Origin of the sequence: Streptomyces sp. SID486 (assembly GCF_009865385.1) — a bacterium.
Taxonomy (GTDB): Bacteria; Actinomycetota; Actinomycetes; order Streptomycetales; family Streptomycetaceae; genus Streptomyces.
This window is the reverse complement of record NZ_WWJT01000764.1, coordinates 1-46,924: the sequence shown is the minus strand read 5'-3', so window position 1 is coordinate 46,924 and position 46,924 is coordinate 1. Positions and strand designations below refer to the sequence as shown.

The window sequence follows — 46,924 nt, the reverse complement described above, 5'->3', positions numbered from 1 at the left end:
CGGCGGGTGGGGCGGGACGGGGGCGTGTCGCGCTTCCGTGCCCATGCACCCCCCGTTTCCTCGTACCCGGGCCGTTCCCCGCACGCGGGGCGTCCTGCTGCTCGACCGTGCCCGGCCGCTGAAGCGTCCCCGGGCACGCATACCCGTACGGCTGGACGGGCATCCCGGTTCACCAGAGGCGCCGGGCGCGTTCCGCCGTGCGTGCGCGTCACTCTACGGCTTCTGGGGGGCCGGAACGGAACCGGTCCGTGCGCCCGGGGCATCTGCCCGGAACATCCCCCTACCCTGCGGTAATCCTGTCTGGCAGGCTTCCGCCATGACTGCGCCTGCCGCCGACCGGGCCCGTTACGACCGGGCCACCGCCCATCTCGACGCCCCTCTGGCGATCGTGGATCTCGACGCGTTCGACGCCAACGCGGCCGACCTGGTGCGCCGCTCCGCCGGCAAACCGGTCCGCGTGGCCAGCAAGTCGGTGCGCTGCCGGGCCCTGCTGGAACGGGTCCTGGCCCGTGACGGCTTCCAGGGCGTCATGTCCTTCACCCTGGCCGAGTCGCTGTGGCTCGCGCGGTCCGGGTTCGACGACGTCCTGCTGGCCTATCCGTCGGCCGACCGTTCCGGGTTCGCGGAGCTGGCCGCCGATCCCAAGCTCGCCGGGGCCGTCACCGTGATGGTGGACGACCCGGCGCAGCTCGACCTCGTCGACGCCGCCCGCGACGGCGGGCGGGAAGTGGTGCGCGTCTGCCTGGAGCTGGACACCTCGTTGCAGTTGCTGGGGGGCCGGGTCCGGGTGGGCGCGCGGCGCTCGCCGCTGCGCTCGCCTGCCCAACTGGCCGACCTCGCGCGGTCGGTGGCGCGCCGGCCGGGGTTCCGGCTGGTCGGCGTCATGGCGTACGAGGGGCATGTGGCCGGGGTCGGCGACGCGGTCTCCGGACGGCCCCTGCGCTCCCGGGCGATCCGGCTGATGCAGACCGCCGCCCGCCGGGAGCTGGCGGAGCGGCGGGCCGCCGCCGTCCGGGCGGTGCGGGCCGTCGTCCCGGACCTGGAGTTCGTGAACGGCGGCGGCACCGGCAGCGTCCAGCACACCGCCGCCGAGGACGCGGTCACCGAGGTCGCGGCCGGTTCGGGGCTGTACGTGCCGCGTCTGTTCGACAACTACACCTCCTTCACCGGCCGCCCGGCCGCCCTCTTCGCCCAGCCGGTGGTCCGCCGGCCGGGGGTGGGTGTCGTCACCGTGCTCGGCGGCGGTTACCCGGCCTCCGGGGCAGCCGGACCCGACCGGCTGCCGGTGCCCTGGCTGCCCGAGGGCCTGCGGTACGACCCGCAGGAGGGCCCCGGGGAGGTGCAGACCCCGCTGCTCGGCTCGCCCGCCGACGACCTGCTCATCGGCGACAGGGTGTGGTTCCGGCACGCCAAGGCGGGCGAGCTGTGCGAGCGGTTCGACGTGCTGCACCTGGTCGAGGGCGACACGGTGACGGCCACCGTGCCGACCTACCGGGGCGAGGGGCGGACGTACCTGTGAAGCGCCCTACTGGGGAGTGACGTAGGCGCCGGCGATCCCGCCGTCCACCAGGAAGTCGGTGGCGTTGACGAAGGAGGAGTCGTCGCTGGCCAGGAAGGCGACGGCGGCGGCGATCTCCTCGGCCTCGGCGAACCGGCCGACCGGGATGTGCACCAGGCGGCGCGCGGCCCGCTCGGGGTCCTTCGCGAACAGCTCCTGCAGCAGGGGGGTGTTCACCGGGCCGGGGCACAGCGCGTTGACCCGGATGCCCTCGCGGGCGAACTGCACGCCCAGTTCACGGGACATGGCGAGGACGCCGCCCTTGGAGGCCGTGTAGGAGATCTGCGAGGTGGCCGCGCCCATCCGTGCCACGAAGGAAGCGGTGTTGATGATGGAACCCTTGCCCTGGCGGCGCATGTAGGGGATGGCGGCCTTGCAGCACAGGTACACGGAGGTGAGGTTGACCTCCTGGACGCGCTTCCACGCCTCCAGGCCGGTCTCCAGGATGGAGTCGTCGTCGGGCGGGGAGATGCCGGCGTTGTTGAAGGCGATGTCGACGCTGCCGTAGGTGTCGTACGCCGTCTCGAACAGCGCCTCGACCTGCTCGGGGTCGGTGACGTCGGCCTTGACGAACAGCCCGCCCACCTCGTCGGCGGCGGCCTTGCCGCGGGCTTCGTCGACGTCGGCGCAGACGACGTGGGCGCCCTCGGAGGCGAGCCGGCGGACGGTGGCGAGTCCGATGCCGCTGCCGGCTCCGGTGACGACGGCGGTGCGGCCGGCCAGGCGGCGGCAGACGGTTTCTTCGGTCACTGTACGGAGCCCTCCGTGCTGATGAAGACGTTCTTGGTTTCGGTGAAGGCGGTCAGGGCGTCGGGGCCGAGTTCGCGGCCGAGGCCGGACTGCTTGAAGCCGCCGAACGGGGTCCAGTAGCGCACGCTGGAGTGGGAGTTGACGGACAGGTTGCCCGCCCGGACGGCCTGCGAGACGCGCAGGGCGCGGCCCACGTCCCGGGTCCAGACGGAGCCGGAGAGGCCGTAGGGGGTGGCGTTGGCGAGGCGGACGGCGTCCCGCTCGTCGGTGAAGGGCAGGAGGACGGCGACCGGGCCGAAGATCTCCTCGGTGGCGGCCGGGCTGTCCGCCCGTTCCCCGGTGAGGACGGTCGGCGGGAACCAGAAGCCGGGCCCGTCGGGGGCGCTGCCGCGCAGGGCGGGGGCGTCCGCGGGCACGAAGGACCGTACGCGCTCCAGCTGCTGCCGGGAGATCAGCGGGCCCATCCCGGTCTTCTCGTCGGCGGGGTCGCCCACGACGACGGCGGCCAGCGCGTCCGCCAGGAGGTCCCGGGCCTCGTCGAACACCGTCTCCTGGACCAGGACGCGGGTACGGGCGCAGCAGTCCTGGCCGGCGTTGTCCAGGAAGGAGGAGGGGTCGAGGGCGGCGGTGAGGTCGGCGTCGGCGAAGACGATGTTGGGGCTCTTGCCGCCGAGTTCGAGGGTGACCGGTTTGACCAGGCGGGCACAGCGCTCCATCACCTCGCGGCCGGTGCGCGTGGAGCCGGTGAAGACGATCTTGGCCACGTCGGGGTGGTCCACCAGGGCGCGTCCCGCGGTGGCGCCGTAGCCGGGCAGCACCTGGAAGAGGTGCTCGGGCAGGCCCGCCTCCAGGGCGAGTTCGGCGAGGCGGAGCGCGGTGAGCGGGGTGGTCTCGGCGGGCTTGAGGACGACCGCGTTGCCCGCGGCGAGCGCGGGGAATGAGCCCCAGGCGGCGATGGGCATCGGGAAGTTCCAGGGGGCGATCACGCCGATCACGCCGAGGGGTTCCTGGAAGGTGACGTTCCAGCCGCCGGGTGCCGGGATCTGCCGGCCGAGCACGCGTTCGGCGCCACCGGCGGCGTAGAGAAGCAGGTCGCGGGCGTTGGACGCCTCCCAGCGGGCGTTGCCGACGGTGTGGCCGGCCTCGCGGACCTCCAGCTGGGCGAGTTCCTCGGTGTGGCCGTCGACCACGTCCGCGTAACGGCGGAGCAGCCGGGCCCGGTCGGCGGGGGCGAGGGCGGCCCAGCCGGTCTGGGCGCGCGCGGCGCGGGCGACGGCCGCGTCCACGTCCTCGGCGCCGGCGGCGGGGACGGTGGCGACGACCTCTTCCGTGGCCGGGTTGAGTACGCGCAGTTCGTGCGGGTCAGTCAAGGGGTGACCTTTCACGGGACGTCTTCGCGGACGTGGGCGGGGGCGTCTGCACGGGTGTTCACAGGCTGCGCGGACGCCCCGGGCTTCCAGGGGCGTCGTGCACAGGCTGCGCGGGCATCCCCGGCTTCCAGGGGCGTCGTGCACAGGCTGCGCGGACATCCCCGGCTTTCAGGGGCGTCGTGCAGGCTGCGTGTCCGCCCCGGGCTTTCAGGGCGTCGTTCACAGGCGTTCGAAGGAGCGGCGCAGCTCCCAGTCGGTGACCGCGGCGTCGAATGCCTCCAGTTCGACGCGCGCCATGTTGCGGTAGTGCGCGACGACCTCGTCACCGAAGGCGGCCTTGGCGATCGGGCTGTGCTCCCAGAGTTCGGCGGCTTCGCGCAGGGTGGTCGGGACGTGCGCGAAGCCGGCGGTGTAGGCGTTGCCGGCGCAGGGGTCGGGCAGTTCGAGTTTGTGCTCGACGCCGTGGAGACCGGCCGCGACCAGGCCGGCTACGGCGAGGTAGGGGTTGACGTCGCCGCCGGGGAGGCGGTTCTCGAAGCGCAGGGAGCGGCCGTGTCCGACCACGCGGAGGGCGCAGGTGCGGTTGTCGTGGCCCCAGGCGACGGCGGTGGGGGCGAAGGAGCCGGGCTGGAACCGCTTGTAGGAGTTGATGTTGGGGGCGTAGAGGAGGGAGAAGTCGCGCAGGGCGGCGAGCTGACCGGCGAGGAAGTGCCGCATCACCTCGGACATCCCGTCGCCGTCGGCCATGGCGTTGCCGCCGTCGGCGTCGGCGAGCGAGAGGTGGATGTGGCAGGAGTTGCCCTCGCGCTCGTTGTACTTGGCCATGAAGGTGATCGAGACGCCCTCCTGTGCGGCGATCTCCTTGGCGCCGGTCTTGTAGAGGGCGTGCTGGTCGCAGGTGACGAGGGCCTCGTCGTAGCGGAAGGCGATCTCGTGCTGGCCGGGGTTGCACTCGCCCTTGGCGGACTCGACGGTGAGGCCGGCGCCCGCCATGTCGTTGCGCAGCCGGCGCAGCAGGGGCTCGATGCGGCCGGTGCCGAGGATGGAGTAGTCGATGTTGTACTGGTTGGCGGGTGTCAGGCCCCGGTAGTTCGCGTCCCAGGCCCGCTCGTAGCTGTCCTTGAAGACGATGAACTCCAGCTCGGTGCCCACCTGGGCGGTGTAGCCGAGTGCGGCGAGCCGCTCCAGCTGGCGGCGCAGGATCTGGCGGGGCGCGGCGGTCACCGGGGAGTCGTCGTTCCAGGCGAGGTCGGCGACGAGCAGCGCGGTGCCGGGGTGCCAGGGCACGCGGCGCAGGGTGGCGAGGTCGGGGCGCATGGCGAAGTCGCCGTAGCCGCGCTCCCAGGACGACATCGCGTAGCCGTCCACGGTGTTCATCTCGGTGTCCACGGCGAGGAGGTAGTTGCAGCCCTCGGTGCCGTGGTGCAGGACCTCGTCGAGGAAGAACCGGGCGGCGAACCGCTTGCCCTGCAGCCGCCCTTGCATGTCGGGGAAGGCCAATACGACAGTGTCGATCTCACCGCTCGCGACGAGGGCATGCAGTTCCTCGACGCTGAGCGGGGGTGTGCGGTCTGCCACGGGGGGAGCCTCCTTCGGCGCCTTCACGCTTTTTCGGCCGGGCCGGGAGCCATAAGGTATTGCGGAGAACCATTGCTTGGGAAGGGGGTACGGCGCATGTCGCAGGACGCGGGTCCGGAAGGGCTGCACGAGCAGACGGGGGCAGACCGGCTCACTCCGGTGCTGCGGCCGGTGCGGGCGGGCAACGGCTTCGAGGAGGCGCTGGAGCAGATCCTGCAGGTCGTCCGGCTGGGACTGGTGCCGGGCGGTGGGCGGCTGCCGGCCGAGCGGGAGCTGGCGGAGCGGCTCGGGATCAGCCGGGTGACGCTGCGCGAGGTGCTGAAGGTGCTCCAGGACCAGGGGCTCGTGGAGGCGCGGCGCGGGCGGTACGGCGGAACGTTCGTGCTGCCGCGCCCGGACGCGGGCGGCGAGGACGAACTGCGGCGCCGGATCACCGCGGTCGACATCGAGGACGTCCTGCGCTTCCGCGAGGTGCTGGAGGTGGGCGCGGCCGGCCTGTGCGCGGCGCACGGGCTCACCGGGGAGCAGGCGGGGCGGCTGCGGGAGGCACTGGACCGCACCCACGAGGCGCCGCTGGCGGACTACCGGCGGGCCGACACGCTGCTGCACCTGACCCTGGCCGAGCTGTGCGGCTCCCCCTCGCTGACCGCGCAGTACGCGGCGGTCCGGGCGACGGTCAACGACCTGCTGGACTGCATCCCGCTGCTGGTGCGCAACCTGGAGCACTCCCAGCGCCAGCATGCCGCACTGGTGGAGGCCGTGCTGGACGGGGACGCGGACGGGGCCCGCGAGATGATGCGCGAGCACTGCGCGGGCACGGCGGCCCTGCTGCGGGGCTTCCTGGCCTGAGCCGGATCTGCAAAGGTTTGACGGCGGACCTTTGCCGGGGCCGTCTTGAAGCGGCCCCGGAAGGAGAGCACCGTGAAGCGAGCACCTGTGGAGCCAGGGAGGGCAGCATGACCGTACGGCCGCTGATCGGCGTGAGCACGTATCTGGAGACCGGCGCGCGCTGGGGCGTGTGGGAGCTGCCGGCGGTGCTGCTGCCGGCCGGCTATCCGCGGCTGGTGCAGCGGGCCGGCGGACTGGCGTTCCTGCTGCCGCCGGACGCCCCGGAGCGCGCCGCCGAGGCGGTGGCCCGGCTCGACGGGCTGGTCATCGCCGGGGGCCCGGACGTCGACCCGGCCCGGTACGGCGCCGAGCGCTCCCCGCGCACCGGGCCGCCGGCACCGGAACGGGACGCCTGGGAGCTGGCGCTGATCGAGGCGGCACTGACGGCGGGCGTGCCCCTGCTCGGCGTCTGCCGGGGCATGCAGCTGCTGAACGTCGCCCTCGGCGGCACCCTCGTCCAGCACCTGGACGGGCACGCGGAGACGGTCGGCGTGTTCGGCGGGCACCCGGTGAAGCCGGTGCCGGGCACCCTGTACGGCGAGATCGTCCCGGAGGAGCTGTCGGTGCCCACGTACCACCACCAGGCGGTGGAGCGGCTCGGCACGGGACTGGTCCCCTCGGCCTACGCGGCGGACGGCACGGTGGAGGCGCTCGAACTGGCGCCGGAGCGGGGCTGGGTGCTGGGGGTGCAGTGGCACCCGGAGATGGGCGAGGACCTGCGGGTGATGCGGGCGCTGGTCACAGCCGCCTCCTGAGCCAGGTGAGGGCCACGTCGGCCTGGGCGCGCTGGAAGGGGCGCAGGGTGGGCAGGCCCGGTGGCGCGGGCTCCAGTGAGCCGCGCAGGAAGTAGCCGGCGAGGGCGGCGAGCGCCGCGGTGACGGCGTCCGGGTCCGCGGCCCGGCCCAGGGGGTGCGCGGCGAACACCTCCTGCGGGTCCGGTCCGCCCTGGGCCCGGACGCACGGCAGCAGTACCAGCAGGTCGAACCAGGGCGCGGCACGCAGGGCGTGCGGCCAGTCCACGAAGCCGACGCCTCCGTCGGCGGTGAGCAGCACGTTGTCCGCGCGCAGGTCGGCGTGGGCCAGGGTGTCCCCGGAGGCGCCCTCGGCCCAGCGGGCCTCCAGCGCGGCGAGTCCGGGCAGGTGGGCGACGGCCCACCGGTCGACCCGGCCCCGCACGTCCGCGACCTCGCCGTCGCGCAGGCGCCGCCATCCGCGGAAGGCGTCGGCCAGCTCCTCGGCGACGGGCGGGACGTCGAGCGGGCACGGGGTGCCGGTGCGGGCGAGGGCGGTGACGGCGTCGAGCACCCGGCGCAGTTCCGCGGGCCGCCAGGGCACGTGCGGCTGGCGTCCCGCGACCTCCTCGAAGACCAGGGCCACCCAGGTGCCGTCGTCGTACGACCCGAGGAGCCGGGGCGCGGGCAGGGTGTCCGGCAGGGCGGCGGCGATCCGCGCCTCCGCGCGGTGCAGGCCGGGGCTGCGCGGGTTGGCCTCGGCACTCACCGCCTTGACGAAGCCGGTGCGGCCGCCGGCGGTGCGTACGCGGGCGGCCACGCCGGGAGAGAACCCGCCGTGCTGGGTGACCGCCCGCACGACCGGCGCCCCGAGCACCTCACCGACGGCGTCACGGACGCGGACCGGCAGGTCTTCCCAGGGTGCACGGACGCCCGTGGCGGGCGGTGCGGTGACGGTGGTCATGACCAGCATGGTGCCGGGCGGGGGCGCAGACGAGCCACGGATTTTCACCCCGGCGGTGGGGGCGTCAGCCGCGGGTCGGGCGGGGACAGCAGGTCTCTCGCGGGGGGCGACAACCGCGGGCCAGGAACAGCACGCCTCTCGCAGGGGGCGACAACCTCGGGCCAGGAACAGCACGCCTCTCGCAGGGGGCGACAACCGCGGGCCAGGGACAGCAAGCCTCTCGCGGGAGGCGCCAACCGCGGGCCAGGGACAGCACGCCTCTCGCAGGGGCGTCAGCCGCGGGTCAGGGACAGCAGGTCTCTCGCGGGGCCCGTCGGGCGGTGGCCCGTGGGCCAGACCGCTCGCAGGTCGCGGCGCAGCGACACGCCGTCCACCGGGATGCCGACCAGGCGCCGCATCGCCAGCTCCTCCCCCACCGCCAGTTCGCTGAGGACCGAGGGGCCCGCGCCGCTCACCGCGGACGCCTTCACCGCCGTCGTCGAGGACAGCTCCATCAGCGGCCGGGCCAGGCCGCCGAGCGCGGCGTCCAGGACCTGCCGCGTGCCGGAGCCGCGCTCGCGCAGGATGAGCGGGGTCGCCGCGAGCTCCGCCGCCGTCAGGGGGCGCCGGCGACGGGCCCACGGGTGGCCCGGCGCGGTGACGACGATCAGCCGGTCGCGGGCGATGACAGCGGAGTCCAGCCCCGTGGGCACGGTCAGGCCCTCCACGAAGCCGAGGTCCGCCTCCCCGGCCAGCAGCAGCTCCGCGACCTTCGCCGAGTTGCCCGCGAGCAGCGAGACGGCCGTGTCCGGGCGCTCGGCGTGCAGGGCGAGCAGCCAGCCGGGCAGCAGGTACTCGGCGATCGTCATGCTCGCCGCGACCCGGAGCCGCGAGTCCCGCCGGTCGCGCAGTGCCCGCGCCCCCGCGTCGAAGGCCGCCGCCGCCTCCACCACCCGCCGGGCCCAGTCCGTGACCAGGGCACCGGCGTCGGTGAGCCGGGAGCCGCGCGGCGAGCGGTCGACGAGCGCCACGCCCAGCTGCCGTTCCATGGAGCGCAGCCGGCTGCTGGCGGCCGGCTGGGTGATGCCGACCTCGCGTGCCGCCGCGCCGAGACTGCCCAGCCGCGCGACCGCGAGCAGCAGCTCCAGCCCGGCGAGATCCGGCACCCGGTGCGCCAGCGACCGACTGCTCTCCCGCCGCCCTTCCACCTCGCTCATAAGACCAGCTTATGCCCTCATAGGAAGGAACCTCCTGGTCGGGGACGACCGGTACCGCGACCGTGGAGACATGGTCACCGCAGCCCAGCCCGTACCCCTGCTCCCCGCCGCCCGGCTCCGCCACCTCGGACCGAACTGGTACGCCTCCGTCATGGGTACGGCCGTCGTCGCCTCGGCCGGTGTCGCGCTGCCGGCGGCGCACGGGCTGCGCGGCCTCCTCTCGGCCGTCTGGGCGCTGTCCCTGCTCATGCTGCTGGTCCTGCTGACCGCCCGGGCCGTGCACTGGGCCCGCCACCGCGACCAGGTCCGCGCCCACCTGGCGGATCCGGCCGTGGCCCCCTTCTACGGCTGCCTCGCGATGGCCCTGCTGGCGGTGGGCGGCGGCGCCCTGACCGCCGGCCGGGACCTGCTCGGCACGCGCACGGCGGTGGCCCTGGACGCCGTGCTGTTCGGCGCCGGCACGGCGGTCGGACTCGGTGCCGCCGTCGCCGTGCCGTACCTGATGGCCGTACGGCACCGCGTCGAACCCGGTCAGGCCACCCCGGTGTGGCTGCTGCCCGTGGTCGCGCCGATGGTGTCGGCCGCGCTCGGCCCGCTGCTGGTGCCGCACCTGCCACCGGGCCAGCCCCGGGAGACCCTGCTGCTGGCCTGCTTCGCGATGTTCGGGCTGAGCCTGCTGGCCACGCTGCTGATGCTGCCGCTGGTCTTCGCCCGGCTGATCACCTCCGGGCCGCTGCCGCTCGCGCTCACCCCGACCCTTTTCCTGGTCCTCGGCCCGCTCGGGCAGTCCGTCACCGCCGTCGGCAAGATCGCGGACGTCGCCCCCGGCGTCGTACCGGCGCCCTACGACGGCGGCCTCCGGGTCCTCGCGGTCCTGTACGGCGTGCCCGTCATGGGTTTCGCACTGCTCTGGCTGGCGCTGGCCACCGCGCACGTCGTGCGGGCCCGGCGGCAGGGCATGGGGTTCTCGCTGACCTGGTGGGCGTTCACCTTCCCGGTGGGCACCTGTGTCACCGGCGCGGCCTCCCTCGCCCGGCACACCGGCCTCGCCGTGTACGACGCGCTGGCGCTCGGCCTGTACGGCGTCCTGGTGGCGGCCTGGGTCGCGGCGGCCCGCGGCACCGTGCGCGCTCTGCTCAGCGGTGAGCTGCCCGCAGGGCCTCGGCCAGCACCTTCGGCGCCTCGGCCAGGGACGGGCCGTACCAGGTCAGGTGCCGTCCGCTGACCAGGGCGCAGGGCAGGCCGGGAAAGGCTTCCGGTCCGTCGTCCGCGGTGAAGCGGTAGGGCTCGTCGGGCAGGACCACCAGGTCGGGGGCCGCCGCGCGCAGTTCCGCCAGGGGGACCCGGGGGTAGCGCTCGGGGTGGCGGGCGTAGAGGTGGTCCACACCGAGGCGGGCCAGTACGTCGCCCGCGAAGGTGTCCCGGCCCAGGACCATCCAGGGGCGGCGCCAGACGGGCACGACCGCCGTCGTTCGGCCCCCCGCCGTCACACGGCCCCCCGCCGCCGAACCGGCCCCCACCGCTGTACCGGCCCCCGCCGTCACACAGGCCCCCGCCGCCGTACCGGTCCCGGCCGCCGTACCGGTCCCCGGCGAGGGCGAGGGCAGGGCCGTCCATGCCGCCTCGGCCTCCTCCAGCCAGCGCGGGCGGCCCGGCGCGCCGCAGGCGACGAGCACCCGTTCTAGTTCGGCGACGGCCTGCGGGACGGTCCGCACCTCGGTGACCAGCACATCGAGGCCGGCCGCGCGCAGCGCGTCGAGATCGGCGGGGCGGTTCTCCTCCTCGTTGGCGATCACCAGGTCGGGGGCCAGGGAGAGGATCCGGTCCACCGCCGGGTTCTTCGTACCGCCGATCCGGACGGCGTCCAGCCCTTCCGGCCGGGTGCACCAGTCGGTGACACCGACGAGCACCCCGGGCAGCGACACCGCGACGGCCTCGGTCAGCGAGGGCACCAGGGAGACCACCCGCACTACGCCACCCCGGGAGCCGGAGTGTGCCGCACGGGCTCGGGAAGCCGCGCGGCCGGCCCCGCCGCACCCCCGGCCGGCCGGTGGCCAGAACCGTCGCGCATCTAGCGGGACCTGTCCTGGACGGCCTCGATGTGCTCGGCGACCGCCACCACGATGACCCGGGTGTCGGGCACCGTGGCCCGCCAGCGGTGCCGGACCCCGCCCGTCAGGTACAGGGTGTCGCCGCGGCCGAGGCGGTAGGCACGCCCCTCGGCCTCTATCTCCACCGCGCCGTCGGCGACGTACATCAGCTCGTCGTTGCGGTGCTGGAACTCGCGTCCGGCGTCGTGGTCGCCGGTGAACTCCGAGGCGTGCAACTGGTGGTGGCCGCGGACCAGGGAGCGGGTGCGTGGTGCGAAGTCGCCCTCGGCGACGGGTTCGGCGCGGACGACGTCCACGCTGGCGGCCGGGTCGGCGGCGGCGAGCAGCTCGACGGCCGTGGTGCGCAGGGCGTCGGCCAGCTTCTCCAGGGAGGTACGGCTCGGGCGGGCCCGGTCGTTCTCGACCTGGCTGAGGAAGGGCACGGAGAGGCCGCTGCGCTCGGCCACGACGGCGAGGGTCAGTTCCAGCGCACGGCGGCGCCGCCGGACGGCCGCGCCCACCCGCACGGGCTGCTGGTCTTTGTGGTCGCCCATCGCTCCGGCTCCCTCCTTCGCTCGTCGTGCCGCTGTCCGGGTGCCCCTCTCGGGGCATCCCTCTTCCGATGACTTCTCTGCACCCTACGCATGTTCGGCAAACCGTTTCACGTGCCTGTCACATCCCCGGCATCTCCTTGATCCCCCACCCTCACTGTTCTCGCCAGTGTCCCGGGGCGGGGACAGGTCCCTGCCCGGGTCCCCCGGCAGGATGAACCTGCCGACCAGCCGGGCCCGGGGACCCTGCGCGCGCCCTCACCGCTCACCCAGGGTGATTGGCCTGATCTGTTCCGTAGGCGCGGACACCCCGAGGGGCGGGCGGCGCCGGACGCGTGGGGCGTCCGGCGGCGCCCGCCCCTCGGGAGGCGGTCCGGGCCGGTCAGGTCACCCGGCCGCCTGGCTCCGGGCGGCGTCCTCGGCGACGGGCGCCCACTTGTCGGCCAGACCCGGGTGCTGTCGCAGCCAGGTGCGGACGGCGCCCTGCTCGTCCCCCTTGCCGGACTTCTGGATCTGCGCCTCCAGGCTCGTCAGCTGCTCCTCGGTCATGGAGAAGTCCTTCAGCCACTGCCCGACCTGCGGGTTGTCGGCGGCGAAACCCTTGCGGGCGAGGGTGTGCACACCGTCGCCCTCGCCCCAGGCACCCTCGGGGTCCTTGAGCTTCTTCAGGCCGTAGTCGCTGTACGCCCAGTGCGGCGACCACAGGGTCACGACGACGGGCTGCTTGCGGCCGTAGGCGCGCTTCAGCTCGGCGAGCATGGCCGGCGTGGAGCCGTCGACCACGTCGTACGCGCCCTCCAGGCCGTACTCCTTGAGCACCTTGTCCTTCAGCAGGCCCATCATGCCGGCGCTGGGCTCGATGCCGATGATCTTCCCGCCGAACTCCGAGGCGTGGTCCCTGAGGTCGGCCAGGGAGTTCACGTCCTTGACATACGACGGCACGGTCAGCTCCAGCGAGGTGGGGCCGTACCACTTGCCGAGGTCCTCCAGCTGCTTGCCGTACTTCGCCCAGTACTCCGCATGGGTGGTGGGCAGCCAGGAGTCGGTCTCGAAGTCGAGCTGGCCGGTGGCCAGGCCGGTGTAGAGGGGGCCGGCCGCGTACTGGGTCGTGGTCACCTTGAAGCCGCGCTGCTCCAGCAGTTCCTTCCACAGGAACGTGGAGGCGACGCCCTCGTCCCAGGGGATGTAGCCGAGCTTGATCTCCTTGCCCTTGCCGACGTTCGCGCCGGACGCCTCGGAGGGGCCGGCGGAGGGGCCGAAGATCCCGATCCCGCCCGCGACGAGGGCGAGGACGACGACCCCGGCCAGGGCGACGACCGGGCGCGGGCGGTACGACCACGCGCGCGTGCGCTCCTTCGCCGCGGCCCTGCGCCCCTGCGGGGAGAGGTGGGTGCCGAGGGCGCCGGTGACGCGGTCCAGGTAGATGGCGAGGACGACGATGCCGACGCCCGCCTCGAAGCCGAAGCCGATGTCGACCTGGCCGATGGCCTGGTTCACCGCGCCGCCGAGGCCACCGGTGCCGACCATGCCGGCGATGACGACCATGGACAGGCCCAGCATGATCACCTGGTTGACGCCGGCCATGATGGTGGGCAGGGCGAGCGGCAGCTGGACGCGCCAGAGGATGTCGCGGGGGGTCGTGCCGAACGCCTCGGCGGCCTCGACCAGTTCCGCGTCGACCTGGCGGATGCCCAGTTCGGTCATGCGGACGCCCGGGGCCAGCGCGAAGATCAGGGTGGCGACGACACCGGGGGCGGTGCCGAGGCCGAAGAAGAGCATGGCGGGGATCAGCAGGACCATCGACGGCATGGTCTGGAGCAGGTCCAGCACCGGCCGTACGGCCGCGCTGACCGCCTGGGAGCGGGCCGCCCAGATGCCCAGCGGGATCCCGATCACCAGGGCGATCACGGTCGCCACCAGGACCAGGGCGAGCGTGGACATCGCCTGGTCCCACAGGTCGAGCGAGTCCACGAGGGCGAAGCCGGCGAAGGCGAGGACACCGGCGAGCAGGCCGCGCAGCCACCAGGCGACGACGGCGAGAATGCCCGCCATCAGGAGCGGCTGGGGGGCGGCCAGCACGGAGTCGATGCCGTCGTACATGCCCTCCATGACCGCCTTGACGGCGTCGAAGAGCCAGGACAGGTGGTTGACGAGCCAGTCGACACCGGAGTCGACCCAGTCGCCGAGATGGATCCTAGGCACGGCCGATCACCTTCTTGTCCCCGCTGCCGTCGCACGCCGCCGGTCCGCCCGGCTCGTCGCCGAGGAAGCCGACCAGGCGCTGCCGGGGCACCACACCGACGAGGGTCCGGCCCTCGTCGAGGACGGCCACCGGATGGGACAGCCGGGCGCTGATGGCGCACAGCTCGGTGAACGGCGTACCGGGCGCCGCGGTCTCGCAACCGCAGTCGGCCTCGTCGCCGCGCAGGTCGGTGTCCATCACGGCGGCGGCGGTCAGCACGCGGGAGCGGTCGACGTCCTGGACGAAGGAGGCGACGTAGTCGCCCTCCGGACGCAGCAGGATGTCCTGCGCCGTGCCGGTCTGGACGATGCGCCCGTCGCGCATGACGGCGATGCGGTCACCGAGCCGCATGGCCTCGTTCAGGTCGTGGGTGATGAAGACGATGGTCTTCTTCAGGGTCTTCTGGAGTTCCAGCAGCTGGTCCTGCATGTCGCGGCGGATCAGCGGGTCCAGGGCGCTGAAGGACTCGTCCATCAGCAGCAGGTCCGCGTCGGTGGCGAGCGCGCGGGCGAGGCCGACGCGCTGCTGCATGCCGCCGGACAGCTCGTCGGGCCAGGACTTCTCCCAGCCGGCCAGGCCGCACAGGGCGAGCGCCTCGTCGGCGCGGCGTTCGCGCTCGGCGCGGGGCACGCCCTGCACTTCCAGGCCGTAGGCGGCGTTGTCGCGGACACTGCGGTGCGGGAACAGCGCGAAGTGCTGGAAGACCATGCTGATCTTCTTCGAGCGCAGCTCGCGCAGCGCCTTGCCGGAGAGGGAGGTCAGGTCCTGGCCGTCGAAGCGCACGCGCCCCGCGGTCGGCTCCAGCAGCCCGTTGAGCATGCGCAGCAGGGTGGACTTGCCGGAGCCCGACAGCCCCATCACGACGAAGATCTCGCCCGCCTCGACGCGGAACGAGGCGTCGATCACGGCCGCGGTCGTGCCGTCGGCGCGCAGTTCGGCCCGGTCGGTGCCTTCGCGCAGCCGGGCCACTGCGTCGTCCGGTCTTCTTCCGAACACCTTGAACAGGTGCTCTGCCTCAAGCCTGGGTGACACGCGTACCTCTCCTCCGGTGACAGGACAGAGGCCGCGCCTCCCCAGGTCAAGCGGAGGCAAACCCGTAAGTGGCCGGGCTCACGGCAGTGCGCAGCACGCAACGCGTTCCGGGGCGGAGGGCCGCTGTCGGTGCCGTGCGGCATGATGCGTGCGTGACCGGACGACTGATGCTCCTCGACACCGCCTCGCTGTACTTCCGCGCCTACTTCGGCGTCCCGGACTCCGTGAAGGCGCCGGACGGCACGCCCGTCAACGCGGTCCGCGGCCTGCTGGACTTCATCGACCGGCTGGTCACGGACCACCGGCCGGACCGGCTGGTGGCCTGCATGGACGCCGACTGGCGCCCGCAGTGGCGGGTGGATCTCATCCCCACCTACAAGGCCCACCGGGTCGCCGAGGAGCGCCAGGGCGGTCCGGACGAGGAGGAGGTGCCGGACACCCTCGCCCCGCAGGTGCCGGTCATCGAGGAGGTGCTGGACGCGATCGGGATCGCCCGCGTCGGCGTCGCGGGGTACGAGGCGGACGACGTGATCGGCACGTTCACCGGGCGGGCGGCGGGGCCGGTCGACATCGTCACCGGCGACCGCGACCTGTACCAGCTGGTGGACGACGAGCGGGGGATCCGGGTGCTCTACCCGCTCAAGGGCGTGGGCACGCTGCAGCTGACCGACGAGGCGGTGCTGCGCGAGAAGTATGGCGTCGACGGGCGGGGGTACGCGGATCTGGCGCTGCTGCGCGGCGACCCGAGCGACGGCCTGCCGGGCGTGGCCGGCATCGGCGAGAAGACGGCCGCGAAGCTGCTCGCCGAGTTCGGTGACCTGGCCGGGATCATGGCGGCGGTCGACGATCCGCGGGCCCGGCTCACGCCGTCGCAGCGCAAGCGGCTCACCGAGGCCCGGCCGTACGTCGCGGTCGCGCCGAAGGTGGTGCGGGTGGCCGGAGACGTGCCCCTGCCGGACGTCGACACCACCCTGCCGCACGCCCCGCGCGACCCGGCGGCCCTGCGGGAGCTGGCGCGCCGCTGGGGGCTCGGCGGCTCCCTGGAGCGGCTGCTGACCACGCTGACGGGCTGACCCGGGCGGCGACCGGTACGGAATGTTCCGGCAAAACGCTCCCGGGAAGACTCCTGGGAGGAGGTCTCACATCGGATCGGGGTGCTAACTTAGGTAAACCTAACCAACTCCGCAGGAGGCCGTGATGGCAGAGCGTCCGGGACGAAAGCCGCGCAAGCCCCATACCGCCCAGGTGGTGCGCACCGAACGGCTGACCCCGCACATGCAGCGCGTGGTGCTCGGTGGTGAGGGTCTCGCCGGATTCGCCGCGGACACCTGTACCGACCACTATGTGAAGCTGCTGTTCGGCGCCGCCGGTGTCACCTACCCGGAGCCCTTCGACCTGGAGCGGATCCGCGCCGAGTTCCCGCGCGAGCAGTGGCCGGTGACCCGCACGTACACCGTGCGCGACTGGGATCCCGAACTGCGCGAACTGACCCTCGACTTCGTGGTCCACGGCGACGAGGGCCTGGCCGGCCCCTGGGCCCTGCGGGCGCAGCCCGGCGATACCGTCCGCTTCATGGGCCCCGGCGGTGCGTACGCGCCCGACGCGGCGGCCGACTGGCACCTGCTCGCCGGTGACGAGAGCGCGCTGCCCGCCATCGCCCGCGCCCTGGAGACGCTGCCCGCCGGAGCGCGCGCCCACGCCTTCGTCGAGGTGTCCGGCCCCGAGGAGGAGCAGAAGATCGACACCGAGGTACGGGTCGTCTGGCTGCACCGCGGGGACCGTCCGGTCGGCGAGGCGCTGGTGGAGGCGGTGCGCGAGCTGGAGTTCCCCAAGGGCCGGATGCACGCCTTCGTGCACGGCGAGGCGGGCTTCGTGAAGGAGCTGCGCAGGCTGCTGCGGGTGGAGCTGCAGGTCCCGCGCGAGGACCTGTCGATCTCCGGCTACTGGCGCCTCGGCCACAACGAGGACGGATGGCAGGCGTCCAAGCGGGAGTGGAACGCCCGGATCGAGGCCGAGCAGGAGAACGACCCGGCGGCAGCCGCCGCCTGAGCCGGCCCGCCCCCTCCTCGCCTGCGCCTCGGTCGAGGGCGTGGGCTCCCCCACGACCGCCCGGCCGGGATGCGGCGTGACCCGCCTCCCACCGGGGCTGGCCGGGCCGCCCGCCCCTTCCCGGCACGCCAGACCGGGCCGCCCGCCCCTTCCCGGCACGGCACCGCCGGCACCGTGCCGCCGTACCCTTGACCCCGATGAGACGCCGTACGCCGCCCCCGCCCGCCCCGCTCCCGCAACGCCACGGGGTGGACCCCGTACGGGTGAGGCTGCCCGCGGACGGGGCGTGGGCCACCGTGCGCGAGCACCTGGTGGCACGGCTCACCGGGGCCGGTCCCGGCATGGTCGAGTCGATGTTCGCCGACGGACTGGTGGTCGGGGCCGACGGGCGGCCCGTGGCGCCGGACGCCCCCTACCGGGCGGGCATGTCCGTCTGGTTCCACCGCGACCTGCCCGCCGAGGTGCCCGTGCCGTACCCGGTGGAGGTCGTGTACCGGGACGAGCACATCGTGGTGGCCGACAAGCCGCACTTCCTGGCCACGACGCCGCGGGGCTCGCACATCGCCGAGACCGCGCTGGCCCGGCTACGGCGCGAGCTGGGCGTGCCCACGCTGACGGCGGCCCACCGTCTGGACCGGCTCACCGCCGGGCTGGTGCTGTTCACGGTCCGGCCCGAGGAGCGCGGCGCCTACCAGACGCTGTTCCGTGACCGGCAGGTGCGCAAGGAGTACGAGGCGGTCGCGCCCTACGACCCCGCGCTCGTCCTGCCGCGGACCGTGCGCAGCAGGATCGTGAAGGAGCGCGGGGTGCAGGCCGCACGCGAGGTCGCGGGCGAGCCGAACGCCGAGACCCGTGTCGAACTGGCCGAGCACCGGGCCGGGCTGGGCCGGTACCGGCTCCTGCCGGTGACCGGCCAGACCCACCAGCTCCGGGTGCACCTGGCCTCGCTGGGGGTGCCGATCCTCGGCGATCCCCTGTACCCCGAGGTGACCGCCCCGGTGCCGGCCGGCGACTTCCGGCGCCCGCTGCAACTGCTCGCCCGGCGGCTGGGGTTCACCGACCCGGTCACCGGCACGGATCACACGTTCACCAGCGGGCGCCGGCTCACCGCCTGGCCGTCCTGAGCCGCCTGGCCGTCCTGACCTTCCCGGCCCTGACCTTCCCGGCCCTGACCTCCCCGGCCCTGACCTCCCCGGCCCTGACCTTCCTGGCCGTCCTGACCTTCCCGGCCGTCCTGAGCCGCCGGACCAGCCCCGGCCGGCTCTACCGGGCCCGGCCGGTCACCGGGCCCGGCCGGTCACCGGGCTCGGCCGGCTCTACCGGGCCCGGCGCCGGCGCCCCGGTGACGGGCCCCGCGTCACTCGCCGCGCCACCAGCGCAGCAGCTGTCGCCACAGGCCGCGGGGCCGGGCCGGGGACGCGGGCGGCGGGGCGGTGTCCGGGGCGAAGGCCGGCGGCACGGCCGACGGCCGGGGCTCCTCGGCCGGGGCCGGGTCGCTGCTCAGCGTGCCGACCTGCCAGGTGGAGCGCTGCGGCGGGACGGGCATGGCGCGCGGCGGCAGTTCGACGTCCTGCTGCGGCTTGGGTTCGAAGCGCACCGGCAGGGCCACCAGGTGCCGGGAGGCGATGGAGGACCGCCAGCGCAGGTCCTCCTCGGCGCAGTCCAGCTGGATGTCGGACAGCCGGGTCAGCAGCGCGTCGACGCCGACGTCGGCGATGGCGCGCCCGATGTCCTGGCCGGGGCACTCGTGCGGCCCGCCGCCGAAGGCGAGGTGGGAGCGGTTGCCCTGCATGCTCGCGGCCAGGTCGGGCCGCACCCGCGGGTCCAGGTTGCCCGGGGCGGGCGCGAAGAGCAGTCCGTCGCCCTTGCGGATGCGGCGGCCGCCCAGCTCCGTGTCCTGCTTGGCGAAGTACCCGAAGACTGTGCTGAACGGCGGCTCGTCCCACAGGGACTGCTCGATCGCCTCCGGCACGGTCATCTGGCCGCCGTTGAGCTGGGCCCGGAAGCCCGGCTCGGTGAGGACCATGCGCAGCGCGTTGGCCAGGAGGTTCGCGGTGGCCTCGTAGGCCGCGAAGAGGACGAGCCGCAGGTGTTCGCGGACCTCGTCGTCGCTCAGGCCCGCCGGGTGGCTGACGAGGTGACTGGTGAAGTCGTCCTCGGGCCGGGCGCGGCGGCGGGTGGTGAGCCGGCTCAGCGCGTCCATGACGTAGGTGTGGCTCTGGATGGCCGTCTCGGTGCCCTTCAGGGCGTCCCGCGCGGCCTGCACCATCCGGTCGTTGTACTCCTCGGGCATGCCGAGGATCTCGCACATCACGGCCATCGGCAGGTGCTCGGCGAACTGGGAGACCAGCTCGGCCCGGCCCCGCTCGCAGAAGCTGTTCACCAGCCCCTGGGTGTAGCGGCCGATGTGGCGGCGGACACTGCGGTGGTCGATGGTGGCCATGGCCGCGGTGACCGCCGCGCGCAGCCGCTGGTGTTCGTCGCCCTCGGCGTGGGAGCAGATGGGCTGCCAGGCGATGTGCGGCATGAGGGGGTGGTCGGGCTTGACCATGCCCTCCCTCAGCGGGGTCCAGATCCGGCTGTCCCGGGTGTACTGCGAGGGGCTGCGCACCAGCTGGAGGTTCTCGGCGTGCCCGAGCACCACCCACATCGGTACGTCGTCGTGCAGCAGGACGGGGGCCACGGTGCCGTGCTGCTCGCGCAGCCGGTCGTAGAGGCCGCCGAGGTCCTCGGCCTCGGGGCCGTAGAGCCGGTGCACCGCCCCGGGGCCGAGGCCGTGCGCGGGGCAGCCCGGCGGCGGGCCGGACGTGGGGGCTGTGCCGGTCGGTGAGGGGGATTCAGACGTCACGGTGTCGCTCCGGAACGGATGGGGTGGGGGTCGGTCGACGGCAGGTCGCAGGTCAGGTGAGAGCACCGGACATGGCGAGCGAGTGCAGGAAGCGCATGAGGGTCATCAGCACGTCCTTGCTGGAGGCCCGGCGGCGCACGTCGCAGTCGATGATCGGGATCTCCGGGGCCAGGTCGAGCGCGGTGCGCAGTTCCTCGGTCGGGTAACGGGGCGCGTCCGGAAAGGTGTTGACGGCCACGACGAAGGGCACGCCGCGCTCCTCCAGCCGGCCCATGACGTCGAAGCTGACTTCGAGGCGCCGGGTGTCGACCAGGACGACCGCGCCGAGCGCGCCTTCGAACAGGCCGTTCCACAGGAACCAGAAGCGCTCCTGGCCGGGGGTGCCGAAGAGGTAGAGCACCAGTTTGTCGGTGATGCTGATGCGGCCGAAGTCCATGGCCACGGTGGTGGCGGTCTTGGAGTCGGAGCCGTAGTTGTCGTCCACGCCGATGCCGGCCTGGGTCATGGTCTCCTCGGTGGTCAGCGGCCTGATCTCGCTGACGGAGCCGACCATGGTGGTCTTGCCGACACCGAAGCCGCCCACGATCACGATCTTCACCGCCGCCTGGGCCGTGTGCGGCAGATGGTCCTCGGTGCGCGGGCCGGGGATCGTGTCAGAGCCGTTGAAGTCCATGCATCACCGCTTCGAGGAGTGATCGGTCGGGAACCGCCTGGCGGACGATCGGGGCGCGTGCCTGCACCAGATGAGCCGTGATCAGCTTGGTGATCACCACGGTCATCGCGCTGAACGGCAGCTGCAGATACGCGGACAGCTCGGCCAGGGACAGCGGGGCGTCGCAGAGCCGGAGCACGGCCCCTTCCTCCGGCGAGGCCGACGGCGGCGGCGCGGAGCGCGCCACGATCAACGTCACCAGGTCGAGTTCCGCGCGGGCGCCGTCGGCGGATCCCGCGATCGTGTAGAGCCGTTCGGGGTTCCCGGGTTTCTCCGGGCCCCGTGCCGGTTCCGGGGGCAGCGGGGGCGCGGGTGCCACCGGCTGCGGCCGGCGCCGTTTGCGTCGTGGAGGTGTCATACGGTCTGCCCGTCCCGCCGCGGCGGACTGGTGAGGTGGGCGCCGATCCGGACGACGAGGTCCCGCATCATGCCGCTCATCCGGCCCGGCTCGCAGGTCACGTCGGCGAGTACGGCGAGGTAGGCGTTGGCGCCTGCGTTCATCAGGTAGAAGTAACCGCCCTCGATCTCGATGACGACGACCTTCATCTCACCGGCGCCGGGGATCTCCTGGATGATGGCGCCGGCCAGGCTCTGCACGCCCGCGCAGGCGGCGGCCACCCGGTCGGCGGCGTCGGGGTCGCCGCCGTAGCGGGCGATGCGCAGTCCGTCGGAGGAGAGGACCACGATCATCTCGATGCCGGGTACACCGTCGTTCAGCTGCTTGAGCATCCAGTCCAGGTTCGCTCGCTGCTGGATCACTTGAGGTCCCTCTCGTCGTCGGCCTCGGTGACGCCGTCGGCGTGGTCGGCCGAATCGTCGATCAGATGCAGGTACTTGGTGGGGTGGAGCGTGAAGTCGGTCAGCTCGGAGGAGGTGGCGTCCTCGGGCATGCCCTTGCGCAGGCCGTCCCAGAACGCCTCCATCCACATCCCCGGGGGCCGGTCCAGGAGCTTCTTGCGCTCGGGGTCGATCTCGGGCTCGGGTTCCGGTTCGGCCCTGGACTGGGACCAGATGGTGGGCCTGCCCTCGCGCTCCGCGCGCTCGATGGCGGCCTGTTCCGCGATCCGCTGGCTGAGCGGGGTCTTCACCCGGCTGCGGCGCTGCGGCAGCCCGCCCGCGGTCCACTCGGTGACTTCCGGGACGTCGTCCTCCAGGGAGATCCCGGCGGGGATCTTGGGGCTGGTGGGGCGCCGCTTCTTCGGGGGGCGCTTGGGGCCTTCGACGGCGCCGAGTTCGGGCTTCGGGATGCCGGTGGCGCCGATGCCGTGCGCGGCGCCGACGCCGGGCTCGGTGGTCGTCATGACGCGCGGCACGATGAGGATCGCGCGGACGCCGCCGTAGGCGGAGGCGCGCAGCGAGACCTCCATGTCGAACTGCTTGCAGAGCCGGCCGACGACGGCGAGGCCGAGACGCGGGTTCTCACCGAGGTTCTGCGCGTCGTCCCCGTTCTTGGCGTCCTCGATCATCTGCTCGATGCGGGCGCGGGACTCCTCGCTGAGGCTGACCCCGGCGTCCTCGATCTCGATGGCGATGCCGGCCTGCACCTCCGCCGCGGTGACGTGCACCTGGGTCGAGGGCGGCGAGTAGCGGGTGGCGTTGTCGAGGAGCTCGGCGGCGGCGTGGATGACCGGCTCGACCGCGGTGCCCTTGATGTTGATGTTGACGATGGAGCTGAGGTCGATGCGGCGGTACTCCAGGATGCGGGACATCGCGCCGCGCAGCACGCTGTAGAGGGAGACGGGCAGGGGCCACTGACGGCCGGGACGGCCGCCGCCGAGGACGGAGATGGTGTCGGCGAGCCGGCCGATCAGCGAGGTGCCGTGGTCGATGCGCAGCAGGTCGTCGAAGACCTCCGGGTTGCGCCCGTGGTCCTCCTCCATCTCGCGCAGTTCCTTGGCCTGTTGGTGGACGATGGCCTGGACGCGGCGGGCGATGCTCACGAAGGAGCGCTCGGAGGCGTCGCGCATGGAGATCTCGTGGTCGGCGCCGCGCAGGGCGATGCGCACCAGTTCGCGGTACCCCTCGGGCAGGCCGCGCAGTTCGGGATCCTCGTCGAAGATGTAGCGCACGGTGTCCCGGAGCGGCTCGCCGCGGCGCAGCCGGAGGAAGCCCAGGGGCAGGACGTCGGCGGCGAAGCGCTCCATCAGCTCGTTGTGCGCGGCGATCCGCTGTTCCAGATGCGCGGCGTGACGGGCGTGGTCGGCCTGCGCCTCGCGGAGCCGACGGCCGCGGCGTGCGGCCTCCCCGGCCGTGCCGAGGACCAGCAGCACGGCCAGCGCTCCGCACACGCCGACGGCGAGCCGGGCCGAGGTCGGTACGAGGACGACGGCGGCCCCGGCCGCGCCGGCCATCACTATGGCCGGCGGCAACAGCACGCGCGCATAGGGACGTTCACGGCCGCCGGGAGGCTTCTGAACACTCACCATGGATGCCTTCTGGGATGGATCGGCTGGGTGTCGGGAGAGCTTGCGGGGGGAAGGTTCATGAACTGTCGGGATCTACTTCACGTTTGGGAACAGGCGCACGAATTACCTCAACCCGGTGCGCCGCGGGCGAGCTTAGTCCGACCGGATCATCGCCGTGACATATTCGGCAAGCACCTGAAATCGCCCTCGCGACAGGAGTACGCTCAACTCCTTTTGCACGCAGCGCTCTTGTTCGCACACGTTCGGTAGCGGCACACGGGCGTGCGAGAGTCACTCACCGTGCAGGGTGAAAAGGAACCGGCGGCCGCACCTCGGTGGCCGCGACAGCCGTTCCCCGGGCGGCAGTTCGCCCCGGACCGTCTGCCGAAGACGGTCCGGGGTGGTGCGACACGGCCGACGAGGCCCGCCCGTCCGGCGCCGGGCACGACGCAAGGGGCCGGCGGCTCGGTCCGCGTCCGCGAACCCGAGCCGCCGGCCCTCTTCGGCGTCTGCCCCGCCTCAGCCCACCGACGAGTAGGCGACCACGCCCCGCAGCAACTGGTCGACCGCCTTGCGCGCGGCCCTGGCGACCGTCGAACCCTCCGTGGGGGCGGCCGCGGAGATCTGTCCGAGCACGTCGATGACCTGCTTGCACCAGCGCACGAAGTCACCGGCCGGCATCTCCGCCTCGCGCAGCACCTCGTCCAGCCCCTTGCCGGTGGCCCACATGTAGGCGGCCCAGGCGAAGCCGAGGTCGGGCTCGCGCTGACCGACACCCTCGGTCTGGTTGATCCGGAAGTCCTCCTCCAGCCCGTCCAGCCGGCCCCAGATCCGGACCATCTCGCCGAGCGCGGCCTTGGCCTTGCCCGACGGCAGCTTCGGCGCCATCGCGTCGTCGCCGACGCGTGCCTCGTACACCAGCGCCGAGACGCAGGCGGCGAGTTCGGCGGGGTCGAGGCCCTCCCACACCCGCTCGCGCAGGCACTCGCTGGCCAGCAGGTCCAGTTCGCCGTACAGCCGCGCGAGCCGCTTGCCGTGCTCGGTGACCTCGTCACCGCGCAGGTAGTCCAGCTCGGTCAGCAGGGCCACGATCCGGTCGAAGGTCCGCGCGATGGTGTTCGTGCGGCCTTCGATGCGCCGCTCCAGCTGCGAGGTGTCGCGCAGCAGCCGGTGGTAGCGCTCGGCCCACCGGGCGTGGTCCTCGCGGTCGGTGCAGCCGTGACAGGGGTGGGCCCGGATGGCGGTCCGCAGCCGGGCGATCTCCCGGTCGTCGGCGGCCTGCGAGCGCTTCTTGCGGGCCCGCTCCGGCGGGATGTGCCCGGCCTTGCTGCGCAGCGCCGAGGCGAGGTCCCGGCGGGACTGCGGCGAACGCGGGTTGAAGGACTTCGGGATCCGCATCCGGTCCAGCGCCTCCACCGGCACCGGGAAGTCGATGGACGCCAGCCGCTTGACCTGCCGTTCGGCGGTCAGCACCAGCGGGCGCGGCCCGTCGTGGTGGTCGAAGCCGCGGTGTCCGTTGGAGCGGCCGGCGGGCAGGCCCGGGTCCAGCACCAGGGCCAGTCCGGCGTACTTGCCCGTCGGCACGTGGATGACGTCACCCGGCTTGAGCTTCTCCAGGGCCACGGCCGCCTCGGCCCGCCGCTCACCGGCGCCCCGCCGGGCCAGCTCGGTCTCCCGGTCCTTCAGTTCGCGGCGCAGCCGCGCGTAGTCCTCGAAGTCACCGAGATGGCAGGTCATGGAGGCCCGGTAACCCTCCAGGCCCTCTTCGTTGCGCTGCACCTGGCGGGAGATCCCGACCACCGACTTGTCCGCCTGGAACTGGGCGAAGGACGTCTCCAGCAGCTCACGCGAACGGTGCCGCCCGAACTGCTCGACCAGGTTGACCGCCATGTTGTACGACGGCTTGAAGCTGGAGCGCAGCGGATAGGTGCGCGTGCCCGCGAGGCCGGCGAGGTGCTCGGGGCTCATGCCGCGCTGCCACAGCACCACGGCATGGCCCTCGACGTCGATGCCCCGGCGGCCCGCACGACCGGTCAGCTGGGTGTACTCGCCTGGCGTGATGTCGGCGTGCTGCTCCCCGTTCCACTTGACGAGCTTCTCCAGCACCACCGAGCGGGCGGGCATGTTGATGCCGAGCGCGAGGGTCTCGGTGGCGAACACCGCCTTCACCAGGCCGCGTACGAACAGCTCCTCGACGACCTCCTTGAAGGTCGGCAGCATGCCCGCGTGGTGGGCGGCGATGCCGCGCTCCAGACCCTCCAGCCACTCGTAGTAGCCGAGGACGTGCAGGTCCTCGTGCGGGATGGAGGCGGTGCGCTCCTCGACCAGGGCACGGACCTGCTCGCGCGCCTCCTCGTCGTTGAGCCTGAGGCCCGCGTACAGGCACTGCTGGACGGCGGCCTCGCAGGCGGCGCGGCTGAAGATGAAGGTGATCGCGGGCAGCAGCCCCTCGGAGTCCAGGCGCTCGATGACCTCGGGGCGGCCCGGCGTCCACACCCGGGAGCGCTGCCTGCGCTCGCGTTCCCGGTCGGCTTCGCGCATCGACCGGCCGCGCCTGCGGTCCTGGTACGACGGCCGGGTGGCCTCCATGCGGGCGAGGCGTGCCAGGTCGGGGTTGACGGCCTTCTTGTGGCCCTCGCCCTCCTCGAACAGGTCGTACATCCGGCGCCCGGCGAGCACGTGCTGGAACAGCGGCACGGGCCGGTGCTCGGAGACGATCACCTCGGTGTCGCCCCGGACAGTGTCCAGCCAGTCGCCGAACTCCTCCGCGTTGGACACGGTGGCGGAGAGCGACACCAGGGTCACCGACTCGGGCAGGTGGATGATCACCTCTTCCCACACGGCGCCGCGGAAGCGGTCGGAGAGGTAGTGCACCTCGTCCATCACCACGTAGCCGAGGCCCAGGAGGGTCTGCGAGCCCGCGTACAGCATGTTCCGCAGGACCTCGGTGGTCATCACGACCACCGGGGCGTCGGAGTTCACGCTGTTGTCGCCGGTCAGCAGGCCGACCTTGGCACTGCCGTAGCGACGGCACAGGTCGGAGTACTTCTGGTTCGACAGCGCCTTGATGGGGGTCGTGTAGAAGCACTTCTTGCCCTGCTTGAGGGCGAGGTGGACGGCGAACTCGCCCACGATCGTCTTGCCCGAGCCGGTGGGGGCGGCCACCAGCACGCCCTTTCCCTCTTCGAGCGCCTGGCAGGCCTCGATCTGGAAGGGGTCGAGGCCGAAGTCGTACATCTCGCGGAAGGAGGCGAGCGCGGTGGCCTGCTCGGCTGCCCGCCTGCGGGCTGCCGCGTACCGCTCGGCCGGTGAGAGATCCTCTGTCATCGTACTTTCGAGCGTACCGGGCCCCGCTGACAACAGGACGATCATTATCGGGATCCCCGGCCGGCCGGCCCGGTCAGGCCCGTACGGCGGATGCCCCCGTCCTCGGGAGGGCGGGGGCATCGCACGGCGGCTCGGTGAGGGCTCAGGTGACGTCGTCGTAGCCGTTGACCCGGTCGGTGCTCGCCTGCTCGGGCAGCGCGCGGCTGGCCGAGACGGGCTCGATCTCGCCGATGTCCTCGGGGGTGAGATCCAGCTCGGACGCCTCGTCGTCGCCGGGACCCTCGGTCTCGCGGCGGGCCCGGCGCCGGTCGTTCAGCATCGAGATGCCCACGGCCAGGAAGTACAGCGCCCAGATCGGCGCCGCCAGCGCCAGCATCGTCATCGGGTCGGGGCTGGGCGTGGCCACGGCCGCGAACACGGTGATGCCGACCACCATGGCGCGCCACCAGCCCAGCATGCGCCGACCGGACAGCACCCCGGTGAGGTTCAGCATGACCAGCAGCAGCGGCATCTCGAAGGCGAGGCCGAAGACGACGATCATGCGGGTGATGAGGTCCAGCAGGTCGTCCAGCGGCAACAGGTTCTCGGCGCCCTCGGGCGTGAGGTCGATCATGAACTTGGCCGTGGTGGGCAGCACGTGGAACGCGAGGTAGCCGCCGACGAGGAACAGCGGGAAGCCGAAGCCGACGAACGCGTAGGCGTACTTCTTCTCGTTGCGGTGCAGGCCCGGCGCGACGAACGCCCACAGCTGGTAGAGCCAGACCGGCGACGCGAGCACGACACCGGCCATCAGGGCGACCTTCAGGGCCAGGGTGAAGGGCGCGAGCAGACCACTGACGGTGATGTGCGCGCAGCGGACGTTCTTGACGTCTGCCAGCTCACCGAAGGACTGGTGGCAGCCGATCTCGTCCAGCATCGGCCGGGTGATGACGTCGATGATGTCCCGGTAGAAGAAGGCCGCGACGATCGTGACGACAAGGATCGCGAGGACACCCTTCGCGAGCCGGTTACGCAACTCACGCAGGTGATCCGCGAGCGGCATCCGCCCCTCGGGATCCCTCTCCTTTTTGCGGGCAGACTTGAGCAACCCACATCCTCATCTCGTACAGAGGACCGGATGCCCCCGGTCCTCGCGTCAGCGCTGGGTCGTGTCCGTCGGCTCGTTGACCGGCCGGGAGCTGGTCACGTCGCCGGGCGCGGCCTGGATCGTACGCTGAGCGGGAGCGGGCTCCTCGGCGGACGGGGCGGTGTCGGCGGGCTGCTTGCCGTCGTCCTTCATCGCCTTCGCCTCGCTCTTCAGGATGCGGGCGGACTTGCCGAGCGAGCGCGCCATGTCCGGCAGCTTCTTGGAGCCGAACACGAGGAGGATCACCACAACGAGGATCAGCAGGTGCCACGGCTCAAGTCCGTTGCGGAACATAAATCTTCACCTTCTCATCGAGGCGGGCATGTCCGACAGGTCGGACACTCGTCCGAACGTCATGCTGGCTGCGATCGTAACGCCTGGGGGTGAACGCGGAACAATCCCCGGGCCTACTCCTGCTCCGCGGACCGCGCCTCGTTCCCGGGCCGCGACCAGCAGCGTACCTGGCCGGGTGGGCAAGGTGACAGGGCGAAGTGACCGACGGCGCACGGAGACCCGGCCCGCGCGGGCCCCGCCGGGCCCCGTTCACAGCGTGTCCGCGGCCCGGGCCGCGCTCACCGACGCCCGCTCCAGATCCTCGGCGGCCCGGCTGATACGACGCGTGGAGTCGGCGACCTGCTCCCCCAGACCGCGCGCCGCCAGGAAGACCCGGACGGCGAGCACCCCCAGGACGGCGAGACCCAGGAAACCCACGGCTACCGCGAACATCGGCCAGAACATGACGCCGAGACTAGCCCCTCCCCCGCCCCGCGGCCGCAGCCGGCCGCGCCCCCGTCCGTCACCGGGGCGGGCGGCACGCGCCGGCGGCGGACCGGCTACACCGTGGAGTGCAGGCGCAGGGTCCTGACCCCGCCGCCGGTGAGCAGCTCCACGATCCGCTCCCCGGCCGGCTTGCGGACCGCGGCGCCGCAGTCGGGGCAGTCGAAGGAGTAGAACGTCGTCCGGCTGCTCGCGCCGATGGCGAGGCGCAAGGCGCTCGCGGCGAGCTCGAAGCGGCCCCGGCAGTCCGGGCAGCCGGCCCGGAACATCACCGGGACCACTCTGCGCATCCCGGCGAAGGCCGCCGCCACCGTCATCTCACCCGCGCCGGACTCCGCAGACTCGTACACAGCCCTCGCCCCTCTTCCTCTGATCGCTTCGGTCGTCCGCCGCCGGGGCGCCACGGCCTCGGCTCACACGGCCCTCCCGGCCGGGCCGCCGTCCGCACCCGGGACCGCGCCGCCCGCGCCGTCATAGGCCGCCAGCGCCTCACGGGCCGCCTGCCGGGCACACTCGGCCAGCTCCGGCGGCGAGACGATCCGGCCGTCGCGGCCGAGCCGCAGCGCCAGCCGGCGCAGGGAGGCCGGGTCAGGGGTGCGCAACGTGATACGCAGCCCGCCGTCGGACAGCTCATCGGCACTGTCGTGCGGGTAGTACTCGGCGACCCAGCGACCTCCCGGACCGACCTCGATCACCACCTCGGGGTCCTCGGCGGCCGGCTGCACCAGGGCCTCGGAGAGGTCGCGCAGCTCTATCTCGGGCGGGGCCGAGGGCTCGTCGAGGATCCTGATCTCGGCCACCCGGTCCAGGCGGAAGGTGCGCCGCGCCTCGGAGCGCCGGCACCATGCCTCCACATAGGTGTGACCGACACTGACCAGCCGGATCGGGTCGATCTCACGCTCGGTGATCTCGTCACGGGCCGGGGAGTAGTAGCGGATCCAGAGCCGGCGGCGCTCGGAGATCGCCCGGTCGACGTCGGCGAAGACGCCGCCCTCGGACTCGAAGGTCACCGACAGGCGGGAACTGGCACCGGCCGCCTCGCCGGCCGCGGTCTCCACCTTGGCCGTGGCCCGCAGCAGCGCCTGCCGGTCCCCCTCCCGCAGACCGGGCAGCGTCGCCACCGCCCGGGCCGCGACCAGCAGGGCGGTCGCCTCGTCGGCGGCGAGCCGGAGCGGTTCGGCCGCCTCCTCACCCAGCGCGGCCGGGTTGTGCCACCAGATGCGCTCACCGTCGGTGTCGATGTCCAGCAGATCCCCGCCACGGAAGCTGGTGCCGCACATGGGCAGCAGATCCAGGTCGGCGACCAGCTCGTCCTCGCTGATACCGAAAGCGCGCGCCACGTCGGCGATCCGGGCGCCGGGGCGTTCCCGCAGATACGTCACCAGGGAGAGCATCCGCCGGGTCTGGTCGATGGCGTTGACCGTCCTGGCCGGTTTTCCTGCCACAGTCCTGCTCCCCCTCAGCCCTTGGCCACGGCACGCAGCCGGTCCACCACGTCGGCCCGCAGCTCCGCCGGCTCGACGACCACGACGACCGGCCCGAACTCCGCCAGCCAGGCATCCAGGCCGTGCCCGTACGGGATCTCCAACTCGTCCCAGCCGTCGCCGAGTTCCCGGACCTCGGTGGCCTTCGCCCGAAGGGGGTAACCGGCGCCGGACCGCAGCCTGATCACCGCCGAGCGGTCGGCGGTCTCACCGGCCCAGCTCGCCACGGTCTCCCGCACGGTGACCACGTCCGGCACGGGAGCGGTGAAGCCCGTGCCGCGGGACCTGACCCTGCCGGTGATCCGGGAGAGCCGGAAGACGCGCTCGGCGCCCCGGTCGCGGTCGAAGCCGGCCAGGTACCAGTGGCCACGCCAGCACTCCAGCGCCCACGGCTCGACGTTGCGCGGCTCGGGACGGGCGGCGGACGCCTTGCGGTACTCGAAGAGCACCGGGCGGCGGTCCCGGCAGGCCAGCATCAGCGGCTCGAAGGCGGCCTCGTGCACCGGGATGCGCGGCTCCAGCGCGCCGTGCGCCTCGTACGGGTCGACGTCCTCGGGCAGCCCGGCGGCGCGCAGCTTCTGCAGGGCGCCGCTGGCGGCCCCGGCCAGGCGGGCCTGCTGCCAGATCTTGGCGGCGAGACCGAGGGCGGCGGCCTCCTCGGCGTCCAGGGTGATCGGGGGCAGGCGGTTGCTGTCCCGCCGGGCGAGGTAGCCGACCTCGCCGTCGAGGTTCTCGACCGTCTCGATGACCAGGCCCAGCTCGCGCAGGTCGTCCTTGTCCCGCTCGAACATCCGGTTGAAGGAGTCGTCGGAGCCCGCTTCCAGGTAGGCCTCGATGCTCTCGCGCAGCTCGCGCTTGCTGAGCGGCCGGCGGGTGCCGAGCAGACACAGCGCGAGGTTCATCAGCCGCTCGGCCTTGGCAATGGCCATCGACGCCCTTCGTCTTCACTATGGTGCTTACGACCGATGACCGTACCGCTCCGACGTGCGGTGACAAAAGCCGAGGGCCCATGCCCGAGCAGGCATGGGCCCAAGGTGATCAGATCCGGTCGGACCTGGGCCGTGGATCAGACGGCGATGAGGTCCACCACGAAGATCAGGGTCTCGCCGGCCTTGATCGCCGGGGTCGGGCTCTGGTTGCCGTAGGCGAGGTGGGAGGGGATGGTCAGCTGGCGCCGGCCACCGACCTTCATACCCTGCACACCCTTGTCCCAGCCCGCGATGACCCGGCCGGCGCCGAGCGGGAAGCGGAACGGGGTACCGCGGTTCCAGCTGGCGTCGAACTCCTCACCGGTGCTGAAAGCGACGCCCACGTAGTGCACGGTGACGGTCTGGCCCGCCTCCGCGACCGGCCCGTCGCCCTCCCAGATGTCCTTGATCTCAAGGTCCGCCGGGGGGTTGCCCTCGGGGAAGTCGATCTCGGGCTTCTCGTTGCTCACGTCAAAAGCTCCTGCTTGTGTACGACACGAAACGGGGACAGTCTTTCATCTCCGCGGCCCGCACGCCCGCCGCGGGCGCGCCCGGCTACATCGCCGCCAGGACGTCCACCGTGAACACCAGGGTCGAGCCCTTCTTGACGACCCCGCCGCTCGGCGGGTTGTCCCCGTACCCCAGCTCCGGCGGGATCACGATCAGCAGCCTGCTGCCCACCTTCTTGCCGGTCAGCCCCTGGGCGAGGCCCTTGACCGCCTGCTCCATCTGCTCCAGCGAGAACTGGCTGAGCCGGCCCGAGCCGTACGTCCGCTCGAACGTCTTGCCACCGTCCCAGACCAGGCCCTGGAACTGGCACAGCACCGTCTGGTCGGACTTCAGCTCGGGACCGTCGCCCTCCAGGACGTACTGCGACACGAGCTTCTTCGGCGGGTCCGTCTTCGGGATCGTGACCTTCGGCACCTGGCCGTCGGTGTCGGTGCCCACCTTCGGCAGGGCGGCGTCCGACTGCGGCACCGGCGTGCCCTTGGCCGAACTCCTGGAGTTGAACGACTCCAGCAGGTCGATGACGAACACCAGGGTGTCGGTGCCCTTGATGCCGGCCTGCGAGTTGCCCCCCGGGCCGTACCCCAGGGCGGGCGGCACGGCGATCTCGATCCGGCTGCCCGTCTTCTTGCCCTGCAGGGCGTACCGCCAGCCGTCGATGATGCTGCCCTGGGCGAGCTGCATGACCAGGGGACGCTTGCGGTCGTAGGAGTTGTCGAAGACCTTCCCCGAGCTCCAGATCTGGCCGAGGTAGTCGGCCCGGATGAAGTCGTTCTCCGCGACCGGCCGGCCACTGCCCGCGATCACGGTCCTGACCGCGAGATCCTTCGACGGCTGACCCGACCCCTTGGCGATGGTCGGCTTCTCCCCGAACTTCCTGCCCGCCGTGATCGCCGGCAGCGGCCCGTCCACGACCTTCGGCGGCGGCGAGGACGACACCGAGGGCGACGGCGAGGCGCTCGTCCTGCTGGATTCGGACGTGCCGTCACCGCATCCGGCGAGCGTGACCAGTCCTGCGGGAACGGCGGCGAGGAGAAGTGAGCGTCGGCGCACGGAAGAGCCTCGTAATCGGTCGATCTTGCGGATGGCGTGCGCGCAACTCTACGACCTGACGCGGGCGCCGTACGGGAAACGTACGGCGCCCGTGTGGCGTTCGGGCCCACCACCCGGACGCCCGGCTCACTCGCCGGCCCCTACATTCCGGCGATCAGCTTCTCCACCCGGTCGTCCACGGAACGGAACGGGTCCTTGCACAGTACGGTGCGCTGTGCCTGGTCGTTGAGCTTCAGGTGCACCCAGTCGACCGTGAAGTCCCGGCGCTGTTCCTGCGCCCGCCGGATGAAGTCGCCGCGCAGCCTCGCCCGAGTGGTCTGCGGCGGCACCGACTTGCCCTCGAAGATCTTCAAGTCGTTGCAGACGCGGGCGGCTTGACCCTTCTTCTCCAGCAGGTAGTACAGGCCACGACGGCGGTGGATGTCGTGGTAGGCGAGGTCTATCTGGGCGACCCGCGGATGCGACATCGTCATGTTGTGCTTGGCGCGGTACCGCTCGATGAGCTTGTACTTCATGACCCAGTCGATCTCGGTGCCGATGCGGTCCAGCTCCTCGTTCTCGATCGCCTCGAGCGTACGGCCCCACAGCTCCAGGACCTGCGCGACCGTACCGGTGCGGATGCCCCGGCGGTCGCAGAAGTCCAGCGCCTTGTCGAAGTACTCGCGCTGGACCTCCAGCGCGGAGGCCTCCCGGCCGCTGGCCAGCCGCACCTTGCGCCGGCCGGTGATGTCGTGGCTGACCTCCCGGATCGCCCGGATCGGGTTCTCCAGGGTGAGGTCCCGCATCACGGTGCCGGCCTCGATCATGCGCAGCACCAGATCGGTGGCGCCGACCTTCAGCAGCATCGTCGTCTCGGACATGTTCGAGTCACCGACGATGACGTGCAGCCGGCGGTACCGCTCGGCGTCCGCGTGCGGCTCGTCGCGGGTGTTGATGATGGGCCGGGAGCGGGTCGTCGCCGAGGAGACGCCCTCCCAGATGTGCTCCGCCCGCTGGCTGACGCAGTAGACGGCGCCCCGCGGCGTCTGCAGCACCTTGCCCGCGCCGCACAGCAGCTGCCGGGTGACCAGGAACGGGATGAGGATGTCCGCGAGCCGGGAGAACTCCCCGTGCCGCGCCACCAGGTAGTTCTCGTGGCAACCGTAGGAGTTGCCCGCCGAGTCGGTGTTGTTCTTGAAGAGGTAGACGTCGCCTGCGATTCCCTCCTCGTGCAGGCGTCGTTCCGCGTCCACCAGGAGTCCTTCGAGAATGCGCTCGCCGGCCTTGTCGTGGGTGACCAGTTCGGTCACGTTGTCACATTCGGGTGTCGCGTATTCCGGATGTGAGCCCACGTCGAGATAGAGCCGGGCGCCGTTTCGCAGAAAGACATTGCTGCTGCGGCCCCATGACACGACACGGCGGAAGAGGTATCGCGCCACCTCGTCAGGAGACAGGCGGCGCTGTCCCCTGAACGTGCACGTGACGCCGTACTCGTTCTCCAGCCCGAAAATGCGGCGGTCCATGAGGGAACATTACGCCCGATCCCCCGAGCTGAAACGGGGTTCGACAGCACGATTTGGATCATTTTCCGATGAAGCCGCAACGACCCCGCCCGGCGCGGGAGCTGCGAGGACCCGTCCGGTGCCCAGCAGGACCAGCAACGACACCGCGCCCGCCGCACCCGGCAGGGCGAAGCCCCACACCGTGCCACCGGCCTGGACCACCGGCCCCGCCAGGCCCGTTCCCACCGAGGCGCCCACGGTGAACGTCGTCACGAGCCAGGAGAACGCCTCGGTGACCGTGCCCCTCGGCGCATGCCGGTCCACGATGATGAACGCGCAGGCGATGCACGGCGCGAGGAACACCCCGGAGACCACACTGAGCAGCACCATCGCCACCGGCCCGGGCACCAGCGTCAGCGGCAGGTAACACACCGCCAGAAGCGCCACCAGCACGCGCAGTCGCCGCTCGGGCGCACCCGCCCACCGGCGGGCCCCGTAGACGGCGCCGCCAGCCAGGGCCCCGAGCCCCAGCCCGGCCATCAGCCAGCCGTACACCGCGTCACCGCCGTGACCGTCGGCGTACGACACCGCCGCGACCGTGATGGAACCCAGCGCCATGCCGATGAACAGGAACGCGGCGAGCAGCGCGAGCAGCCCGGACGACCGCAGGGCGCCCAGCCAGTGCGCCTCGCGCGGGGCCGAGCGCCACGCCCGCGACGGCGGCGAGACGACCACCGAGAGCGCCCCGAGCACCCCCAGGACGTTCAGCACCAGCAGGGCGGCGCGCTCGTCCCACAGCGACACGCACAGCGTCACCAGCAGCGGCCCCGCGGTGAACATGATCTCCTGCGCGATCGCGTCCATGGCGTACGCCGTGTGCACCTGCTCCTCCCGGCGCAGCACCGACGGCCACAGGGCCCGCAGACCGCCCTCCAGCGGCGGGGTGAACAGGCCCGACGCCGCCACGGCCGCGTAGGCGAGCGGCAGCGGATCGGTGCCGCTCAGCGCGAACACCGTCATGGCGAGGGCCGCCAGGACGGCCGCGGGCAGCTGCACACGCGGCTGCCCGTACAGATCCACCAGGCGGCCCAGCACCGGCTGGCCGACCGCGTTGGCGACGCCGTACACGGCCGCGAGGGCCCCGGCGAGGCTGTACGTGCCGCCCTCGGCCCGCACGAACAGCACCAGCGCGATGGCGGCGGTGGCGTTGGGCAGGCGGCCCACCAGGGTGCCGGTGAGCAGCCGGAGCGCGTGCCTCGCCTTCAGGATCTCCAGGTATCCCGTGGCCATGCCCGCCTCCAAGTGTTACGTATAACGTCGTCTTCCATACGTACCATGTGCGCAGTTCGCACGTCCAGACGACCTCGGCGAGCCGCAGGGCCCCCGCCCCCGGCGGCCCGCGGCCCGACGCCCCGACGACAAGGAGCAGGCCCACCGTGGCACGCAGCAGCACGCGCCCCACCAGCCGGGACGTCGCACAGGCCGCCGGAGTCTCGCAGGCCGCCGTCTCCCTCGTCCTGGGTGACAAGTGGCGCGGACGCGTGTCGCAGACCACCGCCGAACGCGTCCGGGAAGCGGCCCGCGACCTCGGCTACCGCCCCAACCTCGCCGCCCGCAACCTCCGCCTCGGCCACACACGCACGGTCCTGCTCGTCGTGCCCGCCCTGACCACGGAGTTCTTCGCCGGCGTCTACACCGGCGCCGCCCGCGTCGCCGCCGCACACGGCTTCGGCGTCGTCCTCTACCCCTCGCCGGAAGGCATCGGCCCCGCCCGCGACCCCTTCGCGTCCGCCCAGGCCGCCCTGGACGGCGTCATCGCCTCGTCCATGGCCGCCGACGCCCTCACCGCCATCCGCGGCGACCAGCTGCCCCTCGTCATGCTCGACAGCGACCCCGCCGGCAGCCTCGGCGCCGCCACCGTGAACCTCGACATCGCCGACGGCGTCCGCCAGGTCGCCACCCACCTGCTCGGCCTCGGCCACCGGCGCATCCTGCACCTCGCCGCCGACGTGCCCTCCTGGACCTTCGAGGTCCGCGCCGCGGAGCTCGCGGCACACACCGCCGCCGTCCCCGGCACCGACCTGCGCACCGCTCGCGCCCCGATCTCCATCGACGGCGCCCGGGCCGCCACCGAGGCCGCCCTCACCGCCGCCGGCCCCAGGCCCACGGCCATCGTGTGCGACGACGACAAACTCGCCGCCGGCGCCTACAAGGCCCTGCGCCGCCTCGGCCTGCGCATCCCCGACGACATCTCCGTCACCGGGCTGGACGACCTCGCCCTGGCGACCGCGATCGACCCCGAACTCACCACCGTCCGGCTCGACGCCGAACTCTTCGGCGAACGCGGCATGCGGGCCCTCCTCGCCGTCCTCGAAGGCCGCGAACCGCAGAGCGGGGACATCCCCGTCGAACTCGTCGTGCGCGGCTCCACGGCACCGCCGCCCGCCCCCCGCTGAGCCCGGTGCCCCGGCCGAAGACCCGGCCGGGGCACCACAGAACGGCGGACGGCGACGGCTCACTCCTCCTCGGAGGTCTCCGCTTCCGTGCCCGCACCCTCCGCCGCCAGCAGCCGGGAGAGCTGACGGCCGACGATGCGCTTGAACTTGCGCTTCTGCGGACGCGTGCGGTCCAGCACGGCCACCTCCAGGCGCTCGGCGGGAATCTCCCGCTCGCTGCCGTTGGTGTCCCGCGACAGAGCCTGCACAGCCAGCCTCAGCGCCTCCGCCAGCGACATCCCGTCGCGGTGCCGCTGGTCCAGGAAGCTGCCGATCTGCTCCGCATTACCGCCGACCGCGACCGATCCGTGCTCGTCCACGATCGAGCCGTCGTGCGGCAGCCGGTAGATCTGGTCGCCCTCGGGGGTCTCCCCCACCTCGGCCACCACCAGCTCCACCTCGTACGGCTTCTCCGCCGCGGAGGAGAAGATCGTGCCCAGCGTCTGCGCGTACACGTTCGCCAGACCACGGGCCGTCACGTCGTCACGGTCGTAGGTGTAGCCGCGCAGATCGGCGTAGCGCACACCGCCGATCCGCAGGTTCTCGTACTCGTTGTACTTGCCGGCCGCCGCGAAACCGATCCGGTCATAGATCTCGCTGAACTTGTGCAGCGCGCGGGACGGGTTCTCACCGACGAACACGATGCCGTCGGCGTACTGCAGCACGACCAGGCTGCGACCGCGGGCGATGCCCTTGCGGGCGTACTCCGCCCGGTCGGCCATGGCCTGCTGGGGTGAGACATAGAACGGCGTCGACACCGGTTATCCGTCCCTTTCTGTCATGGTCACTGGATCACCTAACAAGAAACCGGGCCCGCCCTAGAGCAGAGCGGCCTTCGGACCGTCCGGCTCCTCCAGACGCTTCTGGAGCACCGCCCGGGACAGCTCCGACGCCTCCTCCTCGGTGAGCCGGCGGAAACCGTCCTCGGTGATCACAGTGATGATCGGGTAGATCCGGCGGGCGACGTCGGGACCACCGGTCGCCGAGTCGTCGTCGGCCGCGTCGTAGAGGGCCTGCACCACCAGCGTGGTCGCCTGCTCCTCGGTCAGGTCGCCCCGGAACAGCTTCTTCATCGCACCGCGCGCGAAGACCGAGCCGGAACCCGTCGCCGCGAAGTTGTGCTCCTCGGAACGGCCGCCCGTCACGTCGTACGAGAAGATGCGGCCCTTCTCCCGGTCCACGTCGTACCCCGCGAACAGGGGCACCACGGCCAGACCCTGCATGGCCATGCCGAGGTTGGACCGGATCATGGTCGACAGCCGGTTCGCCTTGCCCTCCAGGGACAGCTGCGCGCCCTCGACCTTCTCGAAGTGCTCCAGCTCCAGCTGGAAGAGCTTCACCATCTCCACGGCCAGACCGGCGGTGCCGGCGATACCGACCGCCGAGTACTCGTCCGCCGGGAAGACCTTCTCGATGTCCCGCTGGGCGATGACGTTGCCCATCGTGGCCCGGCGGTCACCGGCGAGCACCACGCCACCGGGGAACGTCACGGCCACGATGGTCGTCCCGTGCGGCGCCTCGATCACACCCTGTGTGGGCGGCAGCTGCCGGTTGCCGGGCAGCATCTCCGGCTGGTGGCCGGAGAGGAAGTCCATGAAGGAGGAGGACCCTGGCGTCAGGAAGGCAGCTGGTAGACGCCCGGTGCCACGAGTATTGGCTTCCACGAGTTTCCTTCCAGGTAAGAGGCGGCCCGGCGAACGGCGTCGGGATCGTCTCCCAACTTGCCGATGACCGAATTGCAGTTGAAGCACAGTACGCCACGGACCCTACCCGTCTTGTGGCAGTGATCCACATGTACGGCCGGAGCGTTCAGGCAGATCACACAGAGTCCGCGCTGGGCGGCGACCATGGCGTCACGCTCGGCTTCGGTGAGGCCGTAGTTCCGCTTCAGGTGATCGGCTCGCCCCTTCGCTGCGCGGCACGCCTTGCAGCTCGTCGAGAGGCCATCGGAAGCCGTTGCGTTGCGGTGCCACTCACCGTGCGGCTTCACTTCCCCGCAACTCCGACAGAATTTATGGCCTGCAGGGGTCTGCACTCGCGGCCGGACGTTCTTGCCCTTCGCCAGTTTCCGGGACTGGTGGTAAGCCGCCCAGCATTCGCGACAGTAGGCCTGTAACCCGTCCCGCATCGCCTTGTCTCGCGCGAAGGCCGCCCACGGCTTTTGCCGCTTGCACCGTGAGCAGCGCTTCACGCCCTCTTCGCTTTCCAACCTCACCCCCGGACTGGCCTTCAATTCGAAGGGAAAAGCTACTCTCCGCCCTTCTGAACGAAGGAGCGCACGAAGTCCTCTGCATTCTCCTCGAGGACATCGTCGATCTCGTCCAGGACCGAGTCCACGTCGTCGCTCAGCTTCTCGTGCCGTTCCTTGAGATCCTCGGAGGCCTGTGCGTCCTGCGTCTGCTCCTCGGCCTGTTCGGTCGAGTGCGTCGCCTTCTGCTGGCCGCCGCCGGTGTCCTTGGTTGCCATAACCCTCACCCCGCTCAGTTCGCCTGCCGATCGGTGATGATCAGACCCTATAGGCCGGGTCCGACATCGGCCCCGCAGTTTCCACAACGTGCGGGGGCCACCTCGATGATTCCCGGGCGGTGGGCTTTCCACCCCGTCCGCCCGGGGCGGTTCGAGTACCCGCTGCTCCGGCCGTTGATCGCGCTCAGCCGCCTGACAGGACCCTGACCAGGTCGTCCGCCGTGCGGCAGCGGTCCAGCAGCTCCTTGACGTGATTTCGCGTTCCGCGTAGTGGTTCCAGGGTTGGGACGCGCTGCAGGGAGTCCCGGCCGGGCAGGTCGAAGATGACCGAGTCCCAGCTGGCCGCGGCGACGTCGTCGGCGTACTGCTCCAGGCACCGGCCGCGGAAATAGGCGCGTGTGTCCTCCGGCGGCTTCGTGCGGGCCCTGTCGACCTCGGACTCGTCCAGGAGCCGCTTGATGCGTCCGCGGGCCGCCAGGCGGTTGTAGAGGCCCTTCTCGGCGCGTACGTCGGCGTACTGGAGATCGACGAGGTGGAGCCGGGCGGCGTCCCAGTCGAGGTCGTCGCGGCGGCGGTAGCCCTCCATCAGCTCCCGCTTGGCCACCCAGTCCAGCTCGCCGGCCAGGCTCATGGGGTCGTTCTCCAGCCGGGTGAGGGTGTCCTCCCAGCGGCTGAGGACGTCCTTGGTCTGGTCGTCGGCGTCGGCGCCGTAGCGTTCCTCGACGTACTTGCGGGCCAGCTCGTAGTACTCCATCTGGAGCTGGACGGCGGTGAGTGTCCGTCCGCTGCGCAGGGTGACCTGGCGCTTGAGGGAGGGGTCGTGCGAGACCTGGTGGAGGGTGCGGACGGGCTGGTCGACGGCGAGGTCCACGGCGATGAAGCTGTCCTCGATCATGGACAGGACCAGGGCGGTGGTGCCGAGCTTGAGGTAGGTGGAGATCTCGGAGAGGTTGGCGTCCCCGATGATCACGTGCAGGCGGCGGTACTTCTCCGCGTCCGCGTGCGGTTCGTCGCGGGTGTTGATGATGGGGCGCTTGAGGGTGGTCTCCAGACCGACCTCGACCTCGAAGTAGTCGGCGCGCTGGCTGAGCTGGAAGCCGTGCTCGTGGCCGTCCTGACCGAGGCCGACGCGGCCGGCGCCGGCGAAGACCTGGCGGGAGACGAAGAAGGGCGTGAGGTGGCGCACGATGTCCGAGAAGGGGGTCTCCCGCTTCATCAGGTAGTTCTCGTGCGTGCCGTAGGAGGCGCCCTTGTTGTCGGTGTTGTTCTTGTAGAGGTGGATGGGCTGGGCACCGGGGAGCTGGGCGGCCCGTTCGGCGGCCTCCGCCATGATCCGTTCACCGGCCTTGTCCCAGAGGACGGCGTCACGGGGGTTGGTGACCTCCGGGGCGCTGTACTCGGGGTGGGCGTGGTCGACGTAGAGCCGTGCGCCGTTGGTGAGGATGACGTTGGCGAGGCCGATGTCCTCGTCGGTGAGCTGGCTGGAGTCGGCGGCCTCCCGGGCGAGGTCGAAGCCTCGCGCGTCCCGCAGCGGGTTCTCCTCCTCGAAGTCCCAGCGGGCCCGGCGGGCCCGGTGCATCGCCGCCGCGTAGGCGTTGACGATCTGGGACGAGGTGAGCATGGCATTGGCGTTGGGGTGACCGGGGACGGAGATCCCGTACTCCGTCTCGATGCCCATTACTCGCCGTACGGTCATGCGGCCCTCCTTGCCCGGCGGCGCCCTCGGTCGTGGGCGCCGCTCAAGTACCGCTGGCGCTCCGGTGTGCGTGTGCGGTGCCCGTCCCCGCATTGCGCGACTCGGCGGTAGGAACGAGCCTAGAACGCCTTTGCGCTGGTGGGGAGATCATTTGCGTCATTGGCTGCTCCGGTCGTGGCCGGAAAAACAAGTCGGCTGCGGGTACCCGGTGAGGGCACCCGCAGCCGCCCTGCTTTTACAGGTATTGACCGGTGTTCGCCACCGTGTCGATGGAGCGTCCGGTGTCCGCGCCCTGCTTTCCGGTGATGAGGGTACGGATGTAGACGATCCGTTCGCCCTTCTTTCCGGAGATCCGGGCCCAGTCGTCCGGGTTGGTGGTGTTGGGCAGGTCCTCGTTCTCCTTGAACTCGTCCACGCATGCCTGGAGCAGGTGGGAGACGCGGAGGCCCTTCTGGGTCTTTTCCAGGAAGTCCTTGATCGCCATCTTTTTGGCGCGTCCGACGATGTTTTCGATCATGGCGCCGGAGTTGAAGTCCTTGAAGTAGAGGACTTCCTTGTCGCCGTTGGCGTAGGTGACTTCCAGGAAGCGGTTCTCCTCGGACTCGGCGTACATCTGCTCCACTGCCGTCTGGATCATGCTCTGGACGGTGGTGGTCCGGTCGCCGCCGTGCTCGCCGAGGTCGTCGGGGTGCAGCGGGAGGCGCTCGGTGAGGTACTTGCCGAAGATGTCCTTGGCGGCCTCGGCGTCCGGGCGCTCGATCTTGATCTTCACGTCGAGGCGGCCGGGGCGCAGGATGGCGGGGTCGATCATGTCCTCGCGGTTGGAGGCGCCGATCACGACCACGTTCTGCAGGCCCTCCACGCCGTCGATCTCGGCGAGCAGCTGGGGGACGATGGTGTTCTCCACGTCCGAGCTGACGCCGGAGCCACGGGTGCGGAAGAGAGATTCCATCTCGTCGAAGAAGACGATGACGGGTGTGCCCTCGCTGGCCTTCTCGCGGGCACGCTGGAAGACGAGGCGGATCTGCCGCTCGGTCTCGCCGACGTACTTGTTGAGGAGCTCGGGTCCCTTGATGTTCAGGAAGAAGCTCTTGCCGGCGGCCTGGCCGGTGACCTCGGCGACCTTCTTGGCGAGCGAGTTCGCGACGGCCTTGGCGATGAGTGTCTTGCCGCAGCCGGGCGGGCCGTAGAGCAGGACGCCCTTGGGCGGGCGCAGCTCGTGCTCCTTGAAGAGGTCGGGGTAGAGGTAGGGCAGCTCGACCGCGTCGCGGATGGCTTCGATCTGGTTGCCGAGGCCGCCGATCTGCTCGTACCCGATGTCGGGCACCTCTTCGAGGACGAGTTCCTCGACCTCGCTCTTGGGTACGACCTCGTAGACGTAGCCGGAGCGGGGTTCGAGCAGGAGCGCGTCGCCGGGCCGGATGGTGACGTCCAGCAGCGGCTCGGCGAGCCGCACCACCCGCTCCTCGTCGGTGTGCCCCAGCACGAGCGCGCGTTCGCCGTCCTCGAGGATCTCCTTGAGGGTGACGATGTCGCCGACGCTCTCGTACTCCATGGCCTCGACCACGTTGAGCGCTTCGTTGAGCATGACTTCCTGGCCGCGCCGCAGGTCGTCGAGTTCGACGCCGGGGCTGACGTTCACCCGGAGCTTGCGGCCGCCGGTGAAGATGTCGGCGGTGCCGTCCTCGTTGGCTTGCAGGAAGACACCGAAGCCTGCCGGCGGCTGGGCGAGCCGGTCGACCTCTTCCTTGAGGGCCACGATCTGGTCGCGGGCCTCGCGGAGCGTGTTGGCCAGTCGTTCGTTCTGGGCGGACACGCCGGCCAGGTTTGTCTGCAGCTCGACGATCCGCTCTTCGAGAATCCTCGTGTGGCGCGGAGAGTCGGCGAGCTTGCGGCGCAGGACGGCGATCTCCTGCTCAAGGTAGGCGATCTGCCCGGCCGGGTCGTCGGACCCGCGTCCCGGGCGGATGCCGCGGTTCATGTCGTCGTCGTGGGCTGCCACGGTCCTCACCTCCTCCAAGGGGAGCTGGACGCTTCCAGACCCTACCTGGGTGGGTGTCGATTGAAACCCCTAGATCACAAAGACTGTCAAGGTGTGTCGTCGGTCACCCGCTGCACACTCCCTCGCACGGAGGGGATACCCACTGAACGTGGAGGGAAAGCAGCTTGTTCCGTGCTTGGCGTGGTCAAAACCCTCCGTGACTGGCCGGAGTTGTCCGCCGCGCAGGGTTCGGCCGGGGTGCGGGCAGCACGCAGAGCGCTCGTACGGTCATCACGCAGAGCGACGGTTGGAGCGGCTGGTGTCACTGCCGTGGCGGCTCGAAGTGGTCGACCCGGCCGCCGTGGCACCCTCTCCCGGTCCGGCGCTCGTACCCGAGGGCGCGGGGCGGGAAACCCCGGGGCCGGTCCCACGTGGCCGTGAACGGGGCGGAGGTAGGGTCGGGGGTGTTCAACAGCCGCTGGAGCGGACCGGGCTGGCCCTTGTGGCGCCCGGGCCGGCCGGCGAACCGACGGCAGGAGAGGTGACCGTGCAGCAGGAGGCCCCGGGCGGCGAGGCGCTGGAGGTCTGGATCGACCAGGACCTGTGTACCGGCGACGGGATCTGTGCGCAGTACGCCCCGGAGGTGTTCGAGCTGGACATCGACGGGCTGGCCTATGTGAAGGGCGCGGACGACGAGCTGCTGCAGACTCCCGGGGCGACCACGCCGGTGCCGCTGCCGCTGCTGACGGACGTGGTGGATTCGGCGAAGGAGTGTCCCGGCGACTGCATCCATGTGCGCCGGGTCTCGGACAGGGTCGAGGTGTACGGGCCCGACGCGGAGTGAGTTCGGTTCAGACGCTGTGGGCCCCGGCCGGGGTGGAGCGGAGGAACGCCTTGCCGTTCCACTGCCAGGTGGCCGGGGTCTTCGTGTCGGGGCAGCAACTGGGCACGGCGTCCGACGAGTAGCCGAGCAGCGTGGCGGAGACGGCGCGCGCGTGGACGGCGAGGCCGGTGACCGTGAGGCGTTCGCCGGGATCGACGAGGGTGGCGATCACGCGTGGCGCGGCGCGGTCGGCGGAGCGGGTGAGGACGTAGACGCCGTCGGGCGGGGTGCCCATGGGGGCGTCGCAGTGCACGACGGCGATGGTTTCCGGCCTGCCGTCGCCGTCCAGGTCCGCGCCGGCCCGTGCGGCGACCACCGCTTTGACGGGGCCGCAGTCCAGGGGGAAGTGCACGCCGGCGGTGCTGGGCGGCGCGGCGGGGGCGGACGCGGTCCTGGTTTCGGGGGTGCTCTGGGCCGCCGTGGCCGATCCGGGCTGGGCGACGGAGGAGAGGGCCACGACGCCGGCGACGGCTGTGGCCGTGGCGAGCCAGTGGATGGGCCGGGCCTGGGCGTGGGCGAGCTCCGGAACGGCGGATTGCTGCACGAGGAGTGTCTCCTGTGAGGGCTGTGCCGGTGGGGTGGCCTGCATGGTGCCACATGTCACAGTGCGGGGGAACGGCGGGGTCGGGGATTCCCGCAGGCGACGCACCCCCCGGCGCGGGCCCGGACCGGGGGGCGGGGTGTCCCGGGGTCCTCGGTGTGCGGCAGGGCGTGCGGTCAACGCGAGGGCGCCGTGCCCGAGTTCCGCCGGTGGGGGAACTCGGGCACGGCGCCCTCGCGTTGTGGGTGCGTGCGGCCGGTCAGCGGCCGGCGCCGCCGTCGGCGTTGGGGCCGGCGTAGTCCTCACCGTAGGCGCCCTTGGCGGGGCGTCGGCGGCGCATGGGCGGCTCGACGCCGTCGGCGAGGCGGCGGGCGGTGAGCAGGAAGCCGGTGTGGCCGATCATGCGGTGGTCGGGGCGGACGGCCAGGCCCTCGATGTGCCAGTTGCGGATCATGGTCTCCCAGGCGGTCGGCTCGTTGAAGGAGCCGATCTCCCGGATGGACTCGACGGTCCGGGCGAGCTGGGTGGTGGTGGCCACGTAGCAGCACAGGATGCCGCCGGGGACGAGTGCCTTGGAGACGGCCTCCAGGCATTCCCAGGGGGCGAGCATGTCGAGGATGACGCGGTCGACGTCGGTGTCGGACAGGTTGTCCTGGAGGTCGCCGACGGTGAGCTGCCAGGCGGGGTGGGGGCCGCCGAAGTAGCGCTCCACGTTCTGCTTGGCGATCTCCGCGAAGTCCTCGCGGCGCTCGTAGGAGTGGAGCATGCCCTGGTCGCCGATGGCCCGCAGCAGGAAGCTGCTGAGCGAGCCCGAGCCGACGCCGGCCTCCACGACGCGGGCGCCGGGGAAGATGTCGGCGAAGGCGAGGATCTGCCCCGCGTCCTTCGGGTAGACGACGGCTGCCCCGCGGGGCATGGACAGGACGTAGTCGGGGAGCAGGGGGCGCAGCGCGAGGTAGGCGACGTTGCCGGTGGTGCGGACAACGCTGCCCTCGGGAGCGCCGATCAGTTCGTCGTGCGGGAAGGAACCCTTGTGGGTGTGGAAGTTCTTCCCGGCTTCGAGCGTGAACGTGTAGTGGCGACCCTTGGGGTCGGTCAGCTGTACCTGGTCCCCGACCTTGAAGGGCCCGCGCCTGCGGGCGGCACCGGTCGGTTCGGACATGTGAACAGCCTACCGGTTCCCTGCCGGGGGCTTCGCCAGCGGCCGGGGCGGCTCAGGCCGGGCGGGCCATCGCGTTGACGAAGGCGCGCTCGACGTCGGCGGCGGACAGGACGCCGTAGATCTCGCCGGTCTCCTCGACGACCAGGTATTCGGTGGCCGGGGTGGCTCGTAGGACGTCCAGGAGTTCCTCTCCGGCCAGTTCGGCGGAGACCCGCATGCCGTCGGTGAGGTCCTGGGCGAGGCCGCTGACGGCGACCCAGGGGCGGCGGTGTTCGGGTACGCCGACGATGGCGGCCTCGCGGACGAGGGAGAGCGGGTTGCCGTCGGCGTCGACGACGACGAGGGCGCGGGCTCCGGCGGCGTTGGCGCGGCGCAGGGCCTCGGAGAGGGGGGTGTCGTTCTCGACCGGTACGGCGCGCCGGGTGAGGGTGCGGGCGCGCAGTTCGGGGAGGTGTTCCCGCAGCCGGGCCATGCGCAGGCTGTTGCCGGCGCCGGTCCAGATGATGGCGGCGAGGATGGCGGCGAGCAGGGCGTCGGTGACGGTGTCCATGCCGCCCATGTCCTCGCCGCCGCCGCCGAAGGCGCCGGAGGAGTTGAGCAGGGGCAGGCCGATCAGGACGGAGACGGCGAGGGCGCGGCCGACCCAGGCGGCGGCGACGGTGCCGCTCATCGGTTTGCCGGTGAGTTTCCAGACGACGGCGCGGAGCATGCGGCCGCCGTCGAGGGGGAGGCCGGGCAGGAGGTTGAAGATCGCGACGATGAGGTTGGAGACCATGAGTCCGGCCAGCAGGACCCCAGGGACGGTGCCGGGCTCGACGGGTTTCATGGCGAGGTAGAACAGGCCGGCCAGGACGAGGGAGAGCAGGGGCCCGACGAAGGCGAGGACGAACTCGCGGCCCGGGGTCTCGGCCTCCTTCTCGATCTCCGAGACGCCGCCGAAGAACTGCAGCTGGATGCGGCGGACGGGGAGTTTGAAGCGGATCGCGGCGACCGTGTGGGCGAGCTCGTGGACCAGGACGGAGGCGTAGAAGGCGACGGCGAAGAAGAGGGACACGAGGTAGCGGGCGGCGCCCAGTTCGGGCAGTACGCGGTCGAGCTGGCCGCCGAAGACCCAGGTGATCAGGGCGGCTACGAGGAACCAGCTCGGGGCGACGTAGACGGGGACGCCGAAGGGGCGGCCCATGAGGATCCCGCCACCGGGCTCCTTGGGCCGCGGCTGGGGCGGCCGGCCCTTGGCGATACCGGTGTGCGCGAGGGAGCGGTGGTCGTGGCCGGCGCCGGGTGCGGTGCCGTCGTCCCCGGGCCGGCCCGCGGCCTTGCCCCCGGCGTCCTCAGCGGTCCCGCCGTGCGCCGCCTTGTCGGCGTTCCCGGCGTTCCCGGCGTTCTCCGCGTTCCCGGCGTGCGCCGCCCTGTCGGCGTTCCCGGCGTTCACAGCCTTGTCGGCGTTCTCCGCGTGTTCGGCGTTCTCCGCGTGTTCGGCGTTCTCGCTCTTCTCGCCGTCGCCGTCGCCGTCGTTCTCGCTGTTCCCGCCGCCGTCGGCGTGGGCCGCGGGGTGCTGCCCGGGGGCCGTGGGTGCGGGCTCGGGGCCGGTGGGACCGGTGGGGCCGGCCGCGGGGGCCGTAGGGTCCGCGGGGTGCTCGGCCGGCTCGTCGTTGCCCGGCCGCGGCTGCCCGCTCCCGCCGCTCACGTCCACGGTGTCCCCTCGTTCGAAGCGTCTTCCGCACCTGCCGGACGGAAGGGTCTCTGGTCGATGGTATGCGGCCGTGGTGGCGCGTTCCGCCCCGGCACCCCTTGTGTTCGCCCCGGGGACGCCCGGGTGACGCGGCGGCGGCCGGGTGGCGCGGGCGGCGGCCGGGTGGCGCGGGCGGCGGCCGGGTGGCGCGGGCGGCGGCCGGGTGGCGCGGGCGGCGGCCGGGTGGCGCGGGCGGCGGCCGGGTGGCGCGGGCGGCGGCCGGGTGGCGCGGGCGGCGGCCGGGTGGCGCGGGCGGCGGCCGGGTGGCGCGGGCGGCGGCC

General features: G+C 72.1%; 43 protein-coding genes. 9 read left to right on the top strand and 34 right to left on the bottom strand.

Annotation, left to right across the window (positions count from 1 at the left end; genetic code table 11):
• Window positions 1-316: 316 nt before the first annotated feature.
• Entirely contained in the window at window positions 317-1,519 is a 1,203-nt protein-coding gene (locus tag GT045_RS35620; RefSeq protein ID WP_161336743.1) for an amino acid deaminase/aldolase, read from the top strand.
• Window positions 1,520-1,525: 6 nt separating this feature from the next.
• On the opposite strand, the gene GT045_RS35615 is transcribed toward GT045_RS35620, so the two are convergent.
• The 3 genes from GT045_RS35615 to GT045_RS35605 form a co-directional block, all read right to left on the bottom strand.
• A complete protein-coding gene (locus tag GT045_RS35615) occupies window positions 1,526-2,308 on the bottom strand; it encodes a 3-oxoacyl-ACP reductase (RefSeq protein ID WP_161289993.1) in 783 nt (260 codons plus the stop codon).
• Window positions 2,305-3,678: an aldehyde dehydrogenase family protein gene (locus GT045_RS35610; RefSeq protein ID WP_161336742.1), complete on the bottom strand. Its 1,374-nt coding sequence runs from the start codon at window positions 3,676-3,678 to the stop codon at window positions 2,305-2,307. The genes GT045_RS35615 and GT045_RS35610 overlap by 4 nt, the downstream gene beginning before the upstream one ends.
• 219 nt (window positions 3,679-3,897) lie before the next feature.
• Window positions 3,898-5,256 (bottom strand): glutamine synthetase family protein, encoded by a 1,359-nt coding sequence (locus GT045_RS35605; RefSeq protein ID WP_161336741.1) that lies wholly within the window; start codon window positions 5,254-5,256, stop codon window positions 3,898-3,900.
• Window positions 5,257-5,352: 96 nt separating this feature from the next.
• Between GT045_RS35605 and GT045_RS35600 the strand changes: the two genes are divergently transcribed.
• Window positions 5,353-6,105 (top strand): FCD domain-containing protein, encoded by a 753-nt coding sequence (locus GT045_RS35600; protein ID WP_161286921.1) that lies wholly within the window; start codon window positions 5,353-5,355, stop codon window positions 6,103-6,105.
• Window positions 6,106-6,212: 107 nt separating this feature from the next.
• Entirely contained in the window at window positions 6,213-6,899 is a 687-nt protein-coding gene (locus tag GT045_RS35595) for a gamma-glutamyl-gamma-aminobutyrate hydrolase family protein (RefSeq protein ID WP_161336740.1), read from the top strand.
• On the opposite strand, the gene GT045_RS35590 is transcribed toward GT045_RS35595, so the two are convergent.
• Together GT045_RS35590 and GT045_RS35585 are read right to left on the bottom strand one after the other, a co-directional pair.
• On the bottom strand, window positions 6,883-7,839 hold the full coding sequence (locus GT045_RS35590) for a phosphotransferase (protein WP_161336739.1): 957 nt from the start codon (window positions 7,837-7,839) through the stop codon (window positions 6,883-6,885). The two genes, GT045_RS35595 and GT045_RS35590, sit on opposite strands and share 17 nt — an antisense overlap.
• A 272-nt stretch (window positions 7,840-8,111) precedes the next feature.
• A complete protein-coding gene (locus GT045_RS35585; RefSeq protein WP_161294877.1) occupies window positions 8,112-9,035 on the bottom strand; it encodes a LysR family transcriptional regulator in 924 nt (307 codons plus the stop codon).
• Between the two features lie 70 nt (window positions 9,036-9,105).
• Between GT045_RS35585 and GT045_RS35580 the strand changes: the two genes are divergently transcribed.
• A complete protein-coding gene (locus tag GT045_RS35580; RefSeq protein WP_161294879.1) occupies window positions 9,106-10,260 on the top strand; it encodes a TDT family transporter in 1,155 nt (384 codons plus the stop codon).
• On the opposite strand, the gene GT045_RS35575 is transcribed toward GT045_RS35580, so the two are convergent.
• The 4 genes from GT045_RS35575 to GT045_RS35560 all read right to left on the bottom strand — a co-directional run bounded on the left by GT045_RS35575 (window position 10,172) and on the right by GT045_RS35560 (window position 14,950).
• Complete coding sequence (locus GT045_RS35575; RefSeq protein WP_161336738.1) at window positions 10,172-11,005, bottom strand: helical backbone metal receptor; 834 nt, start codon at window positions 11,003-11,005, stop codon at window positions 10,172-10,174. The genes GT045_RS35580 and GT045_RS35575 overlap by 89 nt on opposite strands.
• A gap of 101 nt (window positions 11,006-11,106) precedes the next feature.
• Window positions 11,107-11,679, bottom strand: a complete 573-nt coding sequence (locus GT045_RS35570) for an XRE family transcriptional regulator (protein WP_161294883.1) — start codon at window positions 11,677-11,679, stop codon at window positions 11,107-11,109.
• Window positions 11,680-12,063: 384 nt separating this feature from the next.
• The gene (locus GT045_RS35565; RefSeq protein ID WP_161336737.1) at window positions 12,064-13,878 is read right to left on the bottom strand and encodes an ABC transporter permease/substrate binding protein; all 1,815 of its coding nucleotides are present in this window, start codon (window positions 13,876-13,878) and stop codon (window positions 12,064-12,066) included.
• On the bottom strand, window positions 13,871-14,950 hold the full coding sequence (locus GT045_RS35560; protein ID WP_161336736.1) for a glycine betaine/L-proline ABC transporter ATP-binding protein: 1,080 nt from the start codon (window positions 14,948-14,950) through the stop codon (window positions 13,871-13,873). The genes GT045_RS35565 and GT045_RS35560 overlap by 8 nt, the downstream gene beginning before the upstream one ends.
• A 152-nt stretch (window positions 14,951-15,102) precedes the next feature.
• Between GT045_RS35560 and GT045_RS35555 the strand changes: the two genes are divergently transcribed.
• From GT045_RS35555 to GT045_RS35545, 3 genes are all read left to right on the top strand, one after another.
• Window positions 15,103-16,023 (top strand): 5'-3' exonuclease, encoded by a 921-nt coding sequence (locus GT045_RS35555; protein WP_161336735.1) that lies wholly within the window; start codon window positions 15,103-15,105, stop codon window positions 16,021-16,023.
• Window positions 16,024-16,147: 124 nt separating this feature from the next.
• Window positions 16,148-16,999 (top strand): siderophore-interacting protein, encoded by an 852-nt coding sequence (locus GT045_RS35550; RefSeq protein ID WP_161336734.1) that lies wholly within the window; start codon window positions 16,148-16,150, stop codon window positions 16,997-16,999.
• A 197-nt stretch (window positions 17,000-17,196) separates the two neighbouring features.
• Window positions 17,197-18,123: a pseudouridine synthase gene (locus tag GT045_RS35545; RefSeq protein WP_161336733.1), complete on the top strand. Its 927-nt coding sequence runs from the start codon at window positions 17,197-17,199 to the stop codon at window positions 18,121-18,123.
• Between the two features lie 233 nt (window positions 18,124-18,356).
• Here GT045_RS35545 and GT045_RS35540 read toward each other — a convergent pair whose 3' ends face one another.
• From GT045_RS35540 to GT045_RS35465, 16 genes are all read right to left on the bottom strand, one after another.
• On the bottom strand, window positions 18,357-19,847 hold the full coding sequence (locus GT045_RS35540; RefSeq protein ID WP_161336732.1) for a cytochrome P450: 1,491 nt from the start codon (window positions 19,845-19,847) through the stop codon (window positions 18,357-18,359).
• Between the two features lie 52 nt (window positions 19,848-19,899).
• Window positions 19,900-20,520, bottom strand: a complete 621-nt coding sequence (locus tag GT045_RS35535; RefSeq protein ID WP_161288289.1) for an ATP/GTP-binding protein — start codon at window positions 20,518-20,520, stop codon at window positions 19,900-19,902.
• A complete protein-coding gene (locus tag GT045_RS35530) occupies window positions 20,501-20,917 on the bottom strand; it encodes a DUF742 domain-containing protein (protein WP_161336731.1) in 417 nt (138 codons plus the stop codon). Before GT045_RS35530 ends, GT045_RS35535 begins: the two co-directional genes overlap by 20 nt.
• On the bottom strand, window positions 20,914-21,318 hold the full coding sequence (locus GT045_RS35525; protein ID WP_161288293.1) for a roadblock/LC7 domain-containing protein: 405 nt from the start codon (window positions 21,316-21,318) through the stop codon (window positions 20,914-20,916). The genes GT045_RS35530 and GT045_RS35525 overlap by 4 nt, the downstream gene beginning before the upstream one ends.
• Window positions 21,315-22,985, bottom strand: coding sequence for an ATP-binding protein (locus GT045_RS35520; protein ID WP_237539137.1), 1,671 nt, complete (start codon window positions 22,983-22,985; stop codon window positions 21,315-21,317). The genes GT045_RS35525 and GT045_RS35520 overlap by 4 nt, the downstream gene beginning before the upstream one ends.
• A gap of 498 nt (window positions 22,986-23,483) precedes the next feature.
• The gene (locus GT045_RS35515; protein ID WP_161288295.1) at window positions 23,484-26,336 is read right to left on the bottom strand and encodes a DEAD/DEAH box helicase; all 2,853 of its coding nucleotides are present in this window, start codon (window positions 26,334-26,336) and stop codon (window positions 23,484-23,486) included.
• A 97-nt stretch (window positions 26,337-26,433) separates the two neighbouring features.
• On the bottom strand, window positions 26,434-27,378 hold the full coding sequence (gene tatC / locus GT045_RS35510; protein WP_202515234.1) for a twin-arginine translocase subunit TatC: 945 nt from the start codon (window positions 27,376-27,378) through the stop codon (window positions 26,434-26,436).
• 48 nt (window positions 27,379-27,426) lie between these two features.
• Window positions 27,427-27,711: a Sec-independent protein translocase subunit TatA gene (gene tatA, locus GT045_RS35505; RefSeq protein WP_161288297.1), complete on the bottom strand. Its 285-nt coding sequence runs from the start codon at window positions 27,709-27,711 to the stop codon at window positions 27,427-27,429.
• 249 nt (window positions 27,712-27,960) lie between these two features.
• The gene (locus GT045_RS35500; RefSeq protein ID WP_161288299.1) at window positions 27,961-28,155 is read right to left on the bottom strand and encodes a hypothetical protein; all 195 of its coding nucleotides are present in this window, start codon (window positions 28,153-28,155) and stop codon (window positions 27,961-27,963) included.
• Between the two features lie 95 nt (window positions 28,156-28,250).
• Window positions 28,251-28,511 carry a hypothetical protein gene (locus GT045_RS35495; RefSeq protein WP_161288305.1) on the bottom strand — a complete coding sequence of 87 codons (261 nt, stop codon included), beginning with the start codon at window positions 28,509-28,511 and terminating at the stop codon, window positions 28,251-28,253.
• Between the two features lie 96 nt (window positions 28,512-28,607).
• Window positions 28,608-29,639, bottom strand: a complete 1,032-nt coding sequence (locus GT045_RS35490) for a WYL domain-containing protein (protein WP_161336730.1) — start codon at window positions 29,637-29,639, stop codon at window positions 28,608-28,610.
• Window positions 29,640-29,653: 14 nt separating this feature from the next.
• Complete coding sequence (locus GT045_RS35485; protein WP_161289466.1) at window positions 29,654-30,607, bottom strand: WYL domain-containing protein; 954 nt, start codon at window positions 30,605-30,607, stop codon at window positions 29,654-29,656.
• A 137-nt stretch (window positions 30,608-30,744) separates the two neighbouring features.
• Window positions 30,745-31,116, bottom strand: coding sequence for an FKBP-type peptidyl-prolyl cis-trans isomerase (locus GT045_RS35480; protein WP_161289468.1), 372 nt, complete (start codon window positions 31,114-31,116; stop codon window positions 30,745-30,747).
• 85 nt (window positions 31,117-31,201) lie between these two features.
• Window positions 31,202-32,206, bottom strand: coding sequence for an FKBP-type peptidyl-prolyl cis-trans isomerase (locus tag GT045_RS35475; protein ID WP_161289470.1), 1,005 nt, complete (start codon window positions 32,204-32,206; stop codon window positions 31,202-31,204).
• A gap of 140 nt (window positions 32,207-32,346) precedes the next feature.
• Window positions 32,347-33,708 (bottom strand): Pup--protein ligase, encoded by a 1,362-nt coding sequence (gene pafA, locus GT045_RS35470; protein WP_161289472.1) that lies wholly within the window; start codon window positions 33,706-33,708, stop codon window positions 32,347-32,349.
• Between the two features lie 9 nt (window positions 33,709-33,717).
• A complete protein-coding gene (locus GT045_RS35465) occupies window positions 33,718-34,977 on the bottom strand; it encodes an MFS transporter (protein WP_161336729.1) in 1,260 nt (419 codons plus the stop codon).
• 146 nt (window positions 34,978-35,123) lie between these two features.
• Between GT045_RS35465 and GT045_RS35460 the strand changes: the two genes are divergently transcribed.
• Window positions 35,124-36,143 (top strand): LacI family DNA-binding transcriptional regulator, encoded by a 1,020-nt coding sequence (locus tag GT045_RS35460; RefSeq protein WP_161289475.1) that lies wholly within the window; start codon window positions 35,124-35,126, stop codon window positions 36,141-36,143.
• A 59-nt stretch (window positions 36,144-36,202) separates the two neighbouring features.
• On the opposite strand, the gene prcA is transcribed toward GT045_RS35460, so the two are convergent.
• The 6 genes from prcA to arc all read right to left on the bottom strand — a co-directional run bounded on the left by prcA (window position 36,203) and on the right by arc (window position 42,346).
• Window positions 36,203-36,940: a proteasome subunit alpha gene (prcA, locus tag GT045_RS35455; RefSeq protein ID WP_161289477.1), complete on the bottom strand. Its 738-nt coding sequence runs from the start codon at window positions 36,938-36,940 to the stop codon at window positions 36,203-36,205.
• A 60-nt stretch (window positions 36,941-37,000) separates the two neighbouring features.
• A complete protein-coding gene (prcB, locus tag GT045_RS35450) occupies window positions 37,001-37,846 on the bottom strand; it encodes a proteasome subunit beta (protein ID WP_161289479.1) in 846 nt (281 codons plus the stop codon).
• Window positions 37,798-38,391: an endonuclease VII domain-containing protein gene (locus GT045_RS35445; RefSeq protein WP_161336728.1), complete on the bottom strand. Its 594-nt coding sequence runs from the start codon at window positions 38,389-38,391 to the stop codon at window positions 37,798-37,800. Before GT045_RS35445 ends, prcB begins: the two co-directional genes overlap by 49 nt.
• Before the next feature lie 38 nt (window positions 38,392-38,429).
• On the bottom strand, window positions 38,430-38,648 hold the full coding sequence (locus tag GT045_RS35440; protein ID WP_161336727.1) for a ubiquitin-like protein Pup: 219 nt from the start codon (window positions 38,646-38,648) through the stop codon (window positions 38,430-38,432).
• A 184-nt stretch (window positions 38,649-38,832) separates the two neighbouring features.
• Window positions 38,833-40,344, bottom strand: coding sequence for a depupylase/deamidase Dop (dop, locus tag GT045_RS35435; RefSeq protein WP_345942857.1), 1,512 nt, complete (start codon window positions 40,342-40,344; stop codon window positions 38,833-38,835).
• 235 nt (window positions 40,345-40,579) lie between these two features.
• Entirely contained in the window at window positions 40,580-42,346 is a 1,767-nt protein-coding gene (gene arc, locus GT045_RS35430; RefSeq protein WP_161293185.1) for a proteasome ATPase, read from the bottom strand.
• Between the two features lie 520 nt (window positions 42,347-42,866).
• On the opposite strand from arc, the gene GT045_RS35420 reads away from it, so the two are divergent.
• Window positions 42,867-43,169, top strand: coding sequence for a ferredoxin (locus tag GT045_RS35420; RefSeq protein WP_161293182.1), 303 nt, complete (start codon window positions 42,867-42,869; stop codon window positions 43,167-43,169).
• A 7-nt stretch (window positions 43,170-43,176) separates the two neighbouring features.
• On the opposite strand, the gene GT045_RS35415 is transcribed toward GT045_RS35420, so the two are convergent.
• From GT045_RS35415 to GT045_RS35405, 3 genes are all read right to left on the bottom strand, one after another.
• Window positions 43,177-43,752, bottom strand: coding sequence for a hypothetical protein (locus tag GT045_RS35415; protein ID WP_161336726.1), 576 nt, complete (start codon window positions 43,750-43,752; stop codon window positions 43,177-43,179).
• A 256-nt stretch (window positions 43,753-44,008) separates the two neighbouring features.
• Entirely contained in the window at window positions 44,009-44,911 is a 903-nt protein-coding gene (locus GT045_RS35410) for a tRNA (adenine-N1)-methyltransferase (RefSeq protein WP_030744719.1), read from the bottom strand.
• Window positions 44,912-44,963: 52 nt separating this feature from the next.
• On the bottom strand, window positions 44,964-46,604 hold the full coding sequence (locus GT045_RS35405) for a site-2 protease family protein (RefSeq protein WP_161336725.1): 1,641 nt from the start codon (window positions 46,602-46,604) through the stop codon (window positions 44,964-44,966).
• Between the last annotated feature and the right edge of the window lie 320 nt (window positions 46,605-46,924).

What these genes read in the sequence shown, in the direction of transcription:
- tatA (WP_161288297.1), bottom strand. Translation starts at nt 27,711, where the DNA reads ATGTTCCGCAACGGACTTGAGCCGTGGCACCTGCTGATCCTCGTTGTG.
- GT045_RS35515 (WP_161288295.1), bottom strand. Translation starts at nt 26,336, where the DNA reads ATGATCGTCCTGTTGTCAGCGGGGCCCGGTACGCTCGAAAGTACGATG.
- GT045_RS35535 (WP_161288289.1), bottom strand. Translation starts at nt 20,520, where the DNA reads ATGGACTTCAACGGCTCTGACACGATCCCCGGCCCGCGCACCGAGGAC.
- GT045_RS35580 (WP_161294879.1), top strand. Translation starts at nt 9,106, where the DNA reads ATGGTCACCGCAGCCCAGCCCGTACCCCTGCTCCCCGCCGCCCGGCTC.
- pafA (WP_161289472.1), bottom strand. Translation starts at nt 33,708, where the DNA reads ATGGACCGCCGCATTTTCGGGCTGGAGAACGAGTACGGCGTCACGTGC.
- GT045_RS35570 (WP_161294883.1), bottom strand. Translation starts at nt 11,679, where the DNA reads ATGGGCGACCACAAAGACCAGCAGCCCGTGCGGGTGGGCGCGGCCGTC.
- GT045_RS35545 (WP_161336733.1), top strand. Translation starts at nt 17,197, where the DNA reads ATGAGACGCCGTACGCCGCCCCCGCCCGCCCCGCTCCCGCAACGCCAC.
- GT045_RS35550 (WP_161336734.1), top strand. Translation starts at nt 16,148, where the DNA reads ATGGCAGAGCGTCCGGGACGAAAGCCGCGCAAGCCCCATACCGCCCAG.
- GT045_RS35500 (WP_161288299.1), bottom strand. Translation starts at nt 28,155, where the DNA reads ATGTTCTGGCCGATGTTCGCGGTAGCCGTGGGTTTCCTGGGTCTCGCC.
- GT045_RS35530 (WP_161336731.1), bottom strand. Translation starts at nt 20,917, where the DNA reads ATGACACCTCCACGACGCAAACGGCGCCGGCCGCAGCCGGTGGCACCC.
- dop (WP_345942857.1), bottom strand. Translation starts at nt 40,344, where the DNA reads ATGACCGTACGGCGAGTAATGGGCATCGAGACGGAGTACGGGATCTCC.
- GT045_RS35590 (WP_161336739.1), bottom strand. Translation starts at nt 7,839, where the DNA reads ATGACCACCGTCACCGCACCGCCCGCCACGGGCGTCCGTGCACCCTGG.
- GT045_RS35410 (WP_030744719.1), bottom strand. Translation starts at nt 44,911, where the DNA reads ATGTCCGAACCGACCGGTGCCGCCCGCAGGCGCGGGCCCTTCAAGGTC.
- GT045_RS35485 (WP_161289466.1), bottom strand. Translation starts at nt 30,607, where the DNA reads ATGGCCATTGCCAAGGCCGAGCGGCTGATGAACCTCGCGCTGTGTCTG.
- GT045_RS35620 (WP_161336743.1), top strand. Translation starts at nt 317, where the DNA reads ATGACTGCGCCTGCCGCCGACCGGGCCCGTTACGACCGGGCCACCGCC.
- GT045_RS35520 (WP_237539137.1), bottom strand. Translation starts at nt 22,985, where the DNA reads ATGGTGAGTGTTCAGAAGCCTCCCGGCGGCCGTGAACGTCCCTATGCG.
- GT045_RS35495 (WP_161288305.1), bottom strand. Translation starts at nt 28,511, where the DNA reads ATGACGGTGGCGGCGGCCTTCGCCGGGATGCGCAGAGTGGTCCCGGTG.
- GT045_RS35600 (WP_161286921.1), top strand. Translation starts at nt 5,353, where the DNA reads ATGTCGCAGGACGCGGGTCCGGAAGGGCTGCACGAGCAGACGGGGGCA.
- GT045_RS35465 (WP_161336729.1), bottom strand. Translation starts at nt 34,977, where the DNA reads ATGGCCACGGGATACCTGGAGATCCTGAAGGCGAGGCACGCGCTCCGG.
- GT045_RS35585 (WP_161294877.1), bottom strand. Translation starts at nt 9,035, where the DNA reads ATGAGCGAGGTGGAAGGGCGGCGGGAGAGCAGTCGGTCGCTGGCGCAC.
- GT045_RS35595 (WP_161336740.1), top strand. Translation starts at nt 6,213, where the DNA reads ATGACCGTACGGCCGCTGATCGGCGTGAGCACGTATCTGGAGACCGGC.
- GT045_RS35440 (WP_161336727.1), bottom strand. Translation starts at nt 38,648, where the DNA reads ATGGCAACCAAGGACACCGGCGGCGGCCAGCAGAAGGCGACGCACTCG.